Raw genomic sequence first — 56,396 nt, 5'->3', positions numbered from 1 at the left:
GGACTTCGCCCGCGACACCGCCGCGGTGATGACCGGCGCCGGGCTGCGCGCCGTGCTGCTGCCGCGTCCGCTGCCCACCCCGGTGCTCGCCTTCGCCGTCCGGCACCTGGGCGCCGCGGCCGGGGTCATGGTCACCGCCAGCCACAACCCGCCGCGCGACAACGGCTACAAGGTCTACCTGGGCGAGGGCACGCAGATCGTGCCGCCCGCCGACCGCGAGATCGCCGCGCGGATCGCCGCGGTCGGCCCGCTGACCGGAGTGCCGCGCCCGGACGCCGGGCCGGCGGCGCTGGGCGAGGAGATCGTCGACGCCTACCTGGCACGGGCGGTCGGGGTGGTCGACGCCGCCTCCCCCCGCGACGTCACGGTGGTGCACACCGCGCTGCACGGGGTCGGCGGCGACACGGTCGCGGCGGCGTTCACCCGGGCCGGCTTCCCCGAGCCGGTGGCGGTCGCGGAGCAGGCCGCACCGGACCCGGACTTCCCCACCGTCGCCTTTCCCAACCCGGAGGAGCCCGGGGCGATGGACCTGGCGTACGCCGCGGCCCGGCGCGTCTCCCCCGACCTGGTGATCGCCAACGACCCGGACGCCGACCGGTGCGCGGTGGCGGTGCCCGACGCGGACGCCCCGGCGGGCTGGCGGATGCTGCACGGCGACGAGGTCGGCGCCCTGCTCGCCGCCCACCTGGTCGGCAGGGGCGCCTCCGGCACGTTCGCGGAGTCGATCGTCTCCTCCAGCCTGCTGGGCCGGATCGCGGCGGCGGCCGGCCTGCGCCACGAGGAGACGCTGACCGGCTTCAAGTGGATCGCCCGGGTGCCGGAGCTGGCCTACGGCTACGAGGAGGCACTGGGCTACTGCGTGGATCCGGGCGGGGTGCGCGACAAGGACGGCGTCACCGCCGCACTGCTGATCGCGGAGCTGGCCGCCGTGCAGAAGGCGGCCGGGAGGTCGCTGACCGACGTGCTGGACGAGCTGGCGGTGCGGCACGGGCTGCACGCCACCGGCCAGTTGTCCGTAAGGGTGCGGGACCTGTCGCTGATCACCGCGGCGATGGCCCGGCTGCGGGCGCAGCCGCCGTCCGGGCTGGCCGGGCTGCAGGTGGTTCGAGCCGAGGACCTCTCGCACGGTTCGCCCTCGCTGCCCCCCACCGACGGACTGCGCTACCGGCTCGGCGGTGAACTGGACGCGCGGGTGATCGTCCGCCCGAGCGGGACCGAACCGAAACTGAAGTGCTACCTGGAGGTCGTCGTCCCGGTGGCGGACGCCGCGGGTCTGCCGGCCGCGCGGCGCCGGGCGGACGAGGTGCTGGAGCGGCTGCGGAAGGACTTCGCCGCCGCGGCGGGCATCTGAGGCCCGCCCGGGTCCGCCGGTACCGCCCGCGCCCTCAGCGGTACCGGCGGGGCCGGGCGGGTTCTGCCGGGCTCACCGGCTGACCCGGCGGCGGGCGCCCGGGGCCCCGGGCGCCCGCCGCCGGGTCAGCCGGTGAGGAGCAGCACCGCGAGGGCGGCCGCGCCGAGGACGGCGGGCACGAGGATCTCCCAGGCCCAGCGCACCTCGACAGGGCCGGTGTGGTCCGACCACCGCTCCGCGCACGCGCGCAGCTCCTTCAGCGTCCGGTCCGAGGTCGCCTGCCGCTCCACGTCGGAGGGCTCCGCCTGGGCCATGGCGCGCAGGCCGCGCGGTGCCCGGCCGGAGGCGAGGCGCTCGTTGTGGCGGGTGGCCTTCTTCCGCTCCCGCAGCGAGACGGGCACCGCCCAGAGCTGGTACGTGCGGCCCTCGGCGACGACCTCGCTGGAGAAGGTCGCCCGGAAGCTCTCGACCGCACCCCAGGGCAGCGACAGGGTGCGGAACGGGTTGCGCGCCCGTAGCCCCCGCTCGCCCGCGAACACCACCGGGCGCAGGGTGAAGGCGGTGATCAGCGGCACCGCGCACAGCAGGGCCGCGGCGGCGACGAGCGGGGTACGTCCGTCGCCGCGGAGCAGCGCGTCCCCGCCCAGCCAGCCGGCCAGGGCCAGCAGCAGGGCGCCGCCGGCCAGCGCCGCCCCGGAACGGTACGTGCGGTCGGCGTAGCCCGCCGGGCCGCCGGCCCCGTCCGCTCCACTCGGCACGCCCGGCTCGCTGGATTCGCTCGGCTCACTGCTCATGCCACCGATTCTGCCCGACGTCTCGGAGGGAGCCGCCCGGGGCCCGGAGGTGCGGAGCGGGCGGGTTTGCCGGAGCACGGGGGATGACAGGCCGCTACGCGCGTAGATATGCTCCCCTGGTGACCATGTCCCCAGACACCCCCGTGTCCCCCGTGTCCCCGGAGCCCGCCGCACGCGGCAGCGCCGCGGGTGCGGCGCTCGCACCGACCGACGTCACCGCGTCCGATGCCTCGCTGCGCAGGTTCCTGCACGGCCTGCCCGGCGTCGACGCGGTCGGTCTCGAAGCCCGCGCCGGCATGCTGGGCACCCGCTCGATCAAGACCACGGCCAAGGCGCACGCCATCGACCTGGCCATCTCAATGATCGACCTGACCACGCTGGAGGGCGCCGACACCCCCGGCAAGGTGCGCTCGCTGTGCGCCAAGGGAATGCGTCCCGACCCCGGCGACCGGGAGGCTCCGGCGGTCGCCGCGATCTGCGTCTACCCGGACATGGCCGCGACCGCCCGGGAGGCGCTCGCCGGCTCCGGCGTCCGGGTCGCCTCGGTGGCCACGGCCTTCCCGGCGGGACGCGCGGCGCTGCCGGTCAAGCTCGCCGACACGCGGGACGCGGTGGCGGCCGGCGCCGATGAGATCGACATGGTGATCGACCGCGGCGCCTTCCTCTCCGGCCGCTACCTCCAGGTCTTCGAGGAGATCCGCGCCGTCCGGGAGGCCTGCGCCGGGCCCGGCGGCGACTCCGCCCGGTTGAAGGTGATCTTCGAGAACGGCGAGCTGGCCACCTACGACAACATCCGCAGGGCCTCCTGGCTGGCGATGCTCGCGGGAGCCGACTTCATCAAGACCTCCACCGGCAAGGTCGCCGTCAACGCGACACCGCCGAACACCCTGCTGATGATGGAGGCGGTCCGTGACTTCCGCGCCGCCACCGGGGTCCAGGTCGGGGTGAAGCCCGCGGGCGGCATCCGGACCAGCAAGGACGCCATCAAGTACCTGGTGATGGTCAACGAGACGCTCGGCGACGACTGGCTGACGAACGGCTGGTTCCGCTTCGGCGCCTCCAGCCTGCTCAACGATCTGCTGATGCAGCGGCAGAAGCTGCGCACCGGGCGCTACTCCGGTCCCGACTACGTGACGGTGGACTGAGGCACACGATGGCTTTCGCATACGCACCCGCCCCCGAGTCCCGCGCGGTCGTCGACATCGCGCCCTCGTACGGGCTGTTCATCGACGGCGAGTTCCGTCCGGCCGCGAACGGCGGGGTCTTCAAGACCGTCTCGCCGTCCAGCGAGGAGGTGCTCTCCGAGGTCGCCGCGGCCGAGGCGGAGGACGTGGACGCGGCGGTGGCCGCGGCCCGCCGGGCCTTCGAGGACTGGTCCGCGCTGCCCGGCGCGGAGCGCGGCAAGTACCTGTACCGGATCGCCCGCATCGTGCAGGAGCGCGCCCGCGAGCTGGCGGTACTGGAGACGCTGGACAACGGCAAGCCGATCCGGGAGACCCGGGACAGCGACCTGCCGCTGGTGGCCGCGCACTTCTTCTACTACGCCGGCTGGGCCGACAAGCTGGCGCACGCGGGTCTCGGCCCGGACCCGCGCCCGCTGGGCGTGGCCGGCCAGGTCGTCCCGTGGAACTTCCCACTGCTGATGCTGGCGTGGAAGATCGCCCCCGCCCTGGCCGCCGGCAACACCGTCGTCCTCAAGCCGGCGGAGACGACTCCGCTGTCGGCGCTGTTCTTCGCGGACATCTGCCGACAGGCCGGACTGCCGAAGGGCGTCGTCAACATCGTCACCGGTGCCGGCGCCACCGGAGCGGCGCTGGTCGCCCACCCGGACGTCGACAAGGTCGCCTTCACCGGCTCCACCGCGGTGGGCAAGGAGATCGCCCGGGCTGTCGCCGGCACGGAGAAGCGGCTCACCCTGGAACTCGGCGGCAAGGGAGCGAACATCGTCTTCGACGACGCCCCCGTCGACCAGGCCGTGGAGGGGATCGTCAACGGCATCTTCTTCAACGGCGGCCAGGTCTGCTGCGCGGGGTCGCGGCTGCTGGTGCAGGAGTCGGTCCACGAGGAGGTGCTGGACGCGCTCAAGCGGCGGATCGGCACCCTGCGGCTGGGCGACCCGCTGGACAAGAACACCGACATCGGCGCGATCAACTCCGCCGAGCAGCTGGCCCGGATCACCGCGCTCGCCGACCTCGGCGAGGCGGAGGGCGCCGAGCGCTGGTCCCCGGCCTGCGCGCTGCCGTCCGCAGGCTACTGGTTCACGCCGACGCTGTTCACCGGCGTCAGCCAGGCGCACACCCTCGCGCGGGACGAGGTCTTCGGCCCGGTGCTCTCGGTCCTGACCTTCCGCACCCCCCAGGAGGCGGTGGCCAAGGCGAACAACTCGCCCTACGGCCTGTCCGCCGGTGTCTGGACGGAGAAGGGTTCGCGCATCCTCGCGATGGCGGACCGGCTCAGGGCCGGCGTGGTGTGGGCCAACACGTTCAACAAGTTCGACCCGACCTCGCCGTTCGGCGGCTACCGGGAGTCGGGCTTCGGCCGCGAGGGCGGCCGCCACGGTCTGGAGGCGTACCTCGGTGTCTGAGTCCTCGAAGAAGTCCGGCACGCAGGCGGGGCGGAAGCACGGCGGGGCCGGCAAGCAGGTCCGCGAGCAGACCGCCGCCGGACCCGGCGGGCAGCCCGCGGGGCCGGCCCGGCTGAGCGTGTGGAAGACCTACAAACTCTTCATCGGGGGCAAGTTCCCCCGGTCCGAGAGCGGGCGGGTGTACGAGGTGACCGACTCCACCGGCGCGCGGCCGGTCAACGTGCCATCGGCCTCGCGCAAGGACGCCAGGGACGCGGTGTCCGCGGCACGCAAGGCGTTCGGCGGCTGGTCCGGTGCCACCGCCTACAACCGCGGGCAGATCCTCTACCGGATCGCGGAGATGCTGGAGGACCGCCGCGAGCAGTTCGCCACCGAGGTGACGGCCGGTTCCGGGCTGTCGCGGACGGCCGCCGCCGAGCAGGTGGACGCGGCGATCGACCGGTGGGTCTGGTACGCGGGCTGGTCGGACAAGGTCACCCAGGTCGCGGGCGGTGCCAACCCCGTCGCGGGCCCCTTCCTCAACCTCTCGACCCCCGAGCCCACCGGTGTGGTGGCGGTACTGGCACCGCAGGCGGACACCGGGGAGAAGGGGGCGGACGCGGGACGGGCCGCGCTGCTCGGCCTGGTCTCGGTGATCGCCCCGGTGCTCGTCACCGGCAACACGGTCGTCGTGGTGGCGGCCGAGGACGCGCCGCTGCCCGCCCTGTCGCTGGCGGAGGTGCTGGCCACCTCGGACCTGCCCGGCGGGGTGGTCAACATCCTGTCCGGGAGGACGACCGAGCTCGGCCCGCCGCTCGCCGCGCACAGCGACGTGAACGCGATCGACCTGGCGGGGGCCCCCGACCCGGACGCGGCCCGGGAGTTGGAGGTCGCCGCCGCCGACAACCTCAAGCGGGTGCTGCGGCCGCGGCGGGTGGACTGGTCGGCCGACCCCGGGCTCGACCGGATGCTGGCGTTCCTGGAGACCAAGACGGTCTGGCACCCGACGGGCAGCCTGGGCGCGGGGGGTTCGTCCTACTGACGCGCCCCGCGGAAGGCCGACGGCCCCGCTCCCCCGCCGTCCGGGGAGCGGGGCCGTCGTACCGCCGGGGCGCCGGTCACTCGACGACGAGGCTGACGTCGATGTTGCCGCGGGTGGCCTTGGAGTACGGGCAGAGCTGGTGTGCCTTCTCGGCCAGCTCCCGGCCGGTGTCACCGGCCAGTTCCTCGGGCAGCTCCACCCGGATGACGACCGCCAGGCCGAAGCCGGTGCCGTCCTTGCCGATGCCCACCTCGGCGGTCACGGAGACGTCCTTGGTGTCGGCCTTCGCCTGCCGGCCGGCCATGCTCAGGGCGCTGGCGAAGCAGGCGGCGTAGCCGAGCGCGAAGAGCTGCTCGGGGTTGGTGCCCTCACCGTTGCCGCCCAGCTCTTTCGGAGGTGCCAGCGGGAGGTCGATCCGGCTGTCCGAGCTCACCGCCCGCCCCTCGCGTCCGTTCGCGGTACCGACGGCGGTGTAGAGCGCGTCCATGGAAACCATCCCTCTCCGGTCCTTCCGGTCCACGGGCTGCGAACCGACGCCAGAAGTGCATCACACAATTTAATTGCACACAACCAAGAGGTACACTTTCCTCCATGGAGAGCTCCACCACGCCCAGCGTCCCGGCCACCGAGCAGGAACTCCTCCGGCTCGACCTGCAGATCTGCTTCGCCCTGCACGCCGCGTCCCGGGCCTTCGGCTCCGTGTACCGCGGACTGCTCGGTGAACTGGGCCTCACCTACCCGCAGTACCTGGTGATGCTGGTCCTCTGGGAGGAGGGTGACATCCCCGTCAAGAAGCTCGGGGAGCGGCTCCGCCTCGACTCGGGGACGCTCTCCCCGCTGCTCAAGCGCCTGGAGGCCGCCGAGCTGGTGCAGCGGGAGCGCAGTACCCGGGACGAGCGCTCGGTCGTCGTCCACCTCACCTCCGCGGGCCGGGAACTACGCACCCGGGCGCTCGACGTCCCGCGGCAGGTCGGGGCGGCCACCGGCCTGGCGGTCCCCGACATGGCCGATCTCCGTAACCGGCTCACCGCACTGACCCGCACCCTGGACGCCTCCGCCGCACCGGGCGGCGACAGCCGCCCCTGACCGCGCACGTCCGCCCCCGGAACGGGCACTCCCGGGGGCGGACGTGCACGGGCGGACGATCAACCGCCCGGGAGCAGGCCGGTCACCTCGCCGGTCACCGGCAGCGAACCGAGCGTGCCGCCCTGGGTCACCGGGTCGGTCAGCGGGGCGGTACTGACGGGCGGGAAGTCCGCCACCTGGGTGCCGATCACGTTGTCCAGCGGGTCGACCCCGGTACCGGCCAACGGGTAGAGCTTGAGATCGGTGACGGGGGCGACGGCATAGCCGAGTGTCTCCACCGGACTGCCGGTGCTCACCACCTCGGCGGCCTGCGCGGAGCCCGCCCCGGCCAGCAGCGCGGCACCGGCGACGGAGAGCGAGAGACCGGCTCGCAGCACCCGGGGGTCGCGGGGGCGGGCGTGGCGGGCCTGTCGGGCGTGGCGGGACTGAGCGGCCATGAGGCACCTCTTCGTGGTTCGCTGCTCGGTGTGCTCGGGCGACCCCGCAGCGTAGTACCCCGCACCCGTTCGGGTCACGCGTCCGCCCGGGGGGTCACCCGGACAGCCGAATGCGCGAGAATGGCTTCCCGTGAACGACACCGCCCGCGTGATCCTGCTGACCGGCCCCTCCGGATCGGGAAAGTCCTCGCTAGCCGCCCGCGCCGGCCTCCCTGTGCTGCGGCTGGACGACTTCTACAAGGAGCGCGGCGACCCGACCCTCCCACTCGTCGCGGACGGCTCCGCCACCGACTGGGACGCCCCGCTGTCCTGGGACGCCGACGCCGCCGTCGCCGTGGTCCGCGCACTGTGCGCCACCGGACACGCGTCCGTCCCCGTGTACGACATCGCGAGCAGTTCCGTGACGGGCCGGACCTCCGTGGAACTGGGCGGCGCCGGCCTCTTCGTCGCCGAGGGCATCTTCGCCGCGGACATCGCCGGGCGCTGCGCACGGCTGGGGCTGCTCGCGGACGCCCTGTGCCTGCGGGGCCGGCCGTCCACCACCTTCCGCCGCCGCCTGCTGCGCGACGTGCGCGAGGGCCGCAAGTCCCTGTCCGTACTGGTGCGGCGCGGCTGGCGGCTGATGCGCACCGAACCGGCCATCGTCCGGCGTCACACGGAACTGGGCGCGCACCCCTGCCGCAAGCGTGAGGCGCTGGCCCGGATCGGGGCCGCCGCCGGCACGCCCCTCGGCACCCGCGAGGACGGCCGTCGGCGCGTCCGGCGCTGATTCCGCGCCTGCGGCCCGACGGCCGTACGCACGGACGGGCGGGTGCGGACCGACCCCCGGCCGTCCGCACCCGCCCGTGCCCCCCGTTTCCCCTGCTCCCCCTCGGACGGCCCCCGCTCCCCCCGCGCGGTGCCGCCGCTTCCCCCCGACTCCGGGTGGTGCCCTCAGGCGACCAGTTCCCCGAAGCACTCCTGCTGGTCACGGCCGAAGGCCAGGACCTCGTCGTCGCGCAGCCGCCGGAGCGACCGCCAGATGCTGCTCTTGACCGTGCCGACGCTGATGTCCAGCAGCTCGGCGATCTCCGGGTCGGTGCGGCCCTCGTAGTACCGCAGCACCAGCATGGTGCGCTGGGTCTCGGGCAGCCGCGCGAGCGCCTGCCAGAGCACGGTCCGCAGCTCGGTGCCGCGCATGGCGTCCTGGTCGTCGCCGGTGGGTGACTCCGGGAGCTCCTCGGTCGGGTACTCGTTGAGCTTCCGCCGGCGCCAGGCGCTGATGTGCAGGTTCGTCATGGTGCGGCGCAGGTAGCCGCCGACGGCCGCCTTGTCGCTGATCCGGTCCCAGGCCCGGTACGTCGAGAACAGCGCGCTCTGGAGCAGGTCCTCGGCGGCGAAGCGGTCACCCGTCAGGTGGTAGGCGGTGGCGTACAGGGCGGATCGGCGCTCCCGCACGTAGGCGGTGAACTCCGCCTCCGAGGAGAGAGCGGCCTCGGGCCGGGCACCGGCCGGGGTCGCGGCCCCGGCCGGCCCCGGAGGGGCGGCACCCGCCGCGGCCGTCGGGTCCCCCGCCCGCTCCGCGCGGTCGTCCCCGGGCAGCACCGCCGCGATGTGCGACAGGCGCGGCCGACCGGTGCCGCGAGTGCGGCTCCGCCCGCCCACCGCACCGGTCTTCTCCGCGTTCCGGGTCCCGGGAACCGAAACAGGGTGCGGACGCGTGTGAAGTACTGCGCTGGTGTGAGTTCCGTGCAGTGTGGTCATCTCGCGCCTCCCTCTGGAGCCAGCCCGTCGCTTGCCTTGTGCACACCACCCTGCCGGGCCAGTTTCATCAACCGGTCCCCTGACTGTCACAGCGGTGTCACAGCATGCACGGGCGTTCCGGTATGCCCGGCAGCCGTCCGAGCGTGCCACGAAGTGCCCGGAAGGAGCCCGGAGATGCCCGTACCGGGACACCGGTCGAAGTCCGGGGCCCCGATGGGCCAGAATGGCGCGGTGGCTTTCCTGTTGCTGATCGAGGACGACGACGCTGTCCGTACCGCCCTGGAGATGGGTCTCACCCGCCAGGGGCACCGCGTGGTGAGCGCCGCCTCCGGCGAGGACGGCCTCAGACTGCTGCGCGAGCAGCGCCCCGACCTGATCGTGCTGGACGTGATGCTGCCGGGCATCGACGGATTCGAGGTGTGCCGGCGCATCCGCCGCAACGACCAGCTCCCGATCATCCTGCTCACCGCGCGCAGCGACGACATCGACGTCGTGGTGGGGTTGGAGTCCGGCGCCGACGACTACGTGGTGAAGCCGGTGCAGGGCCGGGTGCTGGACGCCCGGATCCGGGCGGTGATGCGGCGCGGCGAGCGGGAGGCCAGCGACTCGGCCGCGTTCGGCAGCCTGGTCATCGACCGCTCGGCGATGACCGTCACCAAGAACGGCGAGGACCTCCAGCTCACCCCGACCGAACTGCGGCTGCTGCTGGAGCTGAGCCGCAGACCGGGCCAGGCGCTGTCCCGGCAGCAGTTGCTGCGGCTGGTGTGGGAGCACGACTACCTCGGCGACTCACGCCTGGTGGACGCCTGCGTACAGCGGCTGCGGGCAAAGGTCGAGAACGTGCCCTCGTCCCCGACCCTGATCCGCACCGTCCGCGGAGTGGGCTACCGCCTGGACACCCCCGCGTGAGCGGGACGGCCGTCGACGGGACGCAGCGGTGATCCGGCGGTTCCGCCGGGTGCGGAGCAAAATCGCCGAGGTGCTGCCCAGCCTGCGGCTGCGGCTGGTGGTCGTCTTCGCGCTGGTGGCGCTGACGGCGGCGGTCGCCGCCTCCGGCATCGCCTACTGGCTGAACCGGGACGCGGTCCTCACCCGGGCACAGAACGCCGCGCTGCACGACTTCCACCGCACGCTCGGGGACAACTCGGGCGGTCTGGCCCCGAACCCCACGTGCGACCAGTTGCAGGAGGCCGGCGACTCGATGGCCACCACTGCCCAGAACTACCAGGTGGTGCTGCTGGACCGGCAGGAGGACGGGCAGCGCTGCGCCGTCACCTCCGGGGGAGGCTTCTCGCTGGACGACGTGCCTGGCAAGCTCCAGGACGCGGTGAACGAGCGCCGCGAGGGGGAGGCCGGGAACGGCGCTCCGTACCACCTGTACTGGCAGCGGGTCATCAAGGGGGACACCCCTTACCTGGTGGCCGGGGCGACCGTGGTCGGCGGCGGACCCACCGGCTACATGCTCAAGTCGCTGGAGCCGGAGCGGGACGACCTGAACTCGCTCGCCTGGTCGCTGGCGATCGCCACCGGCCTGGCGCTGATCGGCTCCGTGCTGCTGGCACAGGCCGCCGCCTCCACCGTGCTGCGGCCGGTGCAGCGACTGGGCGACGCCGCCCGCCGGCTCGGCGAGGGAAAGCTGGACACCCGCCTCCAGGTCACCGGTGGAGACGAGCTGGCCGAACTGTCCCGGACGTTCAACGGCGCCGCAGCCTCGCTGGAGGAGCGGGTCGCGGAGCTCAGCGCCCGCGAGCAGGCCAGCCGCCGCTTCGTCGCCGACATGTCGCACGAGCTACGGACCCCACTGACCGCGATCTCCGCGGTGAGCGAGGTGCTGGAGGACGAGCAGGACAACCTCGACCCGATGATCGCCCCGGCGGTGCACCTGGTCGTGAGCGAAACCCGGCGGCTGAACGACCTGGTGGAGAACCTGATGGAGGTCACCCGCTTCGACGCGGGAACCGCCAGGCTCGTGCTCGACCACGTGGACGTCGCCGACCAGGTGACCGCCTGCATCGACGCACGGGCCTGGCTGGACGCGGTGCACCTGGACGCCGACCGCGGCATCATGGCGCGGCTCGACCCGCGCCGGTTGGACGTGATCCTGGCCAACCTGATCGGCAACGCGCTCAAGCACGGCGGCTCGCCGGTGCGGGTGTCGGTGCGCACCGGGGGCGAGGAGCTGACCATCGAGGTCGCCGACCGCGGACCCGGCATCCCCGGGGAGGTGCTGCCGCACGTGTTCGACCGGTTCTACAAGGCCAGCGCCTCCCGCCCGCGTTCCGAGGGCAGCGGCCTGGGGCTGTCGATCGCGCTGGAGAACGCCCACATCCACGGCGGCGAGATCACCGCGCGCAACGCCGCGGAGGGCGGGGCGGAGTTCACGCTCCGCCTCCCCCGGGACAGCGGCCCGCCGCACGACGGGGAGGACGCCGAGGAGGGCGGGCACGGCGACGGCACGGACCGGGCCGCCGCCCGCGAGGGGGAGAACCGGTGAACCGACGCGGAGGCAACCGCCGTGCACGGGCCGCGGCGCTCGGTCCGACCGCCCTCGTCCTGGCTCTGGCCGGTTGCGGCATCAGAGCCACCGAGATCCCCGTCGACGACGGCCCCGCTCCGACCCGGGTCGCCTGCGCGGTGCCCGGCGGGGCCGGCGAACCGGCCGACGACCGCACCCGCATCCGGGTGTCCCTGGTGTGCAGCTCCCGGGTGGCCGACGTGCGCCGGCCGCTGGCACTGCCGCGCGGCGACTCCGCCGCGGACCGGCTGGCCGTCGCGCGCGCCCTGCTGGACGAGCTGCGGCGCGACCCCGACCCGGCGGAGAAGCAGGCCGGGTTCAGCACGGCCGTCCCGCCGGAGCTGCGGATATCCGGCCCGCTGGAGCACGACGACCCGCGTACGCTCCGGCTGAACCGGCGGATCGACCAGCTCCCCTCGTTCGCCCTGGGCCAGTTGGTGTGCACCCTCGCGGATTCCACGGTGGCCGACTCCCGGGGGCGGGTCCAGCTGGGTGGGCCCGCCGACGACCCCGCCCGCCCTGTCCTGCGGTACGACTGCAACACCGCGCTGCGGACGGCCGTCCAGGCCGCCGAGAGCGCGGGCGAGCCGGCCAGCGCCACCTCCGCCCCCTGACCCCCGGCGCCGTCGGGCCGTCGCGGCTCCGGGGGCGTTCCGTCCCGGTGGCGCAGTCCCGGCCTCCCCGCGGGGTGGCGCGGTTCCGGGGCGGACGGTGGCGAAGATTGGCGGATTGCCGGGAACCGGTCTCCCGCGGTGCGGCGTCCTCCTCTGCGTGCAGCGTCATCGTCTCGGCGGTAGTGCCGCCACCCGGGTCCGTGCGGCAGGGCTGGTGGCGCTGTCGGGCTACCTGCTGTTCATCGGCTGGCTGACGCTGCGACCGCTGACGGTCCCCTGGGTGGACGCTGCCAGCGTCGAACTCTTCGCCACCATCGAACGCGAACTGGCCCGCGGCCCGCGTGCCGCGCTGCACAGTCTGGGCGGTGAACTGCTGCTCCTCGCGCCGCTGGGCGCGCTGCTGCCGCTGGCCTCGGGGAGGTGTGGCTCCCGTCTGGGCTCCTTCGTCCGCACCGCGCTGACCACGGCGCTCCTGGCCATCGGCCTGGAGGCGCTGCGCTCGGCCGTGCCGGGCCAGATGGTGAACGTCGACACCGTGCTGCTCAACGTCGTCGGGGCGGCCGCGGCCCACCTGCTGCTGTACCCGACGGTGCGGCTCCTGCTCCGCCGCCGGTTCGCGACCCCCGCAGCCGGAGGCGGGGACGCGCCGGGGGGCGGTGAATCCGCTGCGCCGGGGGGCGTACGCGTCCCGCCGCCCGGACCGGCGTCGCCGATCGGGCCGCCGGCTCCCGGGCGACCGCCGGCCCTGGCAACGGGTGGTCCGGCCGCCCCGGCGCCGGGGCACGCCTGCCCGGCCCCCGGTGCGGGAACGGTGGCGCCGGTCCGCACCCTTCGGGGTCGGACCCGGAGACCCTACGGGGTCGATGTCGCTCCTCGGGCCGACGCCTCGGGAAGTCGTTCGCCCTACGTTTGACGCACGGGGACGGCCGATCGGTACGGCCCCTTGCGGATTGCGAGATCCGGGCGGGGGAACCCGCTTCGGCGTCCGCACCCCGTCAGACAAGGAGTATTCCCATGGCCGCACTATCCCGCTCCCGCGAGGACCGGATGATCGCAGGTGTGTGCGCCGGGCTGGCCCGCCGTTTCGGGACCTCGGCGACCACGGTGCGGATCATTTTCCTGGCGTCCTGCCTGCTTCCGGGCCCGCAGTTCCTGCTCTACCTCGCCCTGTGGGTGCTGCTGCCCCAGGACAGCACGCGCAGCGCCTGGTGACCGTGCTCGACCGGGCCCGCCACCGCCGGCGGCCGGTGTCCGGGCAGGTGGGCCCGGACACCGGCCGCGGTGCTCTGCTCAGAGCGGAAGACCGCCAATGGGCAGACCGCCCTGCGTGAGGCCGTCGGTCGGGAGCCCGCCCTGCGTGAGCGGGTCGGTGGGGAGGTTCACGCTGCTCAGCGCGCCGCCCGCGACGGGGACCCCGCCGAGCAGCTCGGCCACCGGGCCGCTGGGGCCAGTGGCGTCGGCCTCCTCCAGCGAGCCGCGGGTGGCGGCGGCGGCGAACGCGGCGTTCCCCGGGAGGTCGAGCACCGAGTCCTCGACGCTCATGGTCTCGGTGTTCGCCGCCACCTGCTGGAAGGCGTCGGCCGGCCCGGCTGCGGCGGCGCTGCCGGCGGCAGCGACGGCGACGACCGCACCGAAGGCGGTGACCCCGAGGGCCCTGGTGGTTCCCTGCTTCATTTCGGCTACGTCCTCACGTGGTGGCTCGGAAAGCTCACCGAACGTAGCCGCCCCCGGCGGCCCGCCGCAAACACCCGAGGGCTTTCCCACCGCATCGGGCCACGGCCCTCCGCTTTCCCCGGACGGTGTCTCGAATGTCCGCCGCTCCCCCGGACCTCAGTTCCGGTAAAGGGAGGAGTCGCCGGTCGAGGCGCGTTCGGCGGCGGTGTGCCGGAACAGCCACTGCGCTTTCAGTTCCGCGTATCCGGGCTTGATCACGTCGTTGATCATTGCCAGGCGCTCATCAAAAGGAATGAAAGCGGATTTCATCGCATTGACGGTGAACCACTGCATGTCGTCGAGGGTGTAGTGGAAGGTCCGCACCAGGTGCTCGAACTCCGTGCTCATGCTGGTCCCGCTCATCAGCCGGTTGTCGGTGTTCACCGTCGCCCGGAAGCGCAGCCTGCGGAGCAACCCGATCGGGTGGTCGGCGTAGGAGGCCGCGGCACCGGTCTGGAGGTTGGAACTGGGGCACAGCTCCAGCGGGATCCGCTTGTCCCGGACGTAGGCGGCCAGCCGGCCCAGCTCCACCGAGCCGTCCTCGGCCACTTTGATGTCGTCGATGATCCGGACGCCGTGCCCGAGCCGGTCCGCACCGCACCACTGGAGGGCCTGCCAGATCGACGGCAGCCCGAACGCCTCGCCCGCGTGGATGGTGAAGTGGTTGTTCTCGCGCTTGAGGTACTCGAAGGCGTCCAGGTGGCGGGTGGGAGGGAAGCCCGCCTCGGCGCCGGCGATGTCGAAGCCGACGACGCCGCGGTCCCGGAAGCGGTTGGCCAGCTCCGCGATCTCCAGGGCCCTGGCCGCGTGCCGCATCGCGGTGAGCAGCGCGCCGACCCTGATCCGGCGGCCCTTCCCGGCCGCCCGGCGCTCCCCCTCGCGGAAGCCCTCGTTGACGGCGTGCACCACCTCTTCGAGGGTGAGTCCGCCCTCCAGGTGTTGCTCGGGGGCGTAGCGGACCTCCGCGTACACCACGCCGTCGGCGGCGAGGTCCTCCGCGCACTCCGCGGCGACCCGGACCAGCGCGTCGCGGGTCTGCATCACGGCGCAGGTGTGCGCGAAGGTTTCGAGGTAGCGCTCCAGCGAGCCGGAGTCCGCGGCCGCGCGGAACCAGGTGCCCAGGGCCTCGGCGTCCGACTCGGGCAGTGCGGTGTAGCCGCCCTCCGCAGCCAGCTCGACGACGGTGGCCGGCCGGAGGCCGCCGTCCAGGTGGTCGTGCAGCAGCACCTTGGGCGCGCTGCGGATGTGCTCCGGTGAAGGCTGATGCCTGAGGGTCTCGCTCGTCATCTCCTTACTCTAATACTACGCGCGTAGACGCACCACCCCGACACCCTCCGTGATCCGGGCCCCGGGCCCCTTCCACCGGCGCACCCGGGCCTTCGATACCGAAAGGTGACGCCCGGCACCTGCCGTGCACCGCCGCTTCTGCCATCGTTCTCCCGTGACTCAGCATGCGCCGGCCGGGCGGGACGCCCGGCTCGGACGGCCGATCGGCACGTCCGCCACCGAAGACGGAACGGTCCACGGGGTCGTCCTGCTGCTGCCCGGCGGGGTGCCCGACTCGCTCCGGCGCAGTTCCCCGCTGACCGCGGCGGCGCTCCGGCCGCTGGCCCGCACCCTGGTGCGGGCCGCACCGGACGCGCCGCTGGTGGCGCACGTGGTGCACTACCGCTACCGCGGCTGGAACGGCGAGGCCGCCCACCCGGTCGCCGACACCGCCTGGGCACTGGACGAGATCGGGCGGCGCTACGGGGAGGTCCCGGTGTGCCTGGTCGGGACGGACCTGGGGGCCCGTGCGGCACTGCGCGCCGCGAGCCATCCGGCGGTCCACGCGGTGCTGGCGCTGGGTCCGTGGCTGCCGGAGACCGGCGAGGAGCCCGTCCGGCAGCTGATCGGCCGCCAGGTCCTCCTCGTGCACGGCACCGACGACCGCCGGACCGCGCCGGAGCTCTCCTACCGGCTCGCGGAACGCGCCAAGAAGGCCGACGCACGGGTGTGCCGCTTCGAGGTGCACAGCGACCGGCACGGGTTGCGGCAGCGGCGGGAGGACGTCGCCGCGCTGGCGGCGGACTTCGTCCGGGGCACGCTCTGCGGGCAGGACTTCACCCGCCCACTGCGGGACGCCCTGGCCGCTCCCCCGCCGCTGGGCCTGCGGATGCCGCTGGCCACCGGGTTCGGCCGCCCACCGCGCTGACCGCCCGACGGCGCCCGGCACCCCCGTGCGGGGGCTCAGGCCAGCAGGTGGCCGCGGCGGCCGAGCAGGAACCGCTTGAACGCGGCCACCGGAGGTGTGTCGGGGTGCCCCTCCAGCCAGGCGAGCCCGATCTCCCGGACCGCACGGGGCGCCGAGACGGCGAGTTCGCGCACCCCCGGCCGGGAGACAGTGGGCGGAGGCAGCAGAGCTACCCCGAGACCTGCCGCGACGAGTCCCCGCAGGGTCTCCGCCTCCTCGCCCTCGAAGGCGATGCGCGGTTTGAACCCCGCCTCCGCGCACAGCGCGTCGAAGATCCGGCGCATGCCGTAGCCCGGCTCCAGGGTGATGAACTGCTCCTCCGCCGCCTCCGCCAGCCGGACCCGCCTGCGTCCGGCCAGCCGGTGGTCGTCCGGCACCACCAGCCGCAGCCGCTGCTCGTCCAGCCGGCGGACCACCAGGCCGGGCTCGTCGGGAACCGGCGAGGTCAGGCACAGGTCCAGGTCACCGCCGCGCAGCCGTTCCAGCATCGCCTCCCCGTAGCTCTGCACCAGGGAGAAACGCACCCGGGGGTGCTCGGCGCGGAAGGCGCGGATGAGCCCGGGGACCGTCTCGGGGCCGAGGGTGTGCAGGAAGCCGAAGGCGACCTTGCCGGTGGCCGGGTCGGCGTCCGCGCGCACCGCCTCGGCGGCCTGCTCCACCGAGGCGAGGGCCCGCTCGACCGAGGCGAGGAAAGCGCGCCCGGCCGGGGTGAGCGAGACCGTGCGGCCGTGCCGGGCGAGCAGCGCCACCCCGAGGTCGGCCTCCAGCCCGGCCATCGCCCGGCTCAGGGTGGACTGCGGGACGCCGAGCTCCCCGGCGGCCCTGGTGATGTGCTCGTGCCGGGCCACGGCGACGAACCGGGCCAGCCTCGGGGTCAGCAGGGCCGCCCAGGAGCCGGCGTCGATCTCGGCGCTGCGCGGTGTTGCCGGGATGTCATTCCTGTTGCCGGGCGATGACACAGTGACCTCTCACCTGTACTTATGCACGGGCGCATGAATACGTCGCATTTTGTGCATTGGACGCATGAGGCGGGGCACTTTACCTTCGAAACATGCCTTCCGTCGATACCGGGGCACCTGTCGGCACGGGTGCCTCCCTTCCGTCGTCCCCGCCCGGCGCTCCGGGCGGCAACCGCCGGATCAACCTCGCGCTGTTCGCCCTCGGCCTGGCCGCTTTCGCGCTGCTGTTCTCCACCCAGGCCCTGCTCCCGGCACTCTCCGCCGACTTCGGCGTGACCCCCGGCCGGGCGAGCTGGACGATCTCCGCCGCGACACTGGCGCTGGCCGTGTCCGTGCTGCCGCTGAGCATGCTCTCCGAGCGGTTCGGACGGCGGCGGCTGATGACCGTCTCGGTGACGGTGGCGGTCGGTGTCGCGCTGCTCCAGCCGCTGGCCCCCAACCTGGAGGTGCTGGTCGCCCTCCGCGCGGTGCAGGGGGCCGCGATCGCGGGCGTCCCCGCCTCGGCGATGGCCTACCTGTCCGAGGAGCTGCGTCCGAAGGCGCTGGTCGGCGCGATCGGGCTGTTCGTGGCCGGCAACAGCGTCGGCGGCATGAGCGGGCGCATCCTCACCGGATGGGTGGCCGAGGGCTGGGGATGGCGGACCGCGCTGCTGGCCGTGGCGGTGCTCGCCCTGCTCTGCGCCGCGGCCTTCCGGCTGCTCGCCCCGGCCGCCCGGAACTTCACCCCCGCGCCGCTGGCCCCCCGGGCGCTGGCCGCGACGGTCCGGGGCCACCTCGCCGAACCGCTGCTGCGGCGCCTGTACGCGATCGGCATGCTCTTCATGGTGGTCTTCGGCGCCGTCTACACCGTGATCGGCTACCGACTGGTCGCGGAGCCCTTCGGGCTCTCCCAGGGCCTGGTGGGCTCGATCTTCGTCATCTACCTGGTGGGCACCGGCAGCTCGGCGGCGGCCGGACGGCTGGTCGGCCGACTCGGCAGGCGCGGCACCCTCCACCTCGCGATCGGCACGACGGCGGGCGGGCTGCTGCTGAGCCTGGCCGACTCCGTCGCCGCGGTGGTCGCCGGGCTGGTGTTGATCACCGCGGGCTTCTTCGCCGGCCACGCCACCGCGTCCTCCTCCGTGAGCCGCACCGCCACCACCGGCAGGGCGCAGGCATCCGCGCTCTACCAGATGGCCTACTACCTGGGCAGCTCGGTCGGCGGCACGGCGGGCGCCCTCGCCTTCCACGCCGCCGGGTGGGGCGCGACGGTGGCGGTGGCGCTCGTCGCGCTCACTGCCGCCGGCGGCATCACGGTGCACGCCACCCGCCGGGCGACCGCCGCGCAGCGGCTCGCCGCCGCCGCGGGCTGAGCCCCGCCGTCAGGCGATGCGGTCCAGCACGATCGGGGCGGGGGTGTGCGCGCCGCCGATCCCCGCCGCACCCTCCAGCGCCTCCAGCGCGTACGCGAAGGCGTCCGGGGTGTCGGTGTGCAGGGTCATCAGCGGCTCGCCGGCGGCGACCTGCTCGCCGGGCTTGGCGTGCAGCTCCACACCGGCCCCGGCCTGCACCGGGTCCTCCTTGCGGGCCCGGCCGGCTCCCAGCCGCCAGGCGGCGACGCCGACGGCGTAGGCGTCCAGCCGGCTGAGCACGCCGGAGGCCGGCGCCGCCACCACGTGCCGCTCCCGGGCGACCGGCAGCTCGGCGTCCGGGTCGCCGCCCTGCGCTGTGATCATCCGCCGCCAGTGGTCCATCGCGGAGCCGTCGGCCAGCGCCTTCGCGGGGTCGGCGTCCGGGAGCCCGGCCGCGTCGAGCATCTCCCTGGCCAGCGCCAGGGTCAGTTCGACAACGTCCGCCGGTCCGCCGCCTGCCAGCACCTCGACCGACTCGCGGACCTCCAGGGCGTTGCCCGCGGTGCGCCCGAGCGGCGTGGACATGTCGGTGAGCAGCGCGACGGTCCGCACGGCGTGGTCGGTACCGAGCCCGACCATGGTGCGCGCCAGCTCACGGGCGTCGTCCAGGTTCTTCATGAACGCGCCGGAGCCCACCTTGACGTCGAGCACCAACGAGCCGGTGCCCTCGGCGATCTTCTTGGACATGATCGAGCTGGCGATGAGCGGGATCGCCTCGACCGTGCCCGTGACGTCGCGGAGCGCGTACAGCTTCCTGTCCGCTGGGGCGAGTCCGTCGCCGGCCGCGCAGACGACCGCGCCGACGTCGCGCAGGACGGCCATCATCTCCTCGTTGGCGAGCAGCGCCCGCCAGCCCGGGATGGATTCCAGCTTGTCCAGGGTGCCCCCGGTGTGGCCCAGGCCCCGGCCCGAGAGCTGCGGGACGGCGGCGCCGCAGGCGGCCACCAGCGGGGCCAGCGGCAGAGTGATCTTGTCGCCCACTCCGCCGGTGGAGTGCTTGTCGGCCGTCGGCCGCGGCAGCGCGGTGAAGTCCATCCGCTCGCCGCTGGCGATCATCGCGGCGGTCCAGCGGGCGATCTCGCCCCGATCCATCCCGTTCAGCAGGATGGCCATCGCCAGCGCGGACATCTGCTCGTCGGCCACCGCGCCCCGGGTGTAGGCGTCGATGACCCAGTCGATCTGCTCGGGGACGAGCGCCAGCCCGTCGCGCTTGGCGCGGATGACGGAGATCGCATCCATGGGACTCCTCGTGTCGGACGTGCGGTGGGGCGGGGCGTACAGGTGGGGCAGGACGTGCGGGGGTACGGGGAGGTGTGCGGACCGGGCGGGCGCCCCGGGTCAGCGTGCGAGGTCGGCGCTGCCGAAGGCGTCCGGCAGCAGCTCCGCCATCGGCCGGACACCGCTCGCGGTGTCCACCAGCAGCTTCGGGCCGCCGTGCTCCCACAGCAACTGGCGGCACCGGCCGCACGGCATCAGCACCTCGCCGTTGCGGTCGCAGCAGGTGAAGTGGGTCAGCAGGCCACCGCCGCCGGACACCAGCTCGGACACCAGCCCGCACTCGGCGCACAGTGCCACCCCGTAGGCGGCGTTCTCCACGTTGCAGCCGGTCACGGTGCGCCCGTCGTCGACCAGGGCCGCCGCACCCACCGGGAACCCGGAGTAGGGAGCGTAGGCCCGGGACATCGCGTCCCGGGCCCGCTCGCGGAGCGCCGTCCAGTCCGGGACGGTCACTTCCCCTCGCCCTTCCGGTACGGCTTGCCGTTGGCCTTGGGCATGCGCAACCGCTGCGCCGACAGGGCGAGCACCAGCAGGGTGGCGACGTACGGCGCCGCGCTGACGAACTGACTGGGCACGGCCTCGGCCGCCTGGTAGAAGGCGAAGAGCACCAGTGCGGTGCCACCGGCGGCGAACGCCGTCAGGTACTTCTTGCGGTAGATCTCCCAGGCGCAGGCCAGGGCGATGAGGAGGGCCAGCAGCAGGAGCAGCGCGTGCACGTTCTGGCCTCCGCCGCGGAGGTTGAGGCTGTCCGTGTAGCCGAAGAGTCCCGCGCCCAGTGCCATTCCGCCGGGCATCCAGTTACCGAAGATCATGGCGGCGAGGCCGATGTAGCCCCGGTTGCCCGTCTGGCCCTCCTGGTAGATGTTCGACGCCACCTCGGCCAGGAAGACACCGCCCAGCCCGGCGCATCCGCCCGAGATCATCACCGCCAGGTACTTGTACCGGTAGACGTTGACCCCGAGCGACTCGGCGGCGATCGGGTTCTCCCCGCAGGAGCGCAGCCGCAGGCCGAAGGCGGTGTGCCAGAGCACCCACCAGGTCAGCGGGATCAGCGACAGCGCCACGACGGTGAGCAGCGACAGGTTCGTGGTGACGCCGCCGACGAACCCGGCCAGGTCGGAGACGAAGAACCAGTGCTTCCCGTTCAGCGTCCGCATGGCGTCCGACAGCCAGGGGACAGTGATGCTGGCGATGTCCTCGATGGGGGGCGACTGCTTCACCGTTCCCCCCTCCATCTCGGCGAAGGTGAAGCTCGACAGGTAGCGCGTGGCACCCACCGCCAGGACGTTGATGGCGACGCCGGAGACGATGTGGTTGACGCCGAAGCCGACGGTGGCGATCGCGTGCACGAGGCCGCCCAGCGCGCCACCTACCACGCCGAGGACCACACCGGCCCAGGGACCCCACTGCACACCGGCCCAGGCGCCGAACCAGCTGCCGAGGATCATCATGCCTTCGAGGCCGATGTTGATGACGCCCGCGCGCTCCGCCCACACGCCGCCGAGGCCGGCGAGGCCGATCGGTACGGCGAGGCGCAGCGCAGTGGACACCTGGCCGACGGAGGAGATGCCGTGGGCGCCGGTGATCACCCGGACGGCGGCGAAGAGGAAGAGACCGGCGGCGAGGACGAGCATCCACTCCGCGAGGGTGAGCTTACGGCGACCGGCCGGTCGGGCTGCGGTTGCGGCCGGCTTGGTGAGAGCGGTGCTCATGCCGAGGCCTCCTTGCGGGCTTGCTGACCGTTGTGGGCGGCTGCGGCCAGCTCTTCGCCGACCTTCTGCTGCTGCCGGCGGACCCCGTACCGGCGGACGGACTCGTAGGAGATGACCACGGCGATCACGATCAGGCCCTGCATGATCGTCGCGATCTCCTTCTCGTAGCCGTTGTAGTCGAGGGTCGCCGAGGCCTTGTCCAGGAAGGCGATCAGCAGGGCTCCGAAGGCGATGCCGATCGGGTGGTTCCGGCCGAGCAGCGCGATGGTGATGCCGGTGAACCCGACCCCGGCGGGGAAGTCGAGGCTGTAGGTGTGCGAGTCGCCCAGCAGGACGGGCATCCCGGCGAGGCCGGCGACGGCCCCGGAGAGCGCCATGCTGTTGAACACCATCCGCTTGGCGTCGACGCCGCTGGCGGCGGCGGCGCTCTGGCTGGCCCCGGTGGCGCGGAGGTCGAAGCCGAAGCGGGTGCGGCCCAGCACCAGCCAGTAGACGAAGCCGCAGAGGGCGGCGACGAGGATGAACCCGTGGATCTCCCCGGCGTCGCCGAGGTCGAAGCCGGGGAACCAGCCGGACTCGTCGATGATCCCGGTGTTGAGGTTGTTGCCGACCTGCTGGCCGAACTGGGCGGGCAGGATCAGCCAGGCGATCAGGCTGGTGGCGATCGCGTTGAGCATGATCGTCGCGACGACCTCGCTGACCCCCCGGGTCGTCTTCAGCAGACCGGCGATCCCGGCCCAGAAGGCGCCGACCAGCATGGCGACCAGCAGGATCAGCGCGATGTGGAGCGGGCCGGGGAGCGTCACGGACGCGCCGACCAGGGCCGCCGTCATGGCGGCCAGCCGGTACTGGCCGTCCACACCGATGTTGAAGAGGTTCATCCGGAAGCCGATGGCAACCGAGAGCGCCGCGAGGTAGTAGGTCGTGGCCTGGTTGACGATCAGCACCTGGATGTCGGCGTTCGCCGTGTACTCCACCATCAGCACGTACGGCTCGACCGGGTTGCGCCCGGAGAGCAGCAGGACGGCCGAGGTGAGCAGCACCGCCACGCCGATGGCCAGTACCGGGCCGCCGACCGCCAGGAGCAGCCGGTCCTTGTCGAACTTCTTCATCGTTCCTCTCCCCCAGCGTCCCGCGGACCGTCGGTGGCTTCGTCCGCGGACGTGTGCTCCAGGTGGCCGCCGGCCGCGCCGGTCATGGCCGAGCCCAGTTCCTCCGGCGTCACGGTGGCCGGGTCCGCGTCCGCGACCAGCCGGCCGCGGTACATGACGCGGAGGGTGTCCGAGAGTCCGATCAGCTCGTCCAGGTCGGCGGAGATCAGCAGCACCGCCAGCCCTTCCCGGCGGGCCTCCCGGATCTGGTCCCAGATCTGCGCCTGGGCGCCGACGTCCACACCCCGGGTGGGGTGGGCGGCGATCAGGAACCGCGGGTGGTGACTCATCTCCCGGCCGACGATCAGCTTCTGCTGGTTGCCCCCGGAGAGCGAGCCCGCGGTGACCTCGATACCGGGGGTGCGCACGTCGTACTCCTCGACGATGCGCCCGGTGTCGGCTTTGGCGGCCTTGAGGTCGAGCCAGAAGCCCTTGCTGTTGGGCTTCTCGCCGACGTGGCCGAGGATACGGTTCTCCCAGAGCGGCGCGTCCAGCAGCAGACCGTGCCGGTGGCGGTCCTCGGGGATGTAGCCGATCCCGCCCTCGCGGCGGCGGCGGGTGGCCCAGCCGGTGATGTCCTGCTCGCCGAGCACGAGGGTCCCGCTGTCCGGGTGCCGGGTGCCGATCAGGGTCTCGATCAGCTCGGTCTGCCCGTTGCCCTCCACCCCGGCCAGGCCCAGCACCTCGCCGGCGTGGAGCGTGAAGGTGATGCCGTCGAGTACGGTCCGGGTCCCGTGGTCGGCGTCCCGCTGGTTGAGCGTGAGGCCGTCCACCCGGAGCATCGGCGTCTCGGTGACGGTCGACTCCCGGGTCTCCGGGGTGGGGAGCTCGCTTCCCACCATCAGCTCGGCGAGCTGCTTGGCCGTGACGTCGGCCGGCGCGACGGACGACACGGTGGTCCCGCGGCGGATCACCGTGATCTCGTCGGCGACCGCCAGAACCTCGCCGAGTTTGTGGGAGATGAAGAGGACGGTGAGGCCCTCCGCCTTGAGTTCCCTGAGGTTGGCGAAGAGCGCCTCCACCTCCTGCGGCACCAGGACCGCGGTGGGCTCGTCGAGGATCAGAGTGCGGGCGCCGCGGAAGAGCACCTTGAGGATCTCCACGCGCTGCCGGTCCGCGACCCCCAGGTCCTCCACCAGCGCGTCGGGGCGGACGCCGAGGCCGTAGGCCTCGGAGATCTCCTCGATGCGACGCCTGGCGCGGCCGCCGATCCCGTACAGCGACTCGCTGCCCAGGACGGTGTTCTCCAGCACGGTGAGGTTGTCGGCCAGCATGAAGTGCTGGTGGACCATCCCGATGCCCCGGGCGATGGCGTCACCGGGGTCGGCGAAGGTGACGGGCTCCCCCTCGACGGTGATCGTCCCCTCGTCCGGCTTCTGCATGCCGTAGAGGATCTTCATCAGGGTGGACTTGCCCGCGCCGTTCTCACCGACGACGGCGTGCACGGTCCCGGTGCGTACGGACAGATGGACGTCGTGGTTGGCCACGACGCCGGGGAAGCGTTTGGTGATCCCTGCCAGGGCGACGGCCGGCGGGCTGCTTGACGCGTTGATGGTGACTCTCCTCGGGGCTAAGGAGTCGCTCGGAAGTACCTGCCGGGGCTGCGGGGGGGGGAGCCGCCGGGGACCCGGGTGGGCGAGGGTGACGCTACCGTGCCCGACAGGCACTACGCGCGTAGAGCGGTGGGCCGTGGACGGGCCCGTTCCGTACAGCGGGTTCCTCCGCTCACGGAACGGGCCGCGTCACCGGACGGCCGCGGGGGTCACGGGGCGCTCTTGACCTCGATCTCGCCCGCCACGATCGCGTCCTTGGCTTCCTTGACCGCGTCCTGGACCTCGGTCATGTCGGTGAAGGCCGGGTTGGAGTCGGCCAGGCCGACACCGTTCTCCTCCAGGTCGTAGCGCACGACACCGGACTGCGGGTCCTCGTCCTGCACCGACTTGATGAGCTGGAAGACCGCGTCCGAGACGTCCTTGGTCATCGAGGTGAGGATGTTGTCCTTGAAGTCCGCCAGCGTCTTCTGCTCGTACTGGTCGGAGTCGACACCGATGACCCACGTGTCGCGGGCCGAAGCGGCCTCGATCACGCCCTGTCCGGCGAGGCCGGCGGCGTGGTAGAGCACGTCGGCGTCGGCGTCCAGCTGGCCCTGCGCGGCAGCCTTGCCCAGGTCCGGCTTGGCGAAGCCGCCCATGTCCGGCGGCTGGGTGAGGTACTGGCGCTTGATCTCGATCGCGTCGTCGGTGTCCTTGACGCCCTGGACGAAGCCGGCCTCGAACTTGCCGATGAGCGGCACCTCGACACCGCCCACGAAGCCGACGGTCTTGGTCTCGGTGACCTTGGCCGCCGCGACTCCGGCGAGGTAGGAGCCCTGCTCCTCACTGAAGACCATGTTGACGATGTTGTCGCCCTGCACGGTCTCGTCGTCGATCAGGCCGAAGGTGACGTCCGGGTTCTTCTCGGCCGCCTCCTCGATCGCCTTGGCGTAGGCGAAGCCGACCCCGATCACCGGGTTGTAGCCCTGCCGGGCCAGCTCGTTGAGCCGGCTCGCCTTGTCGGCGTCGGTCTCGCCGTCGGAGGGCTCGACGTCCTGGCCCTCGAAGTCGAACTCTTCCTCGGCCTCGGCGAGCCCGGCGTAGGCGGCGTCGTTGAACGACTGGTCGCCGCGCCCTCCGACGTCGTAGGCGAGGGCGGCGCCCTTGGTCTCCCCGGAGTCGGAACCGGAGTCGGTGGATGTGCCGCCGCAGGCGGCGGTGGTGAACGCGAGGGCCGCGGTGGCGGTGACCGCGGCGGCAAGCTTGGGGACGCGACGCAAGAGGAGGTCTCCTTCGACTCTCGAAAAGCGCCTCTTCCGGCGCTGGCTTTCCGGCTCAGAGTAACGCGCGTAGATGTCAGGTAAAGGGCTGACTGGGCTCCGTTATCGATTCGGTGTGAACATCGAGTTTCAGCCACTCCTCCGCGCTGTGCACGACACCCGTCGGCACGGCCGCGCACCACCGCCGCACGAGTGCGCCGAACGGCGGAACGCGTGGTTCCGGCCGCCCCCGCAGAGCCTCGTGCGGGCCGCTCTCGGGCAGGGACCGGGACTCGCCCGGCCGACCCCTGCCCGAAGGCGTCAGTCGCGGACAGCGTCAGTCGCGGACGGCGTCGAGGAGGACAGCCGCGGTGAACAGCTCCACGCCGACGGTGAGGGCGTACTCGTCGGCGTCGAAGTCGCCCTGGTGGATGTCGCGGGGGACGGTGTCACCGGGCGGGCGGACGCCGAGCCGGGCCATCGCGCCCGGGACGTGCTCCAGGTACCAGGAGAAGTCCTCTCCGCCGAGGCTCTGCTCGGTGGACTCCACCGCGTCCGCACCGAGGCGGAGGGTCATCGCGTCCCGCAGCAGCTCGGTGGTGGTCTCCTCGTTGACGACCGGCGGGACACCCCGGATGTAGTTGATCTCCGACTTGGCACCGTGCAGCGCCGCGACCTCGTCCACCGCGGCGTGCACCAGGTCGGGTGCGGCCCGCCAGCCCTCCAGGTCCAGGCAGCGCACCGTGCCGGACAGCTCGGCCTGCTGGGGGATGACGTTGCAGGCGTGACCGGAGGCCACCCGGCCCCAGGTCAGCGCCAGCCCGGACCGGGCGTCCACCCGGCGGCCGAGCAGCGCGGGCACCTCGGTGGCCACCTTCGCGGTCGCCGTCACCAGGTCGGTGGTGAGGTGCGGGCGCGCGGTGTGGCCGCCCGCACCGCCCAGGGCCAGCTCCAGCCGGTCGCAGGCGGAGGTGATCGGACCGGTCCGCAGGCCGATGCGCCCGGCGTCCACCCGCGGGTCGCAGTGGACGGCGATGATCCGGCCGACGCCGTCCAGCGCGCCGGACTCGATGGCGTCCGTGGCGCCGCCCGGCAGCACCTCCTCGGCGGGCTGGAAGATCAGCCGTACCGAGTGCGGGAGCCGGCCCTCCCGGGCCAGCTCGGCGAGGACGAGCCCGGCGCCGAGGACGGTGGTGGTGTGCACGTCGTGGCCGCAGGCGTGCGCTCGGTCCGGCACCGTGGAGCGGTAGGCCACGGCCTTGGTGTCCGGGATGGGCAGCGCGTCGATGTCCGCCCGCAGCGCCAGCATCGGCCGTACGCCGTCCCAGGCGTCCGCGGCGTCCGGGTGGATGTCGCAGATCACGCCCGTGCCGCAGCGCATGACCCGGGGGCGCAGCCCGGCCCGCTCCAGGCGGGTCTTGACCGCCGCGGTCGTCCGGAACTCCTGGTGACCCAGCTCGGGGTGCATGTGCAGGTCGCGCCGGAACCCGACGAGCTCGGCCCGGAGCGCCTCCGGGAGGGCGCCGGGCAGCGGCGTCTCATCATCGGTCCGAGTGCCGGACTGGAGTGACAGCAGTTGGTTCACCCCACCGAGCGTATGCCCTGAAGACGGCCGGTCGGCCACCGATCAAGAAAAGTTGAGCCACCCAGGGGGGAAATTCACCAAGGACCCGTGCATACGAGCATACTCGATTGGGTATGTCGTCAGGTTCTCCCTGCTGCGATATCGGCGGGTTCCGGCAGGTTCGGCGCCGTTCAGGGGGTCGCGGGCACCGAGGCGAGCCGGTGGACGTCGCGAGCCGTCCCGGTGACCCCGTCCAGGAAGCTCTGGGCCCGCGGCGAGGCGTGGTCGGTCAGCCATGCGGGGTCCACATCGCAGACCGCGACCTTGGCCTCGGTGCCGACCAGTGCCAGGGGCAGTGTGTGCACCACGGTGGACGGGAAGCTGAGGATCATCCGCCCGATCGGCCCGCGCCGGGCGACCAGCTCCAGCGGCAGGTCGGGGCGGACCACTTCGAGACCGGCTTCGACAGCGACCCGGTGCAGTTTCTCCGGGCTCTCCCTGCGGTGCGCGAAGTAGCGGGTGACGTCGTGCCGGCGGGCCAGGGCCGCGACGGCCGTCAGATAGCGGTCGGCGTCCACCACCCCGGTCTCCACCAGCGAGGTCCCGACCAGGTCGGTACTGCGGGTCAGCCGCGGCGGGCCGAACCGCTCCCGGGTCCAGGTGAAGGCGTTGGTGGTGATCCGCACGTGGCCCGGTGCCTCGACCGGCATGGCGCTGAACACCTCGACCGGACGGTGTCCGGCCGGGGTGAGCCGACGGCGCGCGGCAGCCGAGACCGGGGCGAACGCCAGGGACCGCAACCCCCCGGCGCCCTTGCGGTGCCAGCGCACGAAGCGCTTGTCGCCACCGGCCAGCTGGGCGACGAACTCCATGGTGGCGGTGCCGTCGTCCACGACGGTGAGGGCCGCCTCGCTCCCGGCAGCGGTCAGCAGCAGCTGCACGTAGCGCGAGAACGGATCGCCCACCACGATCCGGCGCGCCCTGCGCATCGGCCGCACCAGGGAGCCGATCGTGCGGAACGGTGCGAACGCGCCCTCCCTGGCCTGGGCCCACTGCACCACGTGGCCCTCCTCGCGGGCCAGCTTCGCCATCCGGCGCAACTGGCCGCGGCTCATCGGGTCGCCCGGCGACAGCACCACCACGGTGAGGCCGCCCGGGGCACCCGGCCCCTCCGGGTCGCCGGGCGCGGTGTGCGCCCACTCCAGGACGTTGAGCAGCTGGACCGGGCTCTCCACGAAGGCAAGGGTGCCCCCGGCACGGGCACCGGAGCCGGTGCCCGTGCCGGGGGCCTCCTCGGACCGACTCATCTCAGACGGCCGCGGGCTCACGGCCGGACTCGGCCGACTCGACCACCACGCCCTTGACCCGGCGGAGCTTCTTCATCGGGGCCAGCTCGCTGTCGTAGACCTTCTTCACGCCGTCGCCGAGCGAGGCCTCGATGGTGCGGATGTCGCGCACCAGCCGCTGCAACCCGCCGGGCTCCACCGAAGCGGCCTGGTCGGAACCCCACATCGCACGGTCCAGGGTGATGTGCCGCTCGACGAACGCGGCGCCGAGCGCGACCGCCGCGAGCGTGGTCTGGAGGCCGGTCTCGTGGCCCGAGTAGCCGATCGGCACGTTGGGGAACTCGTTCTGCAGGGTGTGGATCATCCGCAGGTTGAGCTCCTCGGCCCTCGCCGGGTAGGTGGAGGTGGCGTGGCACAGCAGGATGTTGTCGCTGCCGAGCACCTCGACCGCGTGCCGGATCTGCTTCGGGGTGGACATGCCCGTCGAGAGGATGACGGTGCGGCCGGTCGCGCGCAGGGCGCACAGCAGCTCGTCGTCGGTCAGCGAGGCGGAGGCCACCTTGTGGGCCGGGACGTCGAACTTCTCCAGGAAGGCGACGGCCTCGGTGTCCCACGGGGAGGCGAACCAGTCGATGCCCCGCTCGCGGCAGTGCTCGTCGATGGCACGGTAGCCGTCCTCGTCGAACTCGACCCGGTGCCGGTAGTCGATGTAGGTCATCCGGCCCCAGGGGGTGTCCCGTTCGATGTCCCACTGGTCGCGCGGGGTGCAGATCTCGGGGGTGCGCTTCTGGAACTTGACCGCGTCGCAGCCGGCCTCGGCGGCGGCGTCGATCAGGGCGAAGGCGTTGCCGAGGTCGCCGTTGTGGTTGATGCCGATCTCACCGGTGACATAGACCGGACGGCCGGGACCTGCGGTCTTGGCACCGAGAGTACGCAGCCGGTTGGCGGAGTCGTGTGCAGTCATGATGGCTGGGGTTCCTTACTTCTCAAGAGTGGGGCCGAGAATCCACGAGGCGATCTCGCGGATCGCGCCTCCGCCCCCGGGGGCGGAGGTGACTGCGCGGGCTGCGCCGCGTACGACGTCGTGAGCACCGGCCACCGCGACCGGCCAGCCGACCAGGCCGAAACACGGCAGGTCGTTGACGTCGTTTCCGACATAGAGCACGCGCTCCGGCGCGATGCCCTGCTCCTCGCACCACTGCTTCAGCGCGAGGTCCTTCCGGTCGATGCCGTGCAGTACGGGGATCCGCAACTTGCGGGCCCGCGCGGCGACGACCGGGTTCTGCTCCGTGGAAAGGATCAGCATCTTCAGCTCCGCGCGGCGGAGCGCGGCGATGCCGAAACCGTCGCCGCGATGCACGGCGACCGTCTCCCTTCCCTCGGAGTCGACGTACACCCGGTCATCGGTCTGGGTGCCGTCGAAGTCCAGTACCACCGCGTCGACGTCCGCCCGGGACGGCAACGCGTCCGCGCGGTGGGTGTCGAGCAGGGGCGCCAGTGCGCGGGCCCGGGCGAGGTCGTGCGGATCGTCGACCTCCAGCACCCGCGCGGGGTCGGTCGGCACCGGCTCGGTGCGACCGAAGAAGCGGTGGCCGGCGGCTCGGAAGCCATCGGCGCGCATGGCGTAGGCGGCACCCGTCTCCAGCAGGTCCTGGGGCCGGTCCTGGCGACGCGGCCGGAACGCCTTGTCGTGGTTGACGCCGAACCCGCCGGCCTCGGCGGCCGGGCCCTTCGAGGAGGCACCGGCGGCTTCGGCGCAGGCGCCGGCGGCGCGCCAGAGGAAGCCGTGGAAGGGTGCCACGGCCAGGGCGCTGTCGGCACCGTCCACCAGGACGGCCTCCGCCACCGCGGAGACGTCCTGCCGGGTCAGGAACGGGCTGGTGCACTGCACCAGCAGCACCGCCTCGACGGAGGCGCCGGTCCGCTCCTCGTGGGCGTCCATCGCGTGCAGGACGGCCGCCTCGCTGGTGGCCGTGTCGCCCGCGATCGCGGCGGGCCGCTCGACCACCCCGGCGCCCGCGCCGCGTGCCGCGGCGGCGACGGCCGGGTCGTCGGTGGAGACCACCACATCGGTGACGTGCCGGGCGGCCAGGCACTCCCGCACCGCGCGGGCGACCAGCGGCACGCCCCCGACGGGCGCGAGGTTCTTCGCGGGCACGCCCTTGGAGCCGCCCCTGGCGGGAATCACGGCGAGGACGGTGGGAGGCACTGCGGCTCCTTGCTTCGGGGCCCGGTGCTCGCAGGGCGCGGGCGGGGGCGGGGGCGGGGAGGTCGCCGGGGGCCCGTTCGCGGGCGGCGGGGGCGGGGGCGTCACAGCTGCCCCATCCGGCGGATGACCGGCGCCACCCGCTGCACCCCGTGCCGGTAGGCGCCGCGGGCAGCCTTGCGGAGGGCGTCCCGTGCGGCCCGGCGCACCGCGGAGACCTGCTGCGGCGCGGCACCCGCACGCAGCGAGCCGTCCGGGGCCAGGCCGTGCCGGGCGAGCACACCGGGCAGGTAGCCGGACGCGGTCACGGAGGTGTAGTACGGCGACACCGGGGGCAGCTCCTCGCGTCCGAGCAGTGCGCTGGCGCGCTTACGGGCGGCGTCGTACGCGGCCTCGTACGGGCCGTCGGAGGTGACGCCCTGGTACCTCGTCCACTCCGGGTCGGCCTCCGGCAGCAGGCCCGCGTCCAGTTGGTCCCAGGAGGCGAGGCAGCCGGAGCCGAGGAAGTGGTGGTTGCCGAGGGCCTCGCGGATGCCGAGGTCGGTGAGAACGGCGGTGGGGATGTGCCGGTGCAGCGACTCCAGCGCGGCGGTCGAGCTGACCGTGACCAGGAGGTCCGTGCGTTCCAGCACCTCGCCCATGTGCCCGTAGACCAGGCGGCAGTTGACGGGCATGCCGCCCGGCAGCCGGTCGGCCAGCTTCTGGTAGGGCTGCTCCTCGATGTGCGTGGTGTGCTCGCCCGGCCGGCTGCGGAGCTTGATCAGTACCTCGCGGTCGGGATGCTTCCGGGCGTGCCTCGCGGCTCGGCACAGCAGGTGCAGCCGGTCGGCGCGGCTCGCCGGCACCGAGGGCTGCACGGCGAAGGTGACGGTGAACGGCCGCTCCCCGGGCGCCGCCGGGGCGTAGCGGGCGCCGCCGAGGAAGGGCAGGGCGCACTCCACCACGGCCTCCGTCCCGGCGCCGACCCCCGCGTACACCTGGCGGAAGCGCTCGGCGTCGAAGGCGGAGTTGGCAAGGAGGAGGTCGGCTCCGTGCCGCAGCAGGAGACCGTCGGCGAGCTTCTCGTAGACGACGCCCACGTAGCCGGTGACCAGTACCGGGCGGCGGCCGGCGGGAGCTGCGGCCCGGTACCGGTGTCCGAGGCCGTGCAGCATGGCCTGCACGGTGCCGCCGACGCAGGCGAGCACCACCAGGTCGTAACCGGGCGCTCCCCCGGTGGCGTCGCCGCTCGGAGCGGCGGTCGGGCCGGCGACGTCGAGGAACTCGGCCGCGGTGACCTCCCGAATCGAGGCGGCGCGGACCCCGACCTCGTCCAGCTGCCGGGCGGTCGGGGTGGCCCGGCCGTTCAGCAGCAGGCCGTCGATCACCGCGTCCGGGGCGAGGCGGTGCGCGGTGAGCGCACCCCACTTCCAGCGGGTGTCGGAGTCGGCGAGCACCGCGACGCGCAGCGGGCGTCCGTCGGTGCCGGGTGAGTTGCTTGAGGGCACGTCCAAGACGCTAGAAAGCATTGGGACCGGTCGGCCCAACGGAAACACAACAGACGGTTAACAGCGTCTCGACACATGGCCAACCGGGCCGGCGGAGAGCGCAGTTCACCACGGTTCCACGTGCAGTTCACCCGGCGGACGCCGGTCGTCAATTCCGGCTGCCGAATGGCCGTCTAATGTCCCCTGCGTGGTTAAGCTCTCGGTCATCGTGCCGTTCTACAACGTGCGCTCCTTCGCTCCCGACGTGCTGCGCAGCCTGCGGGCCAACGCCGATCCGGCACACGAGTTCCTGCTGGTCGACGACCGCTCGACGGACGGCACGCGGGAACTGTTGGAAAAGGCGGCGGAAAGCCTTCCCGGCGCGGTATTCGTCCCGCGCGAGCGGAACGGCGGCATCGCCGCGGCCCGGAACAGCGGGCTGGACGCGGCCCGCGGTGAGTTCCTCACCTTTCTGGACGGCGACGACTGGCTTGCCCCCGGCCACTGCGCACAACTCCTCGGCGCGATCGAGGAGCTCGGCTGCGAATTCGTGCGCACCGACCACGTCCGGTGCACCGGTGCGCGGCGCACCGTGGCGCGGGTGCCGCACGGCCGCCGCGGTACGGTCCTCGACCCGCGGACGGCGATTCTGCCGGCCGGGCGCACCACCTGCGTCGACTACTCCTACGCCTGGGCGGGGGCCTACCGGCGGTCGCTGCTGGACCGCGGCCTGCTGCACTTCCACCCCGAACTGCGCACCGCGGAGGAGCGCCCCTGGATCTGGCGGCTGCATCGGGAGGCGGCGTCCTTCGCCGTGGTCGGGCTGCTCGGCACCTTCTACCGCCGCGGTGTCGCCTCCTCGCTGACCCAGATCGGCGACGACCGGCAACTCGACTTCGTCCGTGCGTTCGACCTGCTGATCGCGGAAACGGCGGAGGACCCGGAGGCGGCGGCCCTGCTGCCGAAGGCGGTCCGCACCTACTGCGCGGTGATCCACCACCACCTCGTCAACGCGCGCTACCAGCCGCAGGTCGCCCGCCGGGCCCGGGCGCTGGGTGCGGACGCCCTGCGCAGGCTGCCCGCCGACCTGGTCGACGAGGCGCTCGACTCCATGGACGCCCCGCGCGCCGTCCGGCTGCGCCGGCTGCGCCGCCGTCCCGCGGGAGCCGACCGTACGGAGGTGGCGGCATGAGCGGCACAGGCCCGGCAACCGCCGCGGCGGGGCGGCCGTCCGGCGGGCGGCCCGTACGGACGACCCGGTTGTTCGTCGCCCGCTCGCTGCGGGAGGCGGCCCTCCACATCGCCGCGCTGCGCGACGGGCACCTGGCCGACGACGGCGTCCGGGTGCTGGTCGTCGGCGGGACGGCGGGGGTGCCCGGGACCTCCCCCGGGCCGTCCGCGTGGCCCGGGGCCGTACGGGACCGCTTCGACCGGGTGCTCTCCCTCGACGCGGCGATCCGTCCGCTGCACCCGGCGTCCTGGCAGCCGCGGGAGGACGACGCCCCTCTGTGGGAGCGGCAGTTGCGCTCCCTGTGGGAGCTGGGCGACGGCCCCGTGGAACTGGTGACGCACTCGCCGCTGCACCCGATGGCCCGGATCTTCGCGGACGCACCCGTGGTGGTCCTGGCGGGGCCCGAGGCGTACGCCCCGGCTGCCGCGAGGCCGGACACCGCCACCGGCACCCGGGTGCGCCTGCTGCTCCACCCGGACCTGCTGCCCGGCGTACCGCCGCTGCTGCTGGACGAGTTCGCCGTCCCCTGTGCGGCGGTGGCGGCGGAGCAGGTGCGCGCGGCCCTCGCCGACTGCGGCGCGGACGCCGGTGCGGCGGGGGCGGTGGTGGTGCCGCAGCCGGACGGCGGGGGCCCGGAGGCCGCGCTCGCACAGCTCCGGCGGGTCCGGGAGGCGGCGCCGACCGGGCCGTCCGCCGGTTCCGGTGGCGCGGCGGGGCCCACGGCGCTGTTCGTGCCCGCCTCGCCGGCCGAGGCGCTGCGACTGCGGCCCGCACTGGAGCGGGAGGCCGCGGCTCTCGGGGTGACCCTGCGGACGACCGACGGACTGCTGCCGGCGGAAGCCCTCTTCGGCGCTCGGCCGACTGCCGTGCTGGGCGAGGACTCGACCGCGCTGCTCGTCGCCCACACTCTGTACGGACTCCCCGTCGTCCGGACCGGACCCGGTCGGCGGGGCTCCCGGACGGGGCGCGCCGCCGACCCCGCGGCCGCGGTCGTCGCAGCGGCCCTGGACGCGCTCCTCCCCCGGGGACGCCCCTCCGGACCGCCCAGGGCCGAACCGCCGCCCGGCACCGGTACGGCGGCGGCGCTGCTGCGGGTCGTCGGCCACTGCAACCGGCCGGCGCTCGGTCCGCAGCAGCGTGCCGAGGTGCTGCGGACGCTGCCGGAGCTGCCGCCGGACCTCGTCCGCCGGCATGTCTCCCGGGCGCGGCTGGCGGCGCTCGGGCTCCCCGGCGGTCTGCCGGCCCCGATGACCGGCGCCGCCCGCAACCGCACGCTGCGCCGGGCCGCCCGCCGGGCACGCGCCCTCCGGGCCGCGCTGCGCTGACGCCGCCCGGTGCGGGGGCGGGGGCCCGGCGGACGGCCCGGAGGCAGGAGGCAGGAGGCAGGAGGCAGGCGGAGCCCGGCGGGCGGGTCAGGTGCGGATGCGGATGTGGTGCCGGGTGCGCAGCCGGTGCAGTTCCCACAGCGCCGCCAGGGTGACCGTGGTGGGACCGCCGAAGACCAGCAGCAAGCGCAACCAGACCGGAGCTCCCTCCGGCCCGTCCGAGACGAGGGCCACCAGTTCCAGCAGCGCGATCTCCCAGACCACCGCCACGGTGAGCACCGCGGGCAGGGCCGGGTGGATCACCCCGATCCGGAAGGCGCTCCGGCCGCCGTAGAAGCAGGCATAGAGGAACAGGGCCACGAACCAGAGGAAGGCGAAGCCGAGGAGGACGTAGCGGATGGTGACGACTACGTCGTCCTGCTGCTCCGGCGTCGGCGCGGTGGCACCGGCGAGCCAGGCCGTGCCCATCATCACCAGGACGATGCCGAAGAACAGTGCCACCTGGATCAGCGGTCCGCGCAGCCGGCCGCGCAGTGCCGCCCGGCCCGCGGCCGGGGTCAGCCGGATGAAGACCGCAACGGCGATCGGCCCGGTGGCCAGTATGGCCAGCGGCACGAGGAACAGGCGGGTAGCGCCGTTCTGGACGACCTCGCCCGCCGCGTCCTCGGTGCCCGTCCAGGCGTACGACCACATCAACAGGGCGGCGGAGAGCACACCGACGAGCGCGCGCCAGCGCTGGACCGTCAGTACCGCCCTGTCGGTGATGCGGTCCGTGGGCCGGGCCCCGAACAGCTTGCGGGCCACCCGGTGCGAGGTGCCCAGCAGCGGCCACAGCGGCACGAAGAACCACAGCAGGCAGCAGGTGCGCCACTGGTTCCTCGGCGGGGGCTGCGGCCCCCGCTGCGGCGGAATCCCGTGCGGCCCGGGCACGTATCCCGGCGGACAGGACGCCGGCCCGTACGGGCCCTGCGGATACGGCCCGTACGGGCCCGGTGCGTACGGCCCCGGCGGGTAGGGGGCCGGTCCGTACGGGCCCTGGGGCGGTGGCCCGTGGGGCGGTGGCCCGTGGGGCGGTGGCCCGTACGGACCCGGTGGGTGGCCGCCACCCTGCGGACCCGGACCGTACGGGCCCGGGCCCCATCCCCCGCCGCCGCTCATACGCACTCCCTCTGGCACCCACCGGCACCGTCCCGTTACTGGCAGCAGCAACCTAGCGGGCGGGGAGGCCTACCGGCAGGCGGACGGACAGTCCGGTCCCGGTTCGCTGCCGAAAGGGGACCGCGGCGTCACGAAAGGCGGAACACTCCGCGCCACGGCGGGGTCGCCGACGCACCCGGAGGGCCCGGGGAGGCCGTTCACGACGCCGGGGGGGGTGGCGCCCGGGAGCGGGCGCGCCACGGCCCTCAGCCGCGGCCGCCGAGCTGCCGGGCGAGCTCCTCGGCGCGACGCTTGCCGAAGCCGTCGCTGATCTGCAACTGACCGCTGGTGAGGGGCCGCTCGACCTGGGCGGCGGTCAGCACCCGGCGGTTCTCCGGCTCACCGTGCAGCACCGCGATCCGGTCGGCCGGCGGCGCCTCCTCCGAAGCCGCGCCGCTGAGCTCGGCGAGGCGCCCGGCGTCCTTCTCGGCAAGGCGGAGCTGGACGGTCCAGCCCAGGCCCGCCGCGGTGTTGTCCACGGCATGGGCCGAGGCGAGCCGGTCGACGGTGAAGGCCGCGGGCTCCAGCGAGAAGCAGCTGTCCCCGGTGCGGTCCGGCACCGCGAGCGGCACCCCGGCACCGTCGGCCGCCGGTTCCTCCTCCGCCCCGGTGCCGGGCGCAGCCGACCCCTCCGGGCAGGCGCCGGCGGTGAAGGCGGCGACCCGGTGGAAGGTCAGCGGTTGCGCGAGAGCCGCGGCGGTGGTGCCGCGGCTCTTCTCGGAGCGGTCGGAGCTGTCCTGCTCTTGCGTGCCGCAACCCGTGGCGGCGAGCACGAGCAGCGCCGAACCGGCCACCAGGCTCCTGCGGGCACGGAAAATTGTGTCGATCATGACGCGGATTGTTGCAGTATGCCCCGTTCGGGCACGGTTTCTCCACGCGCGGACCGCCGGACGCGCCCCGAGCGGCGGAACGCGACCCACCAGTGCGGCGCCCCGACCGCCCGCACGGTCGGGGCCGGGCGGCTCAGGACGCGGAGGGCGGCGGCGCGGCGGCGACGGCCTCCTGCGCCCGGGCCGCGACCGTCTCGGAAGGGTCGACGACCGACACGGCCGCGCCGGCCTCGTCCTCCTGGAGGGGTTCCAGCAGGGCGAACTGGGAATCGAGCAGCGTCGGCGGCATGAAGTGGTCCTGCCGGCCGGCCAGCCGGTCCGCGATCAGCCGCCGGTCCCCGACAAGATGGACGAAGAAGAGCTCGGGGGCGGCAGCGCGGAGCCGGTCACGGTAAGCGCGGCGGAGGGCCGAGCAGCTCACCACGCCGCCCTGACCGGCCTGACCGGCCGCCCAGGCGCCGATCGCGTCGAGCCACGGCACCCGGTCCTCGTCCTTCAGCGGCTTCCCGGCGCTCATCCTGGCGATGTTGGCCTCCGAGTGGAAGTCGTCGGCCTCCGCGTAGGGGACACCGAGCCCCTCGGCGAGCCTGCGGCCGACCGTCGTCTTACCCGTCCCGGTCACACCCATGACGACCACGACACGCGATGCATCCATGTCCCGAACCTCGCACTTCCGCTGTACCCGTCGACCCGACTGCGGTCCCCACTCAACCCCATAGGTATGACGTATTCAAGCCGGAGCCAAAGAAAGTCATACTTATTTGCCCGAAAGCTCGTGTACGCGCTCCGCGCCTCCGCGCCCCACCTCCGCGCACCGTGGCCGGTCGCACCGTGCGGAGCCGCCCTTCCGCCGACCTGCCCGAACCGGGCCCCGCGCGGCACCCGGGCGGGTACCCACCGGGCCAGGCCCGGACTCCCCCGGGCACCCGCGGCGCGGCGCACGGCGTGTCGGCGCGTGGACCACAGCGGGCCGGGGAACCGATACCAGCGGGAGGGCGTCCACCCCGGACGAGCCGGGGCGGGGCACACCGCAGGGCGCCCGGGACCGGTCGATCGACCGGACGAGCGGGCAGGGGGCCTACGGCAATGGCGAGCAGAGCGGGAAGACACGGCAGGACGTGGGGGGCGATGGCCTCGGTCGGCGTGCTGGCGCTGGCGGTGGGGTGCGAGGCGAGGGCGACGGCCGATCCCCCGCTCGGCACCGGGGACCGGAGCAGCACCACGAGGGGACCGGACGCGTACGGGACCGAGGAGAAGCAGGGCCGCCCCGCGGCGGACACCGGCGCCCCGCCCGAGGACGGAGAGCCGCCCGCCGCCCGGCCGGACACGGCGGCGCCCGCGTCACCGGAGAGCCGACCACCGAGTCCGTCGGCCACCGCGGACCGGCCGAGCACTCCCCGGCCCCCGGCACCGCCGCCCCGACCGGCCGCCCCCGGCGGCCCTCTGCTGACACAGGGCTCCGAGGGCGAGGCGGTGCGGGAGGCCCAGGCACGGCTCCAGCAGGCCGACGTCTTCCCGCGCAACCCGACCGGCTACTACGGACCGGTGACGGCGACCGCGGCCACCGACTTCCAGCGGCGGGCAGGGCTGGCGCAGAACGGCACCGTGGACGACGCCACATGGCGGGCGCTGCGGGCCCGCACGCAGCAGCCGACCCGGGAGCAGCTCCACCCGCAGACGAGTCTGCCGCTCGGCACCCCGGACGAGCGCTGCCGCGCCGGCCGGGTGCTCTGCATCAGCAAGGAGAGCCGGACCCTGGCCTGGATGATCGACGGCCGCGTGGTCTCGGCGATGGACGTCCGGTTCGGCTCGCAGTACACCCCGACCCGCGAGGGCACCTTCAAGGTGGACTTCAAGAGCCGCGACCACCACTCGACGCTGTACGACACCCCGATGCCGTTCGCGCTGTTCTTCAGCGGCGGTCAAGCCGTCCACTACTCCGCGGACTTCGCCGCGACCGGGTACGACGGCGCCTCGCACGGCTGCGTCAACGTGCGGGAGAGGAAGAAGCTGGTCGAGGTCTTCGACGCGGTGCGCACGGGGGACAAGGTCGTCGTGCACGACTGACGCGGCCGGTCCGGCTGACGCAGCCGACCCGGCACCGCGAGGTGCGGACCGCCCCCGACCGGGGCCGCCGCAGCGCAGGTTGCTCCGTGGCGGCAGCTGCTCCGCCTTCGACGGAAGGAGAAAGGCGCGGGCGGAATCGGGGGAACGTATCCCGCCCGCGCCGTCGCGCGACCCGCAGGTACGGGGGGAACCCCGGGTGGCGCGCTCGCCGATGACCAGTCGGCTCATTCCTTACTGCGCCCTGGCCCGGGAAAGTGTCACACCGGGGTCGCGGAGGAGTCCGGCGACCCGGGCCCCGGGGCCGAGCCCGGCTCCGAGGGCTGTGGGCTCCCGGAAGGAGCGGGCGTGCCGTTCGCGTCCCCGTCGCCCGGGTCCCCGTCGTCGCCGAGGCCGTCCCTGCCACCCTCACCGGGCTCCGGCGAACCGCTGCCGCCCCCGGGGTCGTTGCCGCTGCCGGGGCTTCCCGAGCCGCCGTCGGAGCCACCGCCCGCACCGGGGCCCGAGGAGCCGTCCCCCTCGCCGGGACCGGCCGAACCGCCGTCGTCACCGCCGCCGACCTCGTCACCGCCCTCGACGTCGCCGTCACCGGACTCACCGTCACCGCCGCCGACCTCGTCACCGCCGCCGACCTCGTCACCGCCCTCGACCTCGTCACCGCCCTCGCCGGGGCCCTCACCCCGGGGGCCGTCCTGCTCCGTGCAGAAACGTGTCACCTCGGCGGCGCCGCCCGCCTGCGTCTCCAGCCTGGTCCGTTCGGGAGCGGGCATCATGCCGTCCAGGTAGCCGGCGCAGAGCGCACCGACGGAGTCACCGGAGGGCTTTCCCGGACCGCCTGGTATCCCGGGGGTCAACGGCAGGTAGCCCTCGGGGTCGGCCTCGGCGCCGTCCCGGGTGCGCTCTCCGGCGCCGCGCTCCTCGGCCCCCCGGCTGCCGGCCGGTACGTCACCCGAGGGGCCCGCGTCCGTCCGGTGGTACGGCGAGTCGCCGGTCGCACCGTCGGGCACGGCGGAGGAGCCGGACGTCCCGGAACCGGCGGGGCCGACTCCGGTCGCACCGGTGGGACCGGCCCCGGGCACCGGGCCCGCACTCGTGCCACCGCCGCCGAAGGGAGTGGAGAGCACTCCGTTGGTCGTTGCCATTGCGACGCCGCCCAGGGTGAAACCGGCCAGGGCGACGGCGAACCCGGCCCGCAGCGGGCGTCCCGTCAGGCGCAGCGCCCGGCGCCCGGCACTGCTGCGCGACTCCAGGCCGCCGCTGTGCAGGAGCTGCCCGCGGGCCTCCAGGAACGCGGCGGTGGCAGCGTCCTCACCAGCGGATTCGTCCGATGGGCGGCACTCCGCGCGAAGTGAGTGCAGGGCCGAGGCGAGGGGCGCGGAGTCCGATCCGGACGCGGAGTCGGCAGGCTCACCGCGCAGCAGACGCTCCGCAGCCTCTTCGTCCAGCCAGCTGTACCGGTCGTCGGCCATCACGTTTCCTTCAGCGTCCGCGCCACCTTTTCCGTCACACCCCGCACCTGGTCCTGCGGCCGAACTGGAATGGTGTCGTCCGCTGGTTCGGGGTCCCCTGGACCGTCCAGCAGTTCCGCGAGTCGTTTCAGCCCCCGGTGCGCGGCGGTCCGCACCGCACCCGCTCTTTTGCCCAGGACCTGGGCCGCGCTCTTGGCGTCCAGACCCATCACGACGCGCAGGACGACGGCCTCCGCCTGGTCGTTCGGCAGCTGTGCGATCAGAGCCATCGTACGGCCGGTACCCAGGGACTCCAGCGCCTGGTCCGCGGTGTCCCCGGCGGCCGGCAGCACCACGAGCTCACTCTCGTCGCCGCTGGAGACCGGGCGCCTGCCCCGGGCCCGGATGTGGTCGAGCGCACGGTTGCGGGCGATGCGCGCCGTCCATCCCCGGAAGCGGTCGGCGTCCCCGTGGAACCGCCCGAGGTCCCTGGCTATCTGCAACCAGGCCTCGGAGGCCACGTCCTCGGCGTCCGCCTCCGGCACCAGCGTGCGCACGTACCCCAGCAACCGGGGCTGGACGGCACGGTAGACGGCGCGGAAGGCCGTCTCGTCACCCTCCTGCGCCGCACGCACCGCGGCGGTCAGTTCCGCCTCGTCCCCCTGCACGCTTCGTCCTGCCCTACTTCGCGAAGTGGTCATGAGCCGCACCCCTGGCCGGGCCGACCATTCAATCGAGTCTGTTCAACTTTCGACTACCCGTCGATATGTGAAGCACGCTACGGCCTCCCGCGCACCCGCGTCCATGGTCAGCCGGAGACGTTATGTACTTGCATCTGTACTTGCATAAGAACGTGCAGATGGCGGCCGGATACCGGGGTCCGGCCGCCGAGTAACAGATTTCGGGGGCCCGGCGCTGAAGGGAGTACGGATCTGCCTGCGCAGTCCGTACTCGACGACGGCCGGGGTCTCTCCTGTGGGGGGTGGCGACCTCGGCCGTCTTCGCTGTGTCCATCACCCTGACCAGGCAATATCCGGTGCACGGGGTGCCCTCGTGACCAACCCCGTGACCAACGCGTTCGGCCCTTCAACCGATCCTCCCCAGGCCGATGCGCTGCGCCGTCCCCGACGCGAGCTTCAGGGCACCCTCCACTCGGCGCTGCCCGTACTGGGCCATGGTGCAACCCGGTGAGTGGTGGCGAACGTTGGCGGAGACCTCTACAGGGTTCTCCCCCCGCGTCCGGGTCGTTGGTGACCTTGTTGTGAACCGTTCCGGGTTCGGTGGAGTCTTCAGCTTGTGGCTGTGACCTGGGGTTTCGTGGCCGTGAAGTAGTAGTGGGTCTCGTGTTCGGCGGTGGGATGTGCCCTATTCCACCGTGGAGCCGGCGGCGGCAGTACCAGTCGACCCATTCCGCGGTGGCCAGCTCGACCGGGGAGAGCGTCCTCCGGGGTCGTCCCGGTTTGATCAGCTCGGCCTTGACCAGGCCGATCGTGGACTCCATGAGGGCGTTGTCGTAGGCGTCGCCGACGGAGCCGATCGAGGCCGCGATGGCGGCGGCGTCCAGGTGCTCGGCGAGTCGGAAACTCGTGTGTTGCGAACCGGCATCGGAGTGATGTGTCAACTCGCCCCGCTGATGTCTCTACCGAACCCGGAACGGTTCACTTGATCAAGCCCTGGGAGAGAACACGGAGGAGTACGCACTCCTCCGTGTTGCTCGGGTGGCGAGGGGACGGCGGAGCGGGGCGAAGGACTGCCCTGCAACCCCGGTGACGGGGCGCTCAGTCCACCCGGTCGGCCAGTGCCCGGAAGCCGGACCAGCTCAGCGGGGGCTCCCCCGGGTCCCAGAGCTTCTGCGCGACCGCCCGCAGCGGCATCCGGACGCCGTCCGCCACCTGCTCCGCCGTCTGCGCCCCGGCGAGGTCGCACCAGATCGCGAACCGGCCGCCCAGTATCCGGTCCGGCCCCGCCAGCCGCTCCGGCACCGCCCCGGTGCCGCGCAGCACGGCGGGCGTCCACTCCCGGTAGATCCGCTCGCCGGTGGGGTAGCGGAACTGCTGCGGTTCGCCGAGCACGTAGTAGAGGTACTCGTCATTGAGGTTGACCAGCCGCCACCCCTCGGACAGGTACGCGACGGGCGGCCGGGCGCCGGTCTCCCTGCCCGTCCAGTACGCCACCTCGCGCGGCTCACTCGGCGAGGCCGCGCCGCCGGTGTGCATCCCGTCGTTCCACACCTGGGGAATCCGGTTGCGCTCGCGCACCGTCGCGGCGCGGTCGTTGAGCCACCCGGTCACCAGGTCCCGCACCCCGGCCTCCGGGCCGTAACGTTTCTGCGCGGCCCGCAGCAGCCCGGGGTACCGGGCGGCCGGGTCGCGCGCCGCGAGCGCCGGGTACTCGTCCCCGCCCAGGTGCCAGTGCCGCGCGGGGAACAGCTCGGCGCACTCCTCCAACAGCCCGTCGACCAGCCGTGCCGCACGGGGGTCGGCGATGTCGATCGCGCCCGGCACCGCTCCGCCCTCCGCGTTCCGCAGTCGCAGCTGCGGGTGCGCGTCCAGCACCGCCCCCAGGTGGCCGGGCGAGTCGATCTCCGGGACGACCTCGATGTGCAGCGACTCCGCCAGGGCGACGATCCGGCGCACCTCCCCGGTGGTCAGGTGCGGGTCCGAGGCGATCTCCGGGTGGCTCTCGCTCGCGACCCGGAACGCCTGGTCGTCGGAGAGGTGGAGGTGCAGCTGGTTCAGCTTGAGGTCGGCCATCTCCCGGAGCCGGGCCTCGATCCAGGAGGCGTCGAAGTGCTTGCGGGCGATGTCGAGCATCAGACCGCGCTGCGGCCGGTCGGGACGATCGCTCACCGTGCCCTCCGGCAGCCTGCCCCGGTCCCGGAGGGTCTGGAGCAGCGTGCGCGTCCCGTAGAAGACCCCGGCGTCGGCACTCCCGCGCACGGTCACCGAACCCTCCCCGACCACCAGGGCGTACGCCTCGGAACCGCCCTCGACGCCCTCGTCCAGCAGCAGCTCCACGTCACCGGTGCGCGCCGGGCCCGCCGCGGTCCGCAGCTCCAGTTCCTCCGCCAGCAACCGCGCCTCGTCGGCCAGCGGGCCGTCCGGGTCGGCCACCACCCGCTGGCGGCCGGGGTCCGGCTCCCAGCCGGGGCCCCGCGCGGGCTCCCACTCGCGGACCGCCGGGATGGTCCGGGGCCGCGGCGACGGCCGGACCTCCTGCCGCGGCGGGGAGGTCGCCTGCGGCCCGTTCCCGGAGGCGCGGGGACGGCCGGACCGTTCGGCGTCCGCCGCGCTGCCCGAACCGTTCCCACCGTCCGAACCGCCCGCCAGCCCACGCAGCCCGACGGCGATCACCACCGCCAGCACGAGGAGCGCACTCAGTACGCCCGCCAGGAGCGGAAAGGAGGGCCGGTGAGCTGGGGACATGCCGCCACGGTAGGCCGGGGGCGGCCGCCGCGCGCGTCACCGGCCGGCGCTGACCGACTGCCGTCGGCCCGCCGTCGGCAGTCGGTCAGCGAGGCGGCACCGAACGTCACCGACGTCCCCCTCACCCGTCAGCCAAACATGGAATCAACCTCCCGTACAGGTGAAATTTCCCTCACTCCGTGGATCTTCGCGGTGCCCTCTCGCTACCGTGGGGCCGTTCGACGATGTCCCCTCCCGCAGCCCGACCCGCTGCGGACCCGCAGCCCCGGCCGCCCTGGGTGAACCCGCGCCCCGGGCTCCGTCCCCGCGCGCCGCCCCGCGGTCCGGTGCTCCCGCACCGCGCGGTCTCGCACCCGGGCCCCGCTCGGGGCCCGGGCAGCGCTCCGCGGCCCGGACGGCGGGACACACCCCCTTCCGAGGAGTCCATGGAACCGACGCGGCTGCCCGCCCGGAACAGCACACCGGCCCCGCTCGACCGGCTCAACCAGGCCGGCACCGAGGCGGCGGAGGCCGTGCTGCTGGCCTGCTGCGGCAGCCACCGGTGGGCGCGCCGGATGGCCGAGTGCCGCCCGTACCCGGACCCGGAGGCCCTGCTCGCCGCAGCCGAGGAGGCGGGGTACGACCTGACGCCCGCGGACCGAGCCGAGGCACTGGCCGCCGAGGCGACCCGGGAGGGCGACGCGGCGGAGCTGCCCGGCGCGGTCGCCGGCGGCCCCGTCGCGGTCGCGGCCCGGACCGCGCTGAGCGCGGCGCGGGCCGCCTATGAGAGCCGCTTCGGCCACGCCTTCGTGGTCTGCCTGGACGAGCTGCCGCCCTCGCAGCGGCTGGACGGCATGCTGGCGGCCCTCCGCGACCGGCTGGGCAACGACACGGACGAGGAACGGGCGGTGACGGCCGAGGAGCTGCGGCGGCTGGCCCGGGGGCGACTGCTGCGGCTGGTGGTACGGGACGTCACAGTCCGTAGCCCTTCCGTGCCTGATTGATCACATCGGCGCCCCCCGCGTACGTGCTCCGACCACACATCGCTACCATGGCGGCGGCCGGTGGACCGTACCCGGCCGGGCCGACCGACACTGAAGCCGGCAGGCCCCAGTCCCCGTTTCCGAAGGGTTTTCCGTGCCGGCTGGAACGCTGTACCGCGGCCGGGAAGGCATGTGGTCCTGGGTGGCTCATCGAGTCACCGGCGTCCTCATCTTCTTCTTCCTGTTCGTGCATGTACTGGACACCGCACTCGTCCGTGTCTCCCCCGAGGCGTACGACGACACCGTGGCCGTCTACAAGACCCCCCTCGTCGCCCTGATGGAGTACGGCCTGGTGGCTGCCGTGCTCTTCCACGCCCTGAACGGCCTCCGGGTCGTCGCGGTGGACTTCTGGTCGAAGGGCGCCAAGTACCACAAGCAGATGCTGTACACCGTGATGGGCATCTGGACCGTGCTGATGGCCGGCGCCTTCTGGCCGGTCCTGTCGCACGGCATCCACGAGCTGTTCGGGAGCTGATGACCCTATGTCCGTCGAATCTCCGCAGGGCGCGGCACCTTCCGTGGACAACCCGGCACCGGTGATCGAGGCGCCCCGCGCCCGTACGGCCCGGACGCCACGGTCCACCAGGACGAACTTCGAGCTCTACGGCTGGCTGTTCATGCGGCTGTCCGGCATCGTGCTCGTGGTCCTCGTCATCGGCCACCTGCTGATCCAGCTCGTGCTGGACGGCGGGGTGAGCAAGATCGGCTTCGCCTTCGTCGCCGGCCGCTGGGCCTCGCCGTTCTGGCAGGCCTGGGACCTGATCATGCTGTGGCTGGCGATGCTGCACGGCGCCAACGGGCTCCGGACCATCATCAACGACTACGCAGAGCGGGACAACACCCGGTTCTGGCTGAAGATGCTGCTGTACACCGCGACGGTGTTCACCGTCCTCCTGGGCACGCTGGTGATCTTCACCTTCGACCCGAACATCCGCTGAGGGCTGAGGTACCGAGCCAATGAAGATCCACAAGTACGACACCGTCATCGTCGGCGCCGGTGGCGCGGGCATGCGTGCCGCCATCGAGTCGACGAAGCGCAGCCGCACCGCGGTGCTCACCAAGCTGTATCCCACCCGTTCGCACACCGGCGCCGCCCAGGGAGGCATGGCCGCCGCACTGGCGAACGTGGAGGAGGACAACTGGGAGTGGCACACCTTCGACACCATCAAGGGCGGCGACTACCTGGTCGATCAGGACGCCGCCGAGATCCTGGCGAAGGAGGCCATCGAAGCCGTCCTCGACCTGGAGCGGATGGGCCTGCCCTTCAACCGGACACCGGACGGCACCATCGACCAGCGCCGGTTCGGGGGGCACTCCCGCAACCACGGGGAGGCCCCCGTCCGCCGGTCGTGCTACGCCGCGGACCGCACCGGCCACATGATCCTCCAGACGCTGTACCAGAACTGCGTCAAGGAGGGCGTGGAGTTCTACAACGAGTTCTACGTCCTCGACGTGCTGTTGAACGAGGTGGACGGGGTCCGCAAGACGGCCGGTGTGGTCGCCTACGACCTGGCCACCGGTGAGATCCATGTCTTCCAGGCGAAGGCGGTCATCTTCGCCTCCGGCGGCAACGGCAAGTTCTTCAAGGTCTCCTCGAACGCGCACACCCTGACCGGTGACGGCCAGGCCGCCGCCTGGCGGCGCGGGCTGCCCCTGGAGGACATGGAGTTCTTCCAGTTCCACCCGACCGGCATCTGGCGGATGGGCATCCTGCTCACCGAGGGCGCCCGCGGTGAGGGCGGCATCCTGCGGAACAAGGACGGCGAGCGCTTCATGGAGAAGTACGCGCCGGTGATGAAGGACCTCGCCTCCCGGGACGTCGTCTCCCGCTCGATCTACACCGAGATCCGCGAGGGCCGCGGCTGCGGTCCGGAGGGCGACCACGTCTTCCTGGATCTCACCCACCTGCCCCCGGAGCAGCTCGACGCCAAGCTGCCGGACATCACCGAGTTCGCCCGGACCTACCTCGGGATCGAGCCCTACACGGACCCGATCCCGATCCAGCCGACCGCGCACTACGCGATGGGCGGCATCCCGACGAACGTGCAGGGCGAGGTGCTGGCCGACAACACCACGGTCGTCCCCGGCCTGTACGCCGCCGGCGAGGTCGCCTGCGTCTCCGTGCACGGCGCGAACCGGCTGGGCACCAACTCGCTGCTGGACATCAACGTCTTCGGCCGCCGCGCGGGCATCGCCGCCGCCGACTACGCCGAGAAGGCCACGTTCGTCGAGCTGCCGGAGAACCCGGCGGCGCAGGTCGTCGAGCAGGTGGAGCGGCTGCGCGCCAACCCGGGCACCGAGCGGGCCACCGAGATCCGCAAGGCGCTCCAGTCGACCATGGACCGCAACGTCATGGTCTTCCGCACCGAGCAGACGCTGAAGGAGGCCGTCGAGGAGGTCGCCGCGCTGCGGAAGCGCTACCTCAACGTCGGTGTCCAGGACAAGGGCAAGCGCTTCAACACCGACCTGCTGGAGGCGATCGAGCTGGGCAACCTGCTCGACCTGGCCGAGGTGACGGCGGTGTCCGCGCTCGCCCGCAAGGAGTCGCGCGGCGGTCACTACCGCGAGGACTACCCCAACCGCGACGACGTCAACTTCATGCGCCACACCATGGCGTACCGCGAGGTCGGCGCCGACGGCACCGAGTCGATCCGGTTGGACTACAAGCCGGTCGTCACGACCCGCTACCAGCCGATGGAGCGTACGTACTGATGAGCACCCCCACTCTGGACAAGGCCGGGGACGCCCGGCCCGCCGACACCGGCGACTCGCCGTACATCACGGCCACCTTCCGGATCCGCCGGTTCAACCCGGAGGTCGCCGCGGAGGCGAGCTGGGAGGACTTCAAGGTCGAGATCGACCCCAAGGAGCGCGTCCTGGACGCCCTCCACAAGATCAAGTGGGAGATGGACGGCACCCTGACGTTCCGCCGCTCCTGCGCCCACGGGATCTGCGGCTCGGACGCGATGCGGATCAACGGCCGCAACCGGCTGGCCTGCAAGACGCTGATCAAGGACATCAACCCGGAGAAGCCGATCACCGTGGAGGCCATCAAGGGCCTCACCGTCCTCAAGGACCTGGTGGTCGACATGGAGCCGTTCTTCCAGGCGTACCGGGACGTGATGCCCTTCCTGGTCACCTCCGGCAACGAGCCGACCCGGGAGCGGTACCAGTCCGCCGAGGACCGCGAGAGGTTCGACGACACCACCAAGTGCATCCTGTGCGCCGCGTGCACCTCCTCGTGCCCGGTGTTCTGGAACGACGGCCAGTACTTCGGCCCGGCCGCGATCGTGGGCGCCCACCGGTTCATCTTCGACTCGCGCGACGAGGCCGGCGAGCAGCGGCTGGAGATCCTCAACGACCGCGACGGTGTCTGGCGCTGCCGGACGACGTTCAACTGCACGGACGCCTGCCCGCGCGGTATCGAGATCACCAAGGCGATCCAGGAGGTCAAGCGGGCGCTGATCACGCGTCGCTTCTGACACCCGTCGGGATGCCGGTCCCACGACCGTCGCCCCACCCCGCTCCCGGGAGGCCCCGGCGACCGTGGACGGTCGCCGAGGCCTCCCGCGCGTGTGCGGGGTGGGGCGGCGGACGGCTGCCCGGGTACGGCCCCCGGGGGCGACGGCGCGGGCACGGGCTCAGGAGGTGCGGGCGAGGGCGGGGCTCCGGAACGGGGCCGTGACCCGGCCGCGGGTGAAGGAGCACCTCGTACACCGGCTCCGTCACATCCGCCCGCAACGGCACCGCGCGGACGTACTACCAGGCCGTCCACCTGCTCGGCTGACCTCCCGGCCCGGTCGGCGGGGAGCGCGAGCACGGCGCGGGACGCGGTGCTCCCCGGAGGGGGAGAGTGCCCGGCGCACCGGTGCGCCCGCGCGTGCCCCCACGGCGCGGCGCCGCACTGCGGCCCCGGGCGAGCGCGCCTGGGGGGCACGGTGCGGCCCCTAGGATGGGTGCCGTCCGGATCACACACGCACGCCCGTTCCGCGGCGGGCACAGCAGTCGGGGGAACGTGCATGCCGCAGCCCACAGAGCCGGGAACCGCACCGGGGACGCCCCGTCCGGCGGAGGCCGCGGCGCCGCTCCCTCCGGCTCCTGCGCGCCGGAGCCGGAGGGAGCGGCACCGCGGCCGGGTGCTCGGCGCGACGGCGCTCCCGGCGCTGCTCGCGCTCACCGCGTGCAGCGGTTCGGGCAGCGCGGACGCGCGCGACCCGGGCACGCCCGCGCCGACGTCGCTGCCAGCGGAGCTGACCGGCCAGCAGCTCGACTGGGGTGACTGCTCCTCCCCCGGCCGGGGCGTCCCCGAACCCGGGGAGCGGTGGCGGTGCGCCACGCTCGTCGCTCCGCTGGACTGGTCGCAGCCGGAGGGCGAGACACTCGACCTGGCGCTGATCCGCGCCGAGGCCACGCATCCCGGCGACCGGATCGGCTCGCTGCTGTTCAACTTCGGCGGCCCCGGAGCATCCGGAGTGGCCGGACTGCCCCCGTTCGCCGACGCGTTCCGCATCCTGGGCGAGCGCTACGACCTGGTCAGCTTCGACCCCCGCGGAGTGGCGGGCAGTTCGGGCATCCGCTGCCGTAGCGACGAGGAACTGGACGCGGCGCAGGACGTCGACATGACCCCGGACACCGCATCCGAGGAGAAGGCGTACCTGGCGGACGCGGCGGACTTCGGCGCCGGCTGCGAGCGCCGGGCCGGGGAACTGCTGCCGCGGGTGAGCACCACGAGCGCGGCCCGGGACATGGACCTGATGCGCCGCGTCCTGGGCGACGGGAAGCTGTCGTACTTCGGCTTCTCCTACGGCACCCAGCTCGGCGGCACCTACGCCCACCTGTTCCCCGAACGGGTCGGCCGGCTGGTGCTGGACGCCGCCGTGGACCCCACGGCGGACGCGACCGGCCACGCCCTCAACCAGACCATCGGTTTCCAGCGTGCGCTGGAGAACTACCTGGAGAGCACCGGGGAGGACCCGAAGACCGGCAGCGAGCGCATCGCCGACCTGCTCGCGCGCATCGACCGCGAACCGCTGCCCACCGGGGGCGAGCGGGTGCTCAGCGAGACGCAGGCCCTGCTGGGGATCGTCTCCGCGCTGTACTCGCAGAGCGGCTGGGAGTACCTGACCCGGGGCCTGGAGGACGCGGAGGACGGAAAGGGCGATGCCCTGCTCGCCCTCGCCGACGAGTTCAACGGCCGGGACGCGCAGGGGCGTTACTCCACCCAGAGCCACTCGCAGCGCGCCATCGGCTGCGCCGACCAGAAGCAGCGACCCACCGTGGCGGACATGCGCGAGGAGTTGCCGCGCTTCCGTGAGGCGTCACCGGTCTTCGGCGAGTTCCTGGGCTGGGACACCGCCGGCTGGTGCGCCTCCTGGCCGGTGGCGGGCGAGAGCAGGACGCCGGAGGTCTCCGCGCCCGGTGCGGACCCGGTGCTGGTGGTCGGCACCACCGGTGACCCGGCCACACCGGTCGAGGGTGCCCGCAGGATGGCCGACGAGCTGGGCGGGGACGTCGGAGTGCTGCTCACTCTCGACGGCGAGGGCCACGGCGCGTACACCTCCGGGGACCCGTGCGTCACCGAGGCCGTGCACGGCTACCTGCTCGACGGCGAAGCACCGGCCGACGGCACCGAGTGCTGACAGGCACACCGACGTCGAACGGGGCGTACCGGCTCACCGGCCGCTCGGCGGCATCGCCAGCCAGGACAGGGCGGTGGCGCCGAGCACCGCGGTGATGGCCAGGACGAGGAGCCTGCTGCGCTGCTTCATGGCTCGCAGCGTGCACGCGCCCGCCGAGCGGCGGTGAACCGCGGCGGCTGCGCCGGTGAACAGCCGTTCGCACCCCGGTTGGACCAGGCGGTGCCGAGGACGTCGAGGGGCAGTTCGTCGAACGCGAGGTCCGCGGCGGCACGGGCGCGGGCGTGGAAGGCGAGGATCTCGGTGGTGCTCTCGTCCGGCGCCACGCGCATGTCGTCCTCGGGCTCGCACCACAGCGGCTCCACGGCGCGGCCGAAGGTCTCGCAGAACCAGCCGGACCCGACCGCGGCGAGGTGCTTCACCAGGCCCAGCAGGTTGGTGCCCGAGGGGGCGACGGCCCTGCGCAGGCCCCTCGTCGCCCAGGCCCTCCAGCTTCCACAGGACCGCGTCGCGGTGCCGGTCCGGTCTGGAGCGCAGCGCAGTGCTCTCGTCGCCGGTGACCGGCCCGCGTCCGCTCACGACCGGAGCGTACGCACCTCCGCCGACAGGCGGCCCCGGCCCGGACCGGCCGCGCGGCGGGTGCCCATACTGGGGGCATGATGCTCAGCCGCGGGGTCTCCTGGTTCCTGCTCGCCTTCGGGGCGTGGTCCTGGTTCCTGTGGGTGACGTTTGCGAAAAACCTGTGGAAAGACGCCAGCGGGCTGGCGTTCGACGAGGCCGGCGATCCCACCGGGTATTTTTGGGTGCACCTGCTCCTCGCGATCACCTCCTTCGTGCTGGGCACGGCGATCGGGGCCCTCGGGCTGCGCGGACTGCGCGCGCTGCGGAGAGGCTCCGGACCGCGGCACGCACCGGAGCCGCGGAACGAATCAGTCACACGTTGACGGCAGGAGCTTCCAGGCAATGTTCGTCGTGGTCCTCGTCGCCGTTCTGGGCCTGCTCGGGGCGGCGCACTGGTACCTGTGGAAGCGCCTGGTGCGGGACGTCTCGGTACCCGGCAGCCGCTACCGGCGGACCGGCAACGTCCTCGCGGTGCTGCTCCCCTCGGTGATGCTCGCCGCCCAGTTCGGCGAGGTCGTCCCCTTCACCGTCCAGCAAGTGCTGGGCTGGCCCGGGTTCATGTGGTTCGCGGTGCTGATCTACCTGCTGATGGCGCTGCTGGTGCTGGAGCCGGTGCGTCCGCTGCTGGGCCGGTTCCTGGAGCGCCGGGACGCCCGGCGGGCGTCCGGTGGCGGCACGGCGGGCGACGCCCCCGCCGTCGAGCGGCAACCGGGCCCGGTACGGGACACGGTGGCGGCGACCGTGCCCACCGGGGGTGCCGGTCCCGCCGGGACCTCAGCGGCGGGTACCGCGGGTACCGAGAGAACGGGGACGACCACTGAGGCGGAGGGCGACGGGCCGACGGCCACCGGGGTGCCGCGGACGGACGGTCCCGGCGGCCCAGGGGGCGGGGCGGACACGGCGGTGGCCGCAGCCGGGCCCTCGCGGCGGATGTTCGTGGCGCGGGCCGCGGCGGTCACGGCAGGCACGGTGGCCGCGGGAACGGTCGGCTACGGCACCTGGGGGATGCTGGGCCGCGGGCCGAAGCTGAAACGGGTGCGGGTGCCGCTGGCGAAGCTGCCGCGCGGCGGCCAGGGCTACCGGATCGCCGTGGTCAGCGACATCCACCTCGGGCCGCTGCTCGGCCGGGCGCACAGCCGGCGCATCGTGGACCTGATCAACAGCACCGGTCCCGACATGACCGCCGTGGTCGGCGACCTGGTGGACAGCTCGGTGGAGAACCTGGAGTCGGCGGCCGAGCCGCTGGCGGACCTCTCCGCGCGGGACGGCTCGTACTTCGTGACCGGCAACCACGAGTACTTCGCCGGGGCGGAGGAGTGGGTCGACCACGTCCGGGAGTTGGGGCTCCGACCGCTGGAGAACGAACGCGAGGAGCTGCGCTGGTTCGACCTGGCCGGCGTCAACGACGTGGCCGGTGAGGACTACGGCGACGGCCCGGACTTCGAGGCGGCGCTCGGCGACCGCGACCCGTCCCGGGCCTCGGTGCTGCTCGCGCATCAGCCGGTGCAGATCCACGAGGCGGTCGACCGCGGCGTCGGGCTCCAGCTCTCCGGGCACACCCACGGCGGTCAGATGTGGCCGGGGAACCTGCTCGCGGGCCTGGCCAACCCGACGCTGGCCGGCCTGGAGCGGTACGGCGACACCCAGCTCTACGTCAGCCGCGGCGCGGGGGCCTGGGGCCCGCCGGTCCGGGTGGGTGCGGAGGCGGACATCACTGTGGTGGAGCTGGTCTCGGAGCAGGCCTGATCCGTCTCGGCGCAGGCCTGCTCCGCGGCGGGCAGCGCGAGGGTGACGGCCAGGCCCGCGCCGGGCGCGGTCACCACCTCGACGGTGCCGCCCATCGCCTCGGCTCCGGCGCGGACGAGGGACATGCCCAGCCCGCTGCCCTCGGTGGCACCGGTGCGGAAGAACCGGTCGAAGATCCGCTCGGCGTTCTCCGCCCTCATCCCCGGGCCTTCGTCGGCGACCCGCAGCAGCACCCGGCCCGCCGCTGCGGGGTCGGCCGACACCCGCAGCCGGACGGCGGCCGTCACCGGCGTGTGCACCCGGACGTTGGTCAGCAGGTTGGACACCACCTGCCGCAGGACGGATTCGTCGGCGAGCACCGGGCAGGCGTCCCGCGGGTCCGCGGGCAGGTCCAGCTCGATCGGGCGCTCGGCCTGCTGGGCGCGCAGGTCGGCGGCCGACTCGGCGACCAGCCGGGCGAGTTCGACGGGCCGCGGTCGCAGTTGGGGGCGCTGGTCGAGCCGGGCCAGGGCGAGCAGCTCGTCGACAAGCCGGGCCATCCGCTCCGTCTCCGCGGTCATCCGGGCCCAGGTCCGCTCCTGCTCGGCCCGCTCGGTGATCATGCCGCGCTCGTGCAGTTGGAGGTAGCCGCGGACGGCGGCGAGCGGCGTGCGCAGCTCGTGCGAGGCATCGGTGACGAAGTGCCGCAGCTGGTCCGCGGCGTGCTCCCGGGTGACGAAGGCGGCCTCGACCTGGTGCAGCATCGCGTTGAGCGCGGTGCGCAACTGCTCCACCTCGCACACGGTGCGGTCCTTCCGGGCCGCGACCCGGCGGGAGAGGCTGGAGCTGTCGGGGGACCCCTCGGCTATCGCCGAGGCGGTCTCGACCATGTCCTCCAGCGGGCGCAGCCGACGGCGGGCACTGCGCGAGGTCATCAGGCCGAGCACGGCGATCAGCACGGCCCCCGCGACCAGTTCGAGCTTGACCACCTTCCAGGTGAGCGCGTGCACGGCCTCGGTGGAGTCGGCCAGCAGCGCCACCGTGCCGTCGCCGAGCTCCGCGGCGACGGCACGGTAGTGCCCGCGCCCGGCCGCGGCCCCGAACGGCTCGCCGGTCCCGGCCGTCCGTCCGGCGTCCGGCACCGCTGCCGCCAGGTCCCGCTGCACCTCGCCCGTGGGACCGTCCGGCGCACCGGTGGGGCGGCCGTCGCCGTCCAGCAGGACGAGGACCGGACGCCGGACCGCGTGGCGCCAGCCGTTGGCCGGGGCGGGCCCCGCCTCCGCGCCGACCAGGGCAGCGAGCGCCGTCGCGTCCTGCGCCGTGTACCCGGAGTCCTCGACGCTCTCGCGGGTCGTCGCCAGGTCGCCGTCGATGGTGGCCGTGAGGTAGTGCCAGACGCCGCCGACGCTCACGCAGGTGGCTATCACGATCCCGAGGGCCACCATCGCGACCGCGCTGAGGGTGAGTTGAGCCCGCAGCGAGTCGGGTGAGCGGCGGATCACCGGGACGGCCCGGAGGTCGCGGAGGAGCCGTCCGGGGAGGCCGGCGCGTCGGCGGGGTGGAGGCCGTAGCCGACCCCGCGCCGGGTGCGGATCAGCGGCGGCCCCAGCGGTACGAGCTTGCGCCGCAGGTAGCTGATGTAGGTCTCCACCACGGTGGACTCCACCGCGTGCTCGAACCGCCAGACGTGCCGGAGGAGTTGCTCCTTGGGAACGAGGCGGTCGGCGTGCCGGACGAGGTGCCGCAGCAGGGCGAACTCGGTCGGGGTGAGGTCCGCGGACCTCCCCCCGCGGCGGACGGTGAAGGTGGCCTCGTCCAGTTCCAGGTCGCCGTGGTGCAGCACCGGCGGGCGCGGCGCGGCCTCCGGCGCCGGAGCGGGCGGCCGGACGCGGCGGAGCACCGCGCGGAGCCGGGCGACCACCTCGTCCACGTGGAAGGGCTTGGTGATGTAGTCGTCCCCGCCGAGGGTGAGGCCCTGGACGACCTCGGCCGGGGCGTCGCGGGCGGTGAGGAACACCACCGCCAGATCCGGGTGCTCGGCGCGCAGGGTGCCGCAGAGCCGGCGGCCGTCCCCGTCGGGCAGCGCGATGTCCAGCAGGACGGCGTCCGGGCGGGCCGTCCGGGCCGCTTCGCGCGCTGTCCCGACCCCGGCCGCGGTGACCACCGCGAAACCGTGGTAGCGCAGGGTGAGGGTGAGGACGTCGGCGATGCTCGGCTCGTCCTCCACCACGAGGACGGTCGCCTCCACCGCGCGGTGGCGGGGAGGCGGGACGGGGCGCTCGTTGCCGGTTGCGGAGCTCATGCCCCCAGTATCCGGGCCCCCCGGCCGCGTACCGGGGGCGGGGCGTCAGCCGGCGGCCTGCTGCCCCTTCTGCCGGGAGAGCTTCCCGGTCAGGTCGGCGACCTTGTCCTCCGAGGAGGCGAAGACGTTCACCTCGGTCCCGAAGTCGCTTGCTGTGTGTCGCGGGGCCGGCGCCGGAGTGCGCCGGGCGCACCGCGGGACGGCAACGGCCGAGGTTTGCCGCGCCGGAACGCGGCCAGACGGAGGAGTGCCCGTCGAATCCGCCCGCACCGGCAGCCGTTGCCGACCGGCGCGGGAGGAGGAGCACTCCGTTCCGTGCAGGGAGGAAGCTGAAGGAGACCTGCCGGACGGAAGGCGGGCGACGGCGTACCACCGGTGGCAGTGCGGGAGCGCCGCCGGCGCGGACGCCAGGGGAAGTAGGGAGGCGGCGTGCCGCCTCCACCGCCGACGTCCGAGCGTGCCGTGACGGCGTCGGCACACTGGCCGGCCCGGCGGCGGTTCGCACCGCCCCCGGGCCGGCCACCGCGGTCGTTCAGCACTCGGGGTGTGCCCCGGGGGTGCTCAGACCGCTCGCGAGCGAGGTCGGCGAGAGGTCGGCGTCCTCCTCGCCGGGCTCCAGCAGCGTGTCCGCGGGCCCGACGATCAGCGGATCTGGCTTGCCCACCGCCTCCGGGTCCTTGCTGGCGTAGTCGACCGTGGCGAGCAGGCTGCGCATGGCCTCCAGGCGTCCGCGCTTCTTGTCGTTGTTCTTCACCACCGTCCAGGGCGCGTGCGCGGTGTCGGTGGCACGGAACATCCCGACCTTGGCGGCGGTGTAGGCGTCCCAGAGGTCCAGTGAGGCGAGGTCGGTGTCCGAGAGCTTCCACTGCCGCACCGGGTCGATCTGCCGGACGGCGAACCGGGTGCGCTGCTCGGAGCGGGATACGGAGAACCAGAACTTCACCAACAGGATGCCGTCCTCGACGAGCATCCGCTCGAAGTCCGGTGCCTGGTGCAGGAACAGCTCCACCTGGCCGGGGGTGGAGAACCCCATCACCTTCTCCACTCCGGCCCGGTTGTACCAGGAGCGATCGAAGAAGACGAGCTCACCGGCGGCGGGCAGTTGCGCCGCGTACCGCTGGAAGTACCACTGGCCCGACTCGCGCCCGGTCGGCTTCTCCAGCGCGACGACCCGCGCGCCGCGCGGGTTGAGGCGCTCGGTGAAGCGCTGGATGGTGCCGCCCTTGCCCGCCGCGTCCCGCCCCTCGCAGACGACGACCAGACGTCCGCCGGTGTCCTTGATCCATTTCTGGAGCTTGAGCATCTCGATCTGGAGGACGCGCTTGGTGCGCTCGTACTCCTTGCGCCGCACCTTGTGCTCGTAGGGGTGGTTCTCCCGCCAGGTCTCCGGGCGCCGGCCCGCGCTGTCCAGCAGGGTGGGCTGCTCCGGCCGGCTGTCGTCGACGGTCAGCCCGCTCAGCAGCCGGTCCTCGCCGCTGCCTGCGGCGAGCCGGGCCGGGTTGTCCCCCGCCCGCCGGTCCCCGTCCTGCGGTCGTCGGTTCTCCGCGTTCACGCGCGCTCCCGGGTAGGCCCGGCGGGCTCCCCGGGCGGGTCCCCCGATTCTGCCCGCCCGCTCCCGCCCCGGCCAGCCCCGGCGCCCGCCGGACGGTCCCGGCACCGCTCCCCGCCCGCCGGA

Annotated in this window: 53 protein-coding genes (1 of these 53 cut by a window edge); 24 read left to right on the top strand and 29 right to left on the bottom strand. The window is 73.5% G+C overall.

The window, feature by feature from the left end:
* Positions 1–1,351: the 3' portion of a phospho-sugar mutase gene (locus H300_RS25310; protein WP_051269588.1), read on the top strand. The gene continues 380 nt to the left of window position 1, outside the view; the window shows 1,351 of its 1,731 coding nt (coding positions 381–1,731); its start codon lies beyond the left edge, outside the window; the stop codon is at positions 1,349–1,351.
* A 125-nt stretch (positions 1,352–1,476) separates the two neighbouring features.
* Here H300_RS25310 and H300_RS0106470 read toward each other — a convergent pair whose 3' ends face one another.
* Positions 1,477–2,145 carry a PH domain-containing protein gene (locus tag H300_RS0106470; RefSeq protein ID WP_028426787.1) on the bottom strand — a complete coding sequence of 223 codons (669 nt, stop codon included), beginning with the start codon at positions 2,143–2,145 and terminating at the stop codon, positions 1,477–1,479.
* Between the two features lie 125 nt (positions 2,146–2,270).
* On the opposite strand from H300_RS0106470, the gene deoC reads away from it, so the two are divergent.
* The 3 genes from deoC (at position 2,271) to H300_RS0106455 (ending at position 5,750) form a co-directional block, all read left to right on the top strand.
* Positions 2,271–3,290, top strand: a complete 1,020-nt coding sequence (gene deoC / locus H300_RS0106465; protein ID WP_051269642.1) for a deoxyribose-phosphate aldolase — start codon at positions 2,271–2,273, stop codon at positions 3,288–3,290.
* Between the two features lie 8 nt (positions 3,291–3,298).
* Positions 3,299–4,729 carry an aldehyde dehydrogenase family protein gene (locus H300_RS0106460; protein ID WP_028426785.1) on the top strand — a complete coding sequence of 477 codons (1,431 nt, stop codon included), beginning with the start codon at positions 3,299–3,301 and terminating at the stop codon, positions 4,727–4,729.
* 112 nt (positions 4,730–4,841) lie between these two features.
* On the top strand, positions 4,842–5,750 hold the full coding sequence (locus H300_RS0106455; protein WP_028426784.1) for an aldehyde dehydrogenase family protein: 909 nt from the start codon (positions 4,842–4,844) through the stop codon (positions 5,748–5,750).
* Between the two features lie 76 nt (positions 5,751–5,826).
* Here H300_RS0106455 and H300_RS0106450 read toward each other — a convergent pair whose 3' ends face one another.
* The gene (locus H300_RS0106450) at positions 5,827–6,237 is read right to left on the bottom strand and encodes an organic hydroperoxide resistance protein (RefSeq protein ID WP_028426783.1); all 411 of its coding nucleotides are present in this window, start codon (positions 6,235–6,237) and stop codon (positions 5,827–5,829) included.
* A gap of 104 nt (positions 6,238–6,341) precedes the next feature.
* Between H300_RS0106450 and H300_RS0106445 the strand changes: the two genes are divergently transcribed.
* A complete protein-coding gene (locus H300_RS0106445) occupies positions 6,342–6,836 on the top strand; it encodes a MarR family transcriptional regulator (protein ID WP_028426782.1) in 495 nt (164 codons plus the stop codon).
* 59 nt (positions 6,837–6,895) lie between these two features.
* On the opposite strand, the gene H300_RS0106440 is transcribed toward H300_RS0106445, so the two are convergent.
* Entirely contained in the window at positions 6,896–7,273 is a 378-nt protein-coding gene (locus H300_RS0106440) for a hypothetical protein (RefSeq protein WP_028426781.1), read from the bottom strand.
* Positions 7,274–7,403: 130 nt separating this feature from the next.
* On the opposite strand from H300_RS0106440, the gene H300_RS0106435 reads away from it, so the two are divergent.
* A complete protein-coding gene (locus H300_RS0106435) occupies positions 7,404–8,042 on the top strand; it encodes a hypothetical protein (RefSeq protein ID WP_028426780.1) in 639 nt (212 codons plus the stop codon).
* Positions 8,043–8,206: 164 nt separating this feature from the next.
* Here the strand turns inward: H300_RS0106435 and H300_RS0106430 are convergent, their stop codons facing one another.
* The gene (locus tag H300_RS0106430; protein WP_028426779.1) at positions 8,207–9,016 is read right to left on the bottom strand and encodes a SigE family RNA polymerase sigma factor; all 810 of its coding nucleotides are present in this window, start codon (positions 9,014–9,016) and stop codon (positions 8,207–8,209) included.
* A gap of 231 nt (positions 9,017–9,247) precedes the next feature.
* Here H300_RS0106430 and H300_RS0106425 point away from each other — a divergent pair, with 231 nt between their 5' ends.
* From H300_RS0106425 to H300_RS0106405, 5 genes are all read left to right on the top strand, one after another.
* Entirely contained in the window at positions 9,248–9,925 is a 678-nt protein-coding gene (locus H300_RS0106425; RefSeq protein ID WP_199779142.1) for a response regulator transcription factor, read from the top strand.
* 49 nt (positions 9,926–9,974) lie between these two features.
* A complete protein-coding gene (locus H300_RS25305; protein ID WP_486583579.1) occupies positions 9,975–11,510 on the top strand; it encodes an ATP-binding protein in 1,536 nt (511 codons plus the stop codon).
* Positions 11,507–12,145 (top strand): hypothetical protein, encoded by a 639-nt coding sequence (locus tag H300_RS25300; RefSeq protein ID WP_037979279.1) that lies wholly within the window; start codon positions 11,507–11,509, stop codon positions 12,143–12,145. Before H300_RS25305 ends, H300_RS25300 begins: the two co-directional genes overlap by 4 nt.
* A 157-nt stretch (positions 12,146–12,302) precedes the next feature.
* A complete protein-coding gene (locus H300_RS30925; protein WP_158678328.1) occupies positions 12,303–13,058 on the top strand; it encodes a VanZ family protein in 756 nt (251 codons plus the stop codon).
* Positions 13,059–13,159: 101 nt separating this feature from the next.
* Positions 13,160–13,357: a PspC domain-containing protein gene (locus tag H300_RS0106405; RefSeq protein ID WP_028426777.1), complete on the top strand. Its 198-nt coding sequence runs from the start codon at positions 13,160–13,162 to the stop codon at positions 13,355–13,357.
* A 78-nt stretch (positions 13,358–13,435) separates the two neighbouring features.
* Here the strand turns inward: H300_RS0106405 and H300_RS25290 are convergent, their stop codons facing one another.
* Together H300_RS25290 and H300_RS0106395 are read right to left on the bottom strand one after the other, a co-directional pair.
* Positions 13,436–13,819 (bottom strand): hypothetical protein, encoded by a 384-nt coding sequence (locus tag H300_RS25290; RefSeq protein WP_051269581.1) that lies wholly within the window; start codon positions 13,817–13,819, stop codon positions 13,436–13,438.
* 156 nt (positions 13,820–13,975) lie between these two features.
* On the bottom strand, positions 13,976–15,145 hold the full coding sequence (locus H300_RS0106395) for an adenosine deaminase (RefSeq protein ID WP_028426776.1): 1,170 nt from the start codon (positions 15,143–15,145) through the stop codon (positions 13,976–13,978).
* 154 nt (positions 15,146–15,299) lie between these two features.
* Here H300_RS0106395 and H300_RS0106390 point away from each other — a divergent pair, with 154 nt between their 5' ends.
* Entirely contained in the window at positions 15,300–16,052 is a 753-nt protein-coding gene (locus H300_RS0106390; RefSeq protein ID WP_028426775.1) for an alpha/beta hydrolase family protein, read from the top strand.
* 35 nt (positions 16,053–16,087) lie between these two features.
* Here the strand turns inward: H300_RS0106390 and H300_RS0106385 are convergent, their stop codons facing one another.
* On the bottom strand, positions 16,088–17,050 hold the full coding sequence (locus tag H300_RS0106385) for a LysR family transcriptional regulator (protein WP_028426774.1): 963 nt from the start codon (positions 17,048–17,050) through the stop codon (positions 16,088–16,090).
* Between the two features lie 92 nt (positions 17,051–17,142).
* On the opposite strand from H300_RS0106385, the gene H300_RS0106380 reads away from it, so the two are divergent.
* Entirely contained in the window at positions 17,143–18,402 is a 1,260-nt protein-coding gene (locus tag H300_RS0106380) for an MFS transporter (protein WP_028426773.1), read from the top strand.
* Positions 18,403–18,411: 9 nt separating this feature from the next.
* Here H300_RS0106380 and H300_RS0106375 read toward each other — a convergent pair whose 3' ends face one another.
* From H300_RS0106375 to H300_RS0106325, 11 genes are all read right to left on the bottom strand, one after another.
* On the bottom strand, positions 18,412–19,680 hold the full coding sequence (locus H300_RS0106375; protein ID WP_028426772.1) for a thymidine phosphorylase: 1,269 nt from the start codon (positions 19,678–19,680) through the stop codon (positions 18,412–18,414).
* A gap of 99 nt (positions 19,681–19,779) precedes the next feature.
* On the bottom strand, positions 19,780–20,172 hold the full coding sequence (locus tag H300_RS0106370) for a cytidine deaminase (protein ID WP_028426771.1): 393 nt from the start codon (positions 20,170–20,172) through the stop codon (positions 19,780–19,782).
* Positions 20,169–21,431: an ABC transporter permease gene (locus tag H300_RS0106365; protein ID WP_028426770.1), complete on the bottom strand. Its 1,263-nt coding sequence runs from the start codon at positions 21,429–21,431 to the stop codon at positions 20,169–20,171. Before H300_RS0106365 ends, H300_RS0106370 begins: the two co-directional genes overlap by 4 nt.
* Positions 21,428–22,543 carry an ABC transporter permease gene (locus H300_RS0106360; protein ID WP_028426769.1) on the bottom strand — a complete coding sequence of 372 codons (1,116 nt, stop codon included), beginning with the start codon at positions 22,541–22,543 and terminating at the stop codon, positions 21,428–21,430. Before H300_RS0106360 ends, H300_RS0106365 begins: the two co-directional genes overlap by 4 nt.
* Positions 22,540–24,135 (bottom strand): ABC transporter ATP-binding protein, encoded by a 1,596-nt coding sequence (locus tag H300_RS25285; protein ID WP_037979331.1) that lies wholly within the window; start codon positions 24,133–24,135, stop codon positions 22,540–22,542. The genes H300_RS0106360 and H300_RS25285 overlap by 4 nt, the downstream gene beginning before the upstream one ends.
* 209 nt (positions 24,136–24,344) lie before the next feature.
* On the bottom strand, positions 24,345–25,394 hold the full coding sequence (locus H300_RS0106350) for a BMP family ABC transporter substrate-binding protein (RefSeq protein ID WP_028426768.1): 1,050 nt from the start codon (positions 25,392–25,394) through the stop codon (positions 24,345–24,347).
* A gap of 316 nt (positions 25,395–25,710) precedes the next feature.
* Positions 25,711–26,958: an amidohydrolase gene (locus H300_RS0106345; RefSeq protein ID WP_028426767.1), complete on the bottom strand. Its 1,248-nt coding sequence runs from the start codon at positions 26,956–26,958 to the stop codon at positions 25,711–25,713.
* Positions 26,959–27,128: 170 nt separating this feature from the next.
* On the bottom strand, positions 27,129–28,244 hold the full coding sequence (locus tag H300_RS25280) for a hypothetical protein (RefSeq protein WP_051269580.1): 1,116 nt from the start codon (positions 28,242–28,244) through the stop codon (positions 27,129–27,131).
* Between the two features lies 1 nt (position 28,245).
* A complete protein-coding gene (locus H300_RS0106335; protein ID WP_028426766.1) occupies positions 28,246–29,187 on the bottom strand; it encodes an N-acetylneuraminate synthase family protein in 942 nt (313 codons plus the stop codon).
* Positions 29,188–29,202: 15 nt separating this feature from the next.
* Positions 29,203–30,432: an acylneuraminate cytidylyltransferase gene (locus H300_RS0106330; RefSeq protein ID WP_028426765.1), complete on the bottom strand. Its 1,230-nt coding sequence runs from the start codon at positions 30,430–30,432 to the stop codon at positions 29,203–29,205.
* 101 nt (positions 30,433–30,533) lie between these two features.
* Complete coding sequence (locus H300_RS0106325) at positions 30,534–31,937, bottom strand: DUF6716 putative glycosyltransferase (RefSeq protein WP_078515752.1); 1,404 nt, start codon at positions 31,935–31,937, stop codon at positions 30,534–30,536.
* A 166-nt stretch (positions 31,938–32,103) separates the two neighbouring features.
* Between H300_RS0106325 and H300_RS0106320 the strand changes: the two genes are divergently transcribed.
* Both H300_RS0106320 and H300_RS0106315 read left to right on the top strand, forming a co-directional pair.
* Positions 32,104–33,087 carry a glycosyltransferase family 2 protein gene (locus tag H300_RS0106320; protein ID WP_028426763.1) on the top strand — a complete coding sequence of 328 codons (984 nt, stop codon included), beginning with the start codon at positions 32,104–32,106 and terminating at the stop codon, positions 33,085–33,087.
* Entirely contained in the window at positions 33,084–34,451 is a 1,368-nt protein-coding gene (locus H300_RS0106315; protein ID WP_051269578.1) for a hypothetical protein, read from the top strand. Before H300_RS0106320 ends, H300_RS0106315 begins: the two co-directional genes overlap by 4 nt.
* Before the next feature lie 87 nt (positions 34,452–34,538).
* Here H300_RS0106315 and H300_RS0106310 read toward each other — a convergent pair whose 3' ends face one another.
* The 3 genes from H300_RS0106310 to H300_RS0106300 form a co-directional block, all read right to left on the bottom strand.
* Positions 34,539–35,381 carry a hypothetical protein gene (locus tag H300_RS0106310; protein WP_158678327.1) on the bottom strand — a complete coding sequence of 281 codons (843 nt, stop codon included), beginning with the start codon at positions 35,379–35,381 and terminating at the stop codon, positions 34,539–34,541.
* A gap of 473 nt (positions 35,382–35,854) precedes the next feature.
* The gene (locus H300_RS0106305; RefSeq protein WP_158678326.1) at positions 35,855–36,478 is read right to left on the bottom strand and encodes a SecDF P1 head subdomain-containing protein; all 624 of its coding nucleotides are present in this window, start codon (positions 36,476–36,478) and stop codon (positions 35,855–35,857) included.
* A gap of 133 nt (positions 36,479–36,611) precedes the next feature.
* Positions 36,612–37,133 (bottom strand): gluconokinase, encoded by a 522-nt coding sequence (locus H300_RS0106300; protein ID WP_028426759.1) that lies wholly within the window; start codon positions 37,131–37,133, stop codon positions 36,612–36,614.
* A gap of 473 nt (positions 37,134–37,606) precedes the next feature.
* Here H300_RS0106300 and H300_RS25275 point away from each other — a divergent pair, with 473 nt between their 5' ends.
* Entirely contained in the window at positions 37,607–38,545 is a 939-nt protein-coding gene (locus tag H300_RS25275; RefSeq protein ID WP_106966715.1) for a L,D-transpeptidase family protein, read from the top strand.
* Positions 38,546–38,802: 257 nt separating this feature from the next.
* Here H300_RS25275 and H300_RS29150 read toward each other — a convergent pair whose 3' ends face one another.
* From H300_RS29150 to H300_RS0106275, 4 genes are all read right to left on the bottom strand, one after another.
* A complete protein-coding gene (locus H300_RS29150) occupies positions 38,803–40,011 on the bottom strand; it encodes a hypothetical protein (RefSeq protein WP_028426758.1) in 1,209 nt (402 codons plus the stop codon).
* Positions 40,011–40,691, bottom strand: coding sequence for an RNA polymerase sigma factor (locus H300_RS0106285; protein WP_486583578.1), 681 nt, complete (start codon positions 40,689–40,691; stop codon positions 40,011–40,013). The genes H300_RS29150 and H300_RS0106285 overlap by 1 nt, the downstream gene beginning before the upstream one ends.
* 107 nt (positions 40,692–40,798) lie before the next feature.
* Positions 40,799–41,611: an integrase core domain-containing protein gene (locus H300_RS29815; RefSeq protein WP_078515750.1), complete on the bottom strand. Its 813-nt coding sequence runs from the start codon at positions 41,609–41,611 to the stop codon at positions 40,799–40,801.
* 157 nt (positions 41,612–41,768) lie between these two features.
* Positions 41,769–43,415, bottom strand: a complete 1,647-nt coding sequence (locus tag H300_RS0106275; protein ID WP_078515749.1) for a family 20 glycosylhydrolase — start codon at positions 43,413–43,415, stop codon at positions 41,769–41,771.
* 425 nt (positions 43,416–43,840) lie between these two features.
* On the opposite strand from H300_RS0106275, the gene H300_RS0106270 reads away from it, so the two are divergent.
* The 6 genes from H300_RS0106270 to H300_RS25265 all read left to right on the top strand — a co-directional run bounded on the left by H300_RS0106270 (position 43,841) and on the right by H300_RS25265 (position 50,076).
* Positions 43,841–44,398, top strand: a complete 558-nt coding sequence (locus H300_RS0106270; protein WP_028426754.1) for a 2-oxo-4-hydroxy-4-carboxy-5-ureidoimidazoline decarboxylase — start codon at positions 43,841–43,843, stop codon at positions 44,396–44,398.
* Between the two features lie 133 nt (positions 44,399–44,531).
* Positions 44,532–44,912, top strand: a complete 381-nt coding sequence (gene sdhC, locus H300_RS0106265; RefSeq protein WP_028426753.1) for a succinate dehydrogenase, cytochrome b556 subunit — start codon at positions 44,532–44,534, stop codon at positions 44,910–44,912.
* Between the two features lie 7 nt (positions 44,913–44,919).
* Complete coding sequence (locus H300_RS0106260) at positions 44,920–45,375, top strand: succinate dehydrogenase hydrophobic membrane anchor subunit (RefSeq protein WP_028426752.1); 456 nt, start codon at positions 44,920–44,922, stop codon at positions 45,373–45,375.
* Positions 45,376–45,394: 19 nt separating this feature from the next.
* Positions 45,395–47,149, top strand: a complete 1,755-nt coding sequence (gene sdhA, locus H300_RS0106255; protein WP_028426751.1) for a succinate dehydrogenase flavoprotein subunit — start codon at positions 45,395–45,397, stop codon at positions 47,147–47,149.
* Entirely contained in the window at positions 47,149–47,919 is a 771-nt protein-coding gene (locus tag H300_RS0106250) for a succinate dehydrogenase iron-sulfur subunit (protein WP_028426750.1), read from the top strand. Before sdhA ends, H300_RS0106250 begins: the two co-directional genes overlap by 1 nt.
* Before the next feature lie 537 nt (positions 47,920–48,456).
* Positions 48,457–50,076: an alpha/beta hydrolase gene (locus H300_RS25265; protein ID WP_078515748.1), complete on the top strand. Its 1,620-nt coding sequence runs from the start codon at positions 48,457–48,459 to the stop codon at positions 50,074–50,076.
* A 125-nt stretch (positions 50,077–50,201) separates the two neighbouring features.
* On the opposite strand, the gene H300_RS29145 is transcribed toward H300_RS25265, so the two are convergent.
* Entirely contained in the window at positions 50,202–50,495 is a 294-nt protein-coding gene (locus H300_RS29145) for a mycothiol transferase (RefSeq protein ID WP_051269567.1), read from the bottom strand.
* 234 nt (positions 50,496–50,729) lie between these two features.
* Here H300_RS29145 and H300_RS0106230 point away from each other — a divergent pair, with 234 nt between their 5' ends.
* The gene (locus tag H300_RS0106230) at positions 50,730–51,017 is read left to right on the top strand and encodes an SCO4848 family membrane protein (RefSeq protein ID WP_028426749.1); all 288 of its coding nucleotides are present in this window, start codon (positions 50,730–50,732) and stop codon (positions 51,015–51,017) included.
* 19 nt (positions 51,018–51,036) lie between these two features.
* A complete protein-coding gene (locus H300_RS0106225) occupies positions 51,037–52,440 on the top strand; it encodes a metallophosphoesterase (RefSeq protein WP_028426748.1) in 1,404 nt (467 codons plus the stop codon).
* Here H300_RS0106225 and H300_RS25255 read toward each other — a convergent pair.
* The 3 genes from H300_RS25255 to ppk2 form a co-directional block, all read right to left on the bottom strand.
* Positions 52,344–53,921: a sensor histidine kinase gene (locus tag H300_RS25255; protein ID WP_486583577.1), complete on the bottom strand. Its 1,578-nt coding sequence runs from the start codon at positions 53,919–53,921 to the stop codon at positions 52,344–52,346. The two genes, H300_RS0106225 and H300_RS25255, sit on opposite strands and share 97 nt — an antisense overlap.
* Positions 53,918–54,721: a response regulator transcription factor gene (locus tag H300_RS0106215; RefSeq protein WP_199779139.1), complete on the bottom strand. Its 804-nt coding sequence runs from the start codon at positions 54,719–54,721 to the stop codon at positions 53,918–53,920. Before H300_RS0106215 ends, H300_RS25255 begins: the two co-directional genes overlap by 4 nt.
* A 532-nt stretch (positions 54,722–55,253) precedes the next feature.
* Entirely contained in the window at positions 55,254–56,183 is a 930-nt protein-coding gene (gene ppk2, locus H300_RS0106205; protein ID WP_028426746.1) for a polyphosphate kinase 2, read from the bottom strand.
* Positions 56,184–56,396 lie beyond the last annotated feature (213 nt).

Source organism: Streptomyces sp. TAA040 (assembly GCF_000424845.1).
This window is presented reverse-complemented; position numbering and strand designations above follow the sequence as displayed.

Coding starts and splice junctions, on each gene's coding strand:
- H300_RS0106470 (WP_028426787.1), bottom strand. CDS start 2,145: ATGAGCAGTGAGCCGAGCGAATCCAGCGAGCCGGGCGTGCCGAGTGGA.
- deoC (WP_051269642.1), top strand. CDS start 2,271: ATGTCCCCAGACACCCCCGTGTCCCCCGTGTCCCCGGAGCCCGCCGCA.
- H300_RS0106460 (WP_028426785.1), top strand. CDS start 3,299: ATGGCTTTCGCATACGCACCCGCCCCCGAGTCCCGCGCGGTCGTCGAC.
- H300_RS0106450 (WP_028426783.1), bottom strand. CDS start 6,237: ATGGACGCGCTCTACACCGCCGTCGGTACCGCGAACGGACGCGAGGGG.
- H300_RS0106445 (WP_028426782.1), top strand. CDS start 6,342: ATGGAGAGCTCCACCACGCCCAGCGTCCCGGCCACCGAGCAGGAACTC.
- H300_RS0106440 (WP_028426781.1), bottom strand. CDS start 7,273: ATGGCCGCTCAGTCCCGCCACGCCCGACAGGCCCGCCACGCCCGCCCC.
- H300_RS0106430 (WP_028426779.1), bottom strand. CDS start 9,016: ATGACCACACTGCACGGAACTCACACCAGCGCAGTACTTCACACGCGT.
- H300_RS0106405 (WP_028426777.1), top strand. CDS start 13,160: ATGGCCGCACTATCCCGCTCCCGCGAGGACCGGATGATCGCAGGTGTG.
- H300_RS25290 (WP_051269581.1), bottom strand. CDS start 13,819: ATGAAGCAGGGAACCACCAGGGCCCTCGGGGTCACCGCCTTCGGTGCG.
- H300_RS0106395 (WP_028426776.1), bottom strand. CDS start 15,145: ATGACGAGCGAGACCCTCAGGCATCAGCCTTCACCGGAGCACATCCGC.
- H300_RS0106380 (WP_028426773.1), top strand. CDS start 17,143: ATGCCTTCCGTCGATACCGGGGCACCTGTCGGCACGGGTGCCTCCCTT.
- H300_RS0106375 (WP_028426772.1), bottom strand. CDS start 19,680: ATGGATGCGATCTCCGTCATCCGCGCCAAGCGCGACGGGCTGGCGCTC.
- H300_RS0106365 (WP_028426770.1), bottom strand. CDS start 21,431: ATGAGCACCGCTCTCACCAAGCCGGCCGCAACCGCAGCCCGACCGGCC.
- H300_RS0106360 (WP_028426769.1), bottom strand. CDS start 22,543: ATGAAGAAGTTCGACAAGGACCGGCTGCTCCTGGCGGTCGGCGGCCCG.
- H300_RS25280 (WP_051269580.1), bottom strand. CDS start 28,244: ATGAGTCGGTCCGAGGAGGCCCCCGGCACGGGCACCGGCTCCGGTGCC.
- H300_RS0106335 (WP_028426766.1), bottom strand. CDS start 29,187: ATGACTGCACACGACTCCGCCAACCGGCTGCGTACTCTCGGTGCCAAG.
- H300_RS0106325 (WP_078515752.1), bottom strand. CDS start 31,937: ATGCTTTCTAGCGTCTTGGACGTGCCCTCAAGCAACTCACCCGGCACC.
- H300_RS0106315 (WP_051269578.1), top strand. CDS start 33,084: ATGAGCGGCACAGGCCCGGCAACCGCCGCGGCGGGGCGGCCGTCCGGC.
- H300_RS0106305 (WP_158678326.1), bottom strand. CDS start 36,478: ATGATCGACACAATTTTCCGTGCCCGCAGGAGCCTGGTGGCCGGTTCG.
- H300_RS0106300 (WP_028426759.1), bottom strand. CDS start 37,133: ATGGATGCATCGCGTGTCGTGGTCGTCATGGGTGTGACCGGGACGGGT.
- H300_RS25275 (WP_106966715.1), top strand. CDS start 37,607: ATGGCCTCGGTCGGCGTGCTGGCGCTGGCGGTGGGGTGCGAGGCGAGG.
- H300_RS29150 (WP_028426758.1), bottom strand. CDS start 40,011: ATGGCCGACGACCGGTACAGCTGGCTGGACGAAGAGGCTGCGGAGCGT.
- H300_RS0106285 (WP_486583578.1), bottom strand. CDS start 40,691: ATGACCACTTCGCGAAGTAGGGCAGGACGAAGCGTGCAGGGGGACGAG.
- H300_RS0106275 (WP_078515749.1), bottom strand. CDS start 43,415: ATGTCCCCAGCTCACCGGCCCTCCTTTCCGCTCCTGGCGGGCGTACTG.
- H300_RS0106270 (WP_028426754.1), top strand. CDS start 43,841: ATGGAACCGACGCGGCTGCCCGCCCGGAACAGCACACCGGCCCCGCTC.
- H300_RS0106260 (WP_028426752.1), top strand. CDS start 44,920: ATGTCCGTCGAATCTCCGCAGGGCGCGGCACCTTCCGTGGACAACCCG.
- sdhA (WP_028426751.1), top strand. CDS start 45,395: ATGAAGATCCACAAGTACGACACCGTCATCGTCGGCGCCGGTGGCGCG.
- H300_RS0106250 (WP_028426750.1), top strand. CDS start 47,149: ATGAGCACCCCCACTCTGGACAAGGCCGGGGACGCCCGGCCCGCCGAC.
- H300_RS25265 (WP_078515748.1), top strand. CDS start 48,457: ATGCCGCAGCCCACAGAGCCGGGAACCGCACCGGGGACGCCCCGTCCG.
- H300_RS0106230 (WP_028426749.1), top strand. CDS start 50,730: ATGATGCTCAGCCGCGGGGTCTCCTGGTTCCTGCTCGCCTTCGGGGCG.
- H300_RS0106225 (WP_028426748.1), top strand. CDS start 51,037: ATGTTCGTCGTGGTCCTCGTCGCCGTTCTGGGCCTGCTCGGGGCGGCG.
- H300_RS0106215 (WP_199779139.1), bottom strand. CDS start 54,721: ATGAGCTCCGCAACCGGCAACGAGCGCCCCGTCCCGCCTCCCCGCCAC.